This window comes from Streptomyces sp. NBC_01320 (assembly GCF_035974375.1).
Lineage (GTDB): Bacteria > Actinomycetota > Actinomycetes > Streptomycetales > Streptomycetaceae > Streptomyces > Streptomyces yanii.
This window is the reverse complement of sequence record NZ_CP108390.1, coordinates 8,253,370-8,309,743: the sequence shown is the minus strand read 5'-3', so window position 1 is coordinate 8,309,743 and position 56,374 is coordinate 8,253,370. Positions and strand designations below refer to the sequence as shown.

Annotated in this window: 53 protein-coding genes and 3 pseudogenes (2 of these 56 running past the window's edge); 19 read left to right on the top strand and 37 right to left on the bottom strand. The window is 70.7% G+C overall.

Translation table 11 applies throughout. The annotated features are described in order from the left end of the window. Positions 1–235, top strand: partial view of an ankyrin repeat domain-containing protein gene (locus tag OG395_RS37820; RefSeq protein ID WP_327246954.1) — the 3' portion only. The gene continues 1,268 nt to the left of window position 1, outside the view; the window shows 235 of its 1,503 coding nt (coding positions 1,269–1,503); its start codon lies beyond the left edge, outside the window; its stop codon occupies positions 233–235. On the opposite strand, the gene OG395_RS37815 is transcribed toward OG395_RS37820, so the two are convergent. Then, positions 195–1,421, bottom strand: coding sequence for an NADH:flavin oxidoreductase (locus tag OG395_RS37815; protein WP_327249580.1), 1,227 nt, complete (start codon positions 1,419–1,421; stop codon positions 195–197). The genes OG395_RS37820 and OG395_RS37815 overlap by 41 nt on opposite strands. 156 nt (positions 1,422–1,577) lie before the next feature. Between OG395_RS37815 and OG395_RS37810 the strand changes: the two are divergent. Further along, a pseudogene (locus OG395_RS37810) lies at positions 1,578–1,975 on the top strand (enoyl-CoA hydratase-related protein); the annotation flags it as partial. Continuing rightward, positions 1,971–2,087 (top strand): annotated as a pseudogene (locus OG395_RS37805) (nitronate monooxygenase); the annotation flags it as partial. The pseudogenes OG395_RS37810 and OG395_RS37805, both read left to right, overlap by 5 nt. Before the next feature lie 145 nt (positions 2,088–2,232). Here OG395_RS37805 and OG395_RS37800 read toward each other — a convergent pair. The 5 genes and pseudogenes from OG395_RS37800 to OG395_RS37780 all read right to left on the bottom strand — a co-directional run bounded on the left by OG395_RS37800 (position 2,233) and on the right by OG395_RS37780 (position 6,588). Further along, complete coding sequence (locus OG395_RS37800; protein ID WP_327246953.1) at positions 2,233–3,879, bottom strand: DEAD/DEAH box helicase; 1,647 nt, start codon at positions 3,877–3,879, stop codon at positions 2,233–2,235. A 237-nt stretch (positions 3,880–4,116) separates the two neighbouring features. Further along, positions 4,117–4,320 (bottom strand): cold-shock protein, encoded by a 204-nt coding sequence (locus tag OG395_RS37795; protein ID WP_003969786.1) that lies wholly within the window; start codon positions 4,318–4,320, stop codon positions 4,117–4,119. Positions 4,321–4,569: 249 nt separating this feature from the next. After that, a pseudogene (locus OG395_RS37790) lies at positions 4,570–5,201 on the bottom strand (beta-ketoacyl synthase N-terminal-like domain-containing protein). A gap of 34 nt (positions 5,202–5,235) precedes the next feature. Then, the gene (locus OG395_RS37785; protein WP_327246952.1) at positions 5,236–5,847 is read right to left on the bottom strand and encodes a TetR/AcrR family transcriptional regulator; all 612 of its coding nucleotides are present in this window, start codon (positions 5,845–5,847) and stop codon (positions 5,236–5,238) included. A gap of 237 nt (positions 5,848–6,084) precedes the next feature. Next, entirely contained in the window at positions 6,085–6,588 is a 504-nt protein-coding gene (locus tag OG395_RS37780) for a pyridoxamine 5'-phosphate oxidase family protein (RefSeq protein WP_327246951.1), read from the bottom strand. 161 nt (positions 6,589–6,749) lie between these two features. Here OG395_RS37780 and OG395_RS37775 point away from each other — a divergent pair, with 161 nt between their 5' ends. Then, positions 6,750–7,040, top strand: a complete 291-nt coding sequence (locus OG395_RS37775; RefSeq protein ID WP_327246950.1) for a hypothetical protein — start codon at positions 6,750–6,752, stop codon at positions 7,038–7,040. Here the strand turns inward: OG395_RS37775 and OG395_RS37770 are convergent. Both OG395_RS37770 and OG395_RS37765 read right to left on the bottom strand, forming a co-directional pair. Then, on the bottom strand, positions 7,016–7,612 hold the full coding sequence (locus tag OG395_RS37770; protein WP_327246949.1) for a HutD/Ves family protein: 597 nt from the start codon (positions 7,610–7,612) through the stop codon (positions 7,016–7,018). The two genes, OG395_RS37775 and OG395_RS37770, sit on opposite strands and share 25 nt — an antisense overlap. Continuing rightward, on the bottom strand, positions 7,609–8,328 hold the full coding sequence (locus tag OG395_RS37765; RefSeq protein WP_327246948.1) for a vWA domain-containing protein: 720 nt from the start codon (positions 8,326–8,328) through the stop codon (positions 7,609–7,611). Before OG395_RS37765 ends, OG395_RS37770 begins: the two co-directional genes overlap by 4 nt. A 200-nt stretch (positions 8,329–8,528) precedes the next feature. Between OG395_RS37765 and OG395_RS37760 the strand changes: the two genes are divergently transcribed. Further along, positions 8,529–9,464, top strand: coding sequence for a rhomboid family intramembrane serine protease (locus tag OG395_RS37760; RefSeq protein WP_327246947.1), 936 nt, complete (start codon positions 8,529–8,531; stop codon positions 9,462–9,464). 153 nt (positions 9,465–9,617) lie between these two features. On the opposite strand, the gene OG395_RS37755 is transcribed toward OG395_RS37760, so the two are convergent. The 3 genes from OG395_RS37755 to OG395_RS37745 form a co-directional block, all read right to left on the bottom strand. Further along, entirely contained in the window at positions 9,618–11,078 is a 1,461-nt protein-coding gene (locus tag OG395_RS37755; protein WP_327246946.1) for a glutamate synthase subunit beta, read from the bottom strand. Next, a complete protein-coding gene (gene gltB, locus OG395_RS37750; protein WP_327246945.1) occupies positions 11,071–15,666 on the bottom strand; it encodes a glutamate synthase large subunit in 4,596 nt (1,531 codons plus the stop codon). The genes OG395_RS37755 and gltB overlap by 8 nt, the downstream gene beginning before the upstream one ends. 710 nt (positions 15,667–16,376) lie before the next feature. Next, complete coding sequence (locus tag OG395_RS37745; RefSeq protein ID WP_327246944.1) at positions 16,377–17,111, bottom strand: VIT1/CCC1 transporter family protein; 735 nt, start codon at positions 17,109–17,111, stop codon at positions 16,377–16,379. Positions 17,112–17,372: 261 nt separating this feature from the next. Between OG395_RS37745 and OG395_RS37740 the strand changes: the two genes are divergently transcribed. Genes OG395_RS37740 through OG395_RS37710 form a run of 7 tightly spaced genes read left to right on the top strand, consistent with a single transcriptional unit; the run spans position 17,373 to position 25,267 of the window. Next, complete coding sequence (locus OG395_RS37740) at positions 17,373–18,617, top strand: ADP-ribosylglycohydrolase family protein (RefSeq protein WP_442818786.1); 1,245 nt, start codon at positions 17,373–17,375, stop codon at positions 18,615–18,617. Further along, the gene (locus tag OG395_RS37735) at positions 18,614–19,843 is read left to right on the top strand and encodes an ADP-ribosylglycohydrolase family protein (RefSeq protein ID WP_327246942.1); all 1,230 of its coding nucleotides are present in this window, start codon (positions 18,614–18,616) and stop codon (positions 19,841–19,843) included. The genes OG395_RS37740 and OG395_RS37735 overlap by 4 nt, the downstream gene beginning before the upstream one ends. Further along, entirely contained in the window at positions 19,824–20,999 is a 1,176-nt protein-coding gene (locus OG395_RS37730; protein ID WP_327249579.1) for an ADP-ribosylglycohydrolase family protein, read from the top strand. The genes OG395_RS37735 and OG395_RS37730 overlap by 20 nt, the downstream gene beginning before the upstream one ends. Continuing rightward, complete coding sequence (locus OG395_RS37725) at positions 20,996–22,372, top strand: ADP-ribosylglycohydrolase family protein (RefSeq protein ID WP_327246941.1); 1,377 nt, start codon at positions 20,996–20,998, stop codon at positions 22,370–22,372. The genes OG395_RS37730 and OG395_RS37725 overlap by 4 nt, the downstream gene beginning before the upstream one ends. Then, entirely contained in the window at positions 22,369–23,253 is an 885-nt protein-coding gene (gene rbsK, locus OG395_RS37720; RefSeq protein ID WP_327246940.1) for a ribokinase, read from the top strand. The genes OG395_RS37725 and rbsK overlap by 4 nt, the downstream gene beginning before the upstream one ends. Next, the gene (locus tag OG395_RS37715; RefSeq protein WP_327246939.1) at positions 23,250–24,449 is read left to right on the top strand and encodes a CaiB/BaiF CoA transferase family protein; all 1,200 of its coding nucleotides are present in this window, start codon (positions 23,250–23,252) and stop codon (positions 24,447–24,449) included. The genes rbsK and OG395_RS37715 overlap by 4 nt, the downstream gene beginning before the upstream one ends. After that, positions 24,446–25,267, top strand: coding sequence for an HpcH/HpaI aldolase/citrate lyase family protein (locus tag OG395_RS37710; protein WP_266986759.1), 822 nt, complete (start codon positions 24,446–24,448; stop codon positions 25,265–25,267). The genes OG395_RS37715 and OG395_RS37710 overlap by 4 nt, the downstream gene beginning before the upstream one ends. A 122-nt stretch (positions 25,268–25,389) precedes the next feature. Here the strand turns inward: OG395_RS37710 and lgt are convergent, their stop codons facing one another. From lgt to hisI, 11 genes are all read right to left on the bottom strand, one after another. Further along, positions 25,390–26,370, bottom strand: a complete 981-nt coding sequence (gene lgt, locus OG395_RS37705) for a prolipoprotein diacylglyceryl transferase (protein ID WP_327246938.1) — start codon at positions 26,368–26,370, stop codon at positions 25,390–25,392. 122 nt (positions 26,371–26,492) lie between these two features. Further along, positions 26,493–27,320 (bottom strand): DsbA family protein, encoded by an 828-nt coding sequence (locus tag OG395_RS37700; protein ID WP_327246937.1) that lies wholly within the window; start codon positions 27,318–27,320, stop codon positions 26,493–26,495. Between the two features lie 76 nt (positions 27,321–27,396). Continuing rightward, positions 27,397–28,209, bottom strand: coding sequence for a tryptophan synthase subunit alpha (trpA, locus tag OG395_RS37695; protein WP_327246936.1), 813 nt, complete (start codon positions 28,207–28,209; stop codon positions 27,397–27,399). After that, on the bottom strand, positions 28,206–29,492 hold the full coding sequence (gene trpB, locus OG395_RS37690) for a tryptophan synthase subunit beta (protein WP_327246935.1): 1,287 nt from the start codon (positions 29,490–29,492) through the stop codon (positions 28,206–28,208). The genes trpA and trpB overlap by 4 nt, the downstream gene beginning before the upstream one ends. Before the next feature lie 135 nt (positions 29,493–29,627). After that, positions 29,628–29,846, bottom strand: coding sequence for a tryptophan biosynthesis modulator TrpM (gene trpM, locus OG395_RS37685; protein ID WP_266986747.1), 219 nt, complete (start codon positions 29,844–29,846; stop codon positions 29,628–29,630). Positions 29,847–29,854: 8 nt separating this feature from the next. Further along, a complete protein-coding gene (gene trpC, locus OG395_RS37680) occupies positions 29,855–30,664 on the bottom strand; it encodes an indole-3-glycerol phosphate synthase TrpC (protein WP_266986745.1) in 810 nt (269 codons plus the stop codon). 115 nt (positions 30,665–30,779) lie between these two features. After that, positions 30,780–31,295, bottom strand: coding sequence for a DUF2752 domain-containing protein (locus OG395_RS37675; protein WP_442818785.1), 516 nt, complete (start codon positions 31,293–31,295; stop codon positions 30,780–30,782). A gap of 75 nt (positions 31,296–31,370) precedes the next feature. Beyond that, on the bottom strand, positions 31,371–31,622 hold the full coding sequence (locus OG395_RS37670; protein WP_327246934.1) for an HGxxPAAW family protein: 252 nt from the start codon (positions 31,620–31,622) through the stop codon (positions 31,371–31,373). A gap of 187 nt (positions 31,623–31,809) precedes the next feature. Beyond that, positions 31,810–32,463 (bottom strand): TIGR02234 family membrane protein, encoded by a 654-nt coding sequence (locus OG395_RS37665; RefSeq protein ID WP_327246933.1) that lies wholly within the window; start codon positions 32,461–32,463, stop codon positions 31,810–31,812. A gap of 14 nt (positions 32,464–32,477) precedes the next feature. Then, positions 32,478–33,965: an anthranilate synthase component I gene (locus tag OG395_RS37660; RefSeq protein ID WP_327246932.1), complete on the bottom strand. Its 1,488-nt coding sequence runs from the start codon at positions 33,963–33,965 to the stop codon at positions 32,478–32,480. An 11-nt stretch (positions 33,966–33,976) separates the two neighbouring features. Then, positions 33,977–34,357 carry a phosphoribosyl-AMP cyclohydrolase gene (hisI, locus tag OG395_RS37655; protein WP_327246931.1) on the bottom strand — a complete coding sequence of 127 codons (381 nt, stop codon included), beginning with the start codon at positions 34,355–34,357 and terminating at the stop codon, positions 33,977–33,979. Positions 34,358–34,442: 85 nt separating this feature from the next. Here hisI and OG395_RS37650 point away from each other — a divergent pair, with 85 nt between their 5' ends. Then, positions 34,443–35,075: a TIGR03085 family metal-binding protein gene (locus OG395_RS37650; protein ID WP_327246930.1), complete on the top strand. Its 633-nt coding sequence runs from the start codon at positions 34,443–34,445 to the stop codon at positions 35,073–35,075. 61 nt (positions 35,076–35,136) lie between these two features. Here the strand turns inward: OG395_RS37650 and OG395_RS37645 are convergent, their stop codons facing one another. The 10 genes from OG395_RS37645 to hisD form a co-directional block, all read right to left on the bottom strand. Continuing rightward, a complete protein-coding gene (locus tag OG395_RS37645) occupies positions 35,137–36,381 on the bottom strand; it encodes an MFS transporter (RefSeq protein WP_327246929.1) in 1,245 nt (414 codons plus the stop codon). 26 nt (positions 36,382–36,407) lie between these two features. Further along, positions 36,408–36,995: an ArsR/SmtB family transcription factor gene (locus OG395_RS37640; protein ID WP_327246928.1), complete on the bottom strand. Its 588-nt coding sequence runs from the start codon at positions 36,993–36,995 to the stop codon at positions 36,408–36,410. A gap of 162 nt (positions 36,996–37,157) precedes the next feature. Then, positions 37,158–37,913 (bottom strand): imidazole glycerol phosphate synthase subunit HisF, encoded by a 756-nt coding sequence (gene hisF / locus OG395_RS37635; protein ID WP_327246927.1) that lies wholly within the window; start codon positions 37,911–37,913, stop codon positions 37,158–37,160. Further along, on the bottom strand, positions 37,910–38,308 hold the full coding sequence (locus tag OG395_RS37630; protein ID WP_266986725.1) for a RidA family protein: 399 nt from the start codon (positions 38,306–38,308) through the stop codon (positions 37,910–37,912). Before OG395_RS37630 ends, hisF begins: the two co-directional genes overlap by 4 nt. Then, positions 38,305–39,033 carry a bifunctional 1-(5-phosphoribosyl)-5-((5-phosphoribosylamino)methylideneamino)imidazole-4-carboxamide isomerase/phosphoribosylanthranilate isomerase PriA gene (priA, locus tag OG395_RS37625; protein ID WP_327246926.1) on the bottom strand — a complete coding sequence of 243 codons (729 nt, stop codon included), beginning with the start codon at positions 39,031–39,033 and terminating at the stop codon, positions 38,305–38,307. Before priA ends, OG395_RS37630 begins: the two co-directional genes overlap by 4 nt. After that, positions 39,033–39,674, bottom strand: a complete 642-nt coding sequence (gene hisH, locus OG395_RS37620) for an imidazole glycerol phosphate synthase subunit HisH (RefSeq protein ID WP_327246925.1) — start codon at positions 39,672–39,674, stop codon at positions 39,033–39,035. Before hisH ends, priA begins: the two co-directional genes overlap by 1 nt. 11 nt (positions 39,675–39,685) lie before the next feature. Further along, the gene (locus OG395_RS37615) at positions 39,686–39,853 is read right to left on the bottom strand and encodes a hypothetical protein (protein ID WP_266986719.1); all 168 of its coding nucleotides are present in this window, start codon (positions 39,851–39,853) and stop codon (positions 39,686–39,688) included. Beyond that, positions 39,850–40,446: an imidazoleglycerol-phosphate dehydratase HisB gene (hisB, locus tag OG395_RS37610; RefSeq protein WP_327246924.1), complete on the bottom strand. Its 597-nt coding sequence runs from the start codon at positions 40,444–40,446 to the stop codon at positions 39,850–39,852. The genes OG395_RS37615 and hisB overlap by 4 nt, the downstream gene beginning before the upstream one ends. After that, positions 40,443–41,564 (bottom strand): histidinol-phosphate transaminase, encoded by a 1,122-nt coding sequence (locus OG395_RS37605; RefSeq protein WP_327246923.1) that lies wholly within the window; start codon positions 41,562–41,564, stop codon positions 40,443–40,445. Before OG395_RS37605 ends, hisB begins: the two co-directional genes overlap by 4 nt. After that, positions 41,561–42,910, bottom strand: coding sequence for a histidinol dehydrogenase (hisD, locus tag OG395_RS37600; RefSeq protein WP_327246922.1), 1,350 nt, complete (start codon positions 42,908–42,910; stop codon positions 41,561–41,563). The genes OG395_RS37605 and hisD overlap by 4 nt, the downstream gene beginning before the upstream one ends. Before the next feature lie 169 nt (positions 42,911–43,079). On the opposite strand from hisD, the gene OG395_RS37595 reads away from it, so the two are divergent. The 4 genes from OG395_RS37595 (at position 43,080) to ybaK (ending at position 47,232) form a co-directional block, all read left to right on the top strand. Continuing rightward, complete coding sequence (locus tag OG395_RS37595; RefSeq protein WP_327246921.1) at positions 43,080–44,681, top strand: oxidoreductase; 1,602 nt, start codon at positions 43,080–43,082, stop codon at positions 44,679–44,681. A gap of 231 nt (positions 44,682–44,912) precedes the next feature. Continuing rightward, positions 44,913–45,950 (top strand): hypothetical protein, encoded by a 1,038-nt coding sequence (locus OG395_RS37590; protein ID WP_327246920.1) that lies wholly within the window; start codon positions 44,913–44,915, stop codon positions 45,948–45,950. A gap of 5 nt (positions 45,951–45,955) precedes the next feature. Further along, positions 45,956–46,705 carry an LON peptidase substrate-binding domain-containing protein gene (locus OG395_RS37585; protein ID WP_327246919.1) on the top strand — a complete coding sequence of 250 codons (750 nt, stop codon included), beginning with the start codon at positions 45,956–45,958 and terminating at the stop codon, positions 46,703–46,705. Between the two features lie 17 nt (positions 46,706–46,722). Next, the gene (ybaK, locus tag OG395_RS37580; protein WP_327246918.1) at positions 46,723–47,232 is read left to right on the top strand and encodes a Cys-tRNA(Pro) deacylase; all 510 of its coding nucleotides are present in this window, start codon (positions 46,723–46,725) and stop codon (positions 47,230–47,232) included. 268 nt (positions 47,233–47,500) lie between these two features. Here ybaK and OG395_RS37575 read toward each other — a convergent pair whose 3' ends face one another. The 4 genes from OG395_RS37575 to OG395_RS37560 all read right to left on the bottom strand — a co-directional run bounded on the left by OG395_RS37575 (position 47,501) and on the right by OG395_RS37560 (position 51,505). Continuing rightward, a complete protein-coding gene (locus OG395_RS37575; RefSeq protein WP_327246917.1) occupies positions 47,501–48,223 on the bottom strand; it encodes an ABC transporter permease in 723 nt (240 codons plus the stop codon). Positions 48,224–48,257: 34 nt separating this feature from the next. Then, positions 48,258–49,112 carry an ABC transporter permease gene (locus OG395_RS37570; protein ID WP_442818636.1) on the bottom strand — a complete coding sequence of 285 codons (855 nt, stop codon included), beginning with the start codon at positions 49,110–49,112 and terminating at the stop codon, positions 48,258–48,260. A gap of 58 nt (positions 49,113–49,170) precedes the next feature. Then, entirely contained in the window at positions 49,171–50,145 is a 975-nt protein-coding gene (locus OG395_RS37565) for an ABC transporter ATP-binding protein (protein ID WP_327249577.1), read from the bottom strand. A gap of 94 nt (positions 50,146–50,239) precedes the next feature. Then, positions 50,240–51,505, bottom strand: a complete 1,266-nt coding sequence (locus OG395_RS37560; protein ID WP_327246915.1) for an NYN domain-containing protein — start codon at positions 51,503–51,505, stop codon at positions 50,240–50,242. 224 nt (positions 51,506–51,729) lie between these two features. Here OG395_RS37560 and OG395_RS37555 point away from each other — a divergent pair, with 224 nt between their 5' ends. Beyond that, positions 51,730–51,897, top strand: a complete 168-nt coding sequence (locus OG395_RS37555) for a hypothetical protein (protein ID WP_327246914.1) — start codon at positions 51,730–51,732, stop codon at positions 51,895–51,897. A gap of 90 nt (positions 51,898–51,987) precedes the next feature. Here the strand turns inward: OG395_RS37555 and dnaE are convergent, their stop codons facing one another. Beyond that, the gene (gene dnaE / locus OG395_RS37550; RefSeq protein WP_327246913.1) at positions 51,988–55,524 is read right to left on the bottom strand and encodes a DNA polymerase III subunit alpha; all 3,537 of its coding nucleotides are present in this window, start codon (positions 55,522–55,524) and stop codon (positions 51,988–51,990) included. 169 nt (positions 55,525–55,693) lie between these two features. On the opposite strand from dnaE, the gene OG395_RS37545 reads away from it, so the two are divergent. Then, positions 55,694–56,374, top strand: the 5' portion of a protein-coding gene (locus OG395_RS37545; protein ID WP_327246912.1) for a DUF2252 domain-containing protein. The gene runs 645 nt beyond the window's last position; 681 of the gene's 1,326 nt are visible here — the first part of the coding sequence; the start codon lies at positions 55,694–55,696; its stop codon lies beyond the right edge, outside the window.

The window sequence follows — 56,374 nt, the reverse complement described above, 5'->3', positions numbered from 1 at the left end:
GCTCCGCGCGGCGCTGGCGGAGCGGCTGGACGACGCGGATCCGGACACGGTCGCGGAGGCGGCACAGGGCCTGGCGCGCCGTCAGGATCCGCGGGCCGTACCGGTGTTGGAGCGATTGCTGCGGGAGTCGGAGCCGGACGATTATGCGCGGTCGGTGGCAGTCGACGCGACGGCATACGTGGCGGACGGCCCGGTCAGGGAGCGTCTGGAACGGATGTGTCCGCGCCTGCCGTGAGCGGCGCGGTGACGAGCGGGCAGCGGGTGCCCGAGTAGATGGTCGGCATGCACTTGTTGCAGTGGATGCACAGGGAACGCGCTCCGGCATCCTCGGCCATCCGGTTGACCAGGTCCGGCTCGCGCAGCAGCGCCCGGGCCATGGCCACATACTCGAATCCTTCCGCCATGGCCCGTGTGACGGTTTCGCGGCGGCTGATGCCGCCGAGGAGGATCAGCGGGAGGCTGAGCTCCGCCCTGAACTGTCGGGCGGAGGGCAGCAGGAACGCCTCCTCGTACGGGTAGGTGCGCAGGAATCTGCCGCCGGCGAGGCGTACACCGAGGCGCATCGGCTGGGGAAAGACCGCGGCGAACTCGGCGAGCGGTGCGTCGCCGCGGAAGAGGTACATGGGGTTCAGCAGGGAGCTTCCCGCGGTCAGTTCAAGGGCGTCGACCGTGCCGTCGGCCTGGAGCCAGCGGGCGACCTGGAGGCTCTCGTCGAGCCAGAAGCCGCCGGGTACGCCGTCGTCCATGTTGAGTTTGGCGGTGACGGCGATCAGGTCGCCGACCTCGTCGCGGACGGCGCGGGCGATACCGAGTGCCATTTTGGCCCGGTTGGCGAGGCTTCCTCCGTAGGCGTCGTCGCGGCGGTTGAGGCGCCGACTGAGGAATGAGCTGGCGAGGTAGTTGTGGCCGAAGTGCAGTTCGACGGCGTCGAATCCGGACTCGACGGCGAGGCGGGCGGCGGTGGCGTGTGCGCGGGTCACCCGGTCGATGTCGGCGGGCGTCGCCGCTTTCGTCATCCGCATGCCGAGCGGGCTGAGGAAGCGGCAAGGCGCCAGGGCAGGGAGCCGGTTGGAACGGGCGTCGGCGACCGGGCCGGCGTGTCCGAGCTGTGCGCTGACGGCGGCGCCCTCGTCGTGGACCGCGGCGGTGAGGCGGCGCAGCCCGGGCAAGGCTTCCGGGCGCATCCAGATCTGGCGTCGTTCGGTGCGGCCTTCGGGGGCGGCGGCGCAGTACGCGAGGGTGGTCATGCCGACGCCGCCCGCGGCGGGTCTGCGGTGGTAGGCGATCAGGGCGTCGGTGACGAGGCCCTGGGGTGTGACGCCTTCGAAGGTGGCGGACCTGATGATGCGGTTGCGGAGGATGAGCGGGCCGAGGGAGGCGGGGGCGAAGGGATCGGGGGCGAGGCGGTCGTGGGTGTGCATCGTCGGTCTCCGTCTCCGGGGGTGGGATGGGTTCCGGGCGGACCCTCCGTCGCCGTCGAGTCCGACACCCAGGTCGTTGACCACGACCTTCACCCCCTCGGCGGCGAACGCCCGCGCACCTAACAAATGCTTGGTGGAAAGATAGCTGATCCGCTCATGGGTGTCTCCACCTCCAGCCCAGCCCCGCCACAGGCATTTCCGTCGTCACCGTCGACTGTCCGCCCGTCGACGCACTGCCCGTGCAGGGCTGGTACGACCTCGCCGACGCACTCCGCGCCGTGGGCCGCGATCCCGAGGTCCGGTGCGTCGTCCCGGCCGCCGCCGGGCGCGGCTTCAACGCGGGTCTCGACATCAAGGAGATGCAGCGCGACGCCGGGCACGACGCCCTGATCGGCGCCAACCGCGGCTGCTTCGAGGCCTTCGCCGCGGTCTACGAGTGCGAGGTGCCGGTCGTCGCCGCGGTGAACGGCTTCTGTCTCGGCGGCGGCATCGGTCCGGTCGGCAAGGCCGACGCGATCGTGGCGAGCGACGACGCGACGTTCGGTCCGCCTGATGGCGTCGGGTCAGGTGGCGCGCCTGATCGAGGACCTGCCGAGCACCGCGGAGCTGGTGGAACGGGCGATGGAGGAGGCGCGCGAGGTACTGAAGGGACTGTCGCGGGTGTAGGGGCGGGGTGCCAGGTCCGTTCCGGGGCCTCCACGATGCGGAACGAAAAGAGCCGGACAGGCGGTTGGATCCAGCCTGTCCGGCTACCCCCGAACGAGGTTCGATGCGGTGACCGGGTCGACCGGTCACCGCACCTCGTACGCGGCTACGCCGCCCTGCGACCCCGCGCGGCCGCGCTGCCGTTGCTTCGCCCGGAGCCTCCCGCGCGCCCCGAGGACGCGCCCGAACCGTTGCCACGGCCCGCGCCGCCGGCCCGTGCCGCGCCGCCACCCTGCGTGGCCCCGGCCCCGGCTCCGCTTCCGGCGCCGGACCCACCGCGTCGGCCCCGGCCTCGGGTGCCGGAACGGAACGGCGCACCGCCTCCGGTTCCACCGGCCCCGCCCGACCGTGTGCGCGGCTTCGGCTGGGTCGGCTGGGGGACCTCGATGACGACCGCGATGCCGGACGGCTCGCGCGCCCCGGTGATCCGGCTGAGTTCCTCGTCGCTGGACTTGATCCGGGTGGTTCGCGGCGCGATGCCCGCGTCGGCCATCAGCCGGGTCATCTCCCGCTTCTCCTCCGGCAGCACCAGTGTGACGACACTGCCCGATTCCCCGGCGCGCGCCGTGCGACCGCCGCGGTGGAGATAGTCCTTGTGGTCCGTCGGCGGGTCCACGTTCACGACCAGGTCGAGGTCGTCGACGTGGATGCCGCGGGCGGCCACGTTCGTCGCGACGAGTGCGGTGACCTGACCATTCTTGAACTGGTCGAGCGTCCGGTTGCGCTGCGGCTGGGACCGCCCGCCGTGCAGCGCGGCGGCCCGGACACCGCTGGCCAGCAGCCGCTTGGCGAAGCGGTCGGCGGCACGCTTGGTGTCCACGAACATGATCACCCGGCCGTCGCGGGCCGCGATCCTGGTGGCGATGACCTTCTTGTCGGTCTCGTCGGCCACATGCAGCACGTGGTGCTCCATGGTGGTGACGGCGCCCGCGGAGGGGTCGACCGAGTGCACGACCGGGTCGGTCAGGAACATCTTGACCAGCCGGTCGATGTTCTTGTCCAGGGTCGCGGAGAACAGCATCCGCTGACCGTCCGGCTCGACCTGCTTGAGCAGCCCGACGACCTGGGGCATGAAGCCCATGTCGGCCATCTGGTCGGCCTCGTCGAGAACGGTGATGGACACCTGGTCGAGTCGGGCGTCGCCGCGCTCGATGAGGTCCTTCAGCCGGCCCGGCGTGGCGACGAGCACCTCGGCTCCGCGGCGCAGCGTGCCGGCCTGCTTGCTGATCGACATGCCGCCGACGACGGTGGCGAGCCGCAGGTTCACGGATGTCGCGTACGGCGTGAGCGCGTCGGTGACCTGCTGGGCGAGCTCGCGGGTCGGGACGAGGACGAGTGCCAGCGGGGCGCGCGGCTCGGAGCGGCGTCCGGCGGTGCGGGCGAGAAGCGCAAGGCCGAAAGCCAGGGTCTTGCCGGAGCCGGTGCGTCCGCGGCCGAGGATGTCCCGGCCTGCGAGCGAGTTCGGCAGGGTGGCGCCCTGGATCGGGAACGGGTCGGTGACGCCCTGCGCGGCAAGGGTTTTCAGCAGGGCGGCGGGCATGTCCAGCTCGGCGAACGCCTCGACGGCGGGCAGTGCGGGGGTCATGGTTTCGGGCAGGGCGAATTCGCCCTGCGGCGGCGTGGCCCTGCGACGGGGCGACGCCTTGCCGGATCCCTTGCCGGAACCCTTAGCGGTTGCCTGTGCCGGGGCCGTGCCGCGCCCCCTCGACGGGCGGGTGCGGGCGGGTCGGTCCTGGCGTTCGGAGCGGGTCATACGGAATTGCCCTCCTGGGGATTCCTGGGAACTACTTGGGACTGCTGGGACTTCTGGGGACTCTACGGAGCGCGCGTACCGGCTCGTGAATTCTCGGTGAATGTTCGAGAATTCCGGTCGGCATGTGCGTGCGCGCTCGTACCCGTGGGACTCTCGGCGCATTTCCCCGGGACAGCACAAGCCGGGACCCGCACCTTCACGGTGCGGGCCCCGGCTGCGAGGTACGCGTCGCGGCAATTAGGCCGGGACGATGTTCTCCGCCTGCGGGCCCTTCTGGCCCTGCGTGACGTCGAAGGAGACCTTCTGGCCCTCCTGGAGCTCACGGAAGCCCGAGGTGGCGATGTTGGAGTAGTGGGCGAAGACGTCGGCGCCGCCGCCGTCCTGCTCGATGAAGCCGAAGCCCTTTTCCGAGTTGAACCACTTCACGGTTCCAGTAGCCATGTCATTCTCCTCAAGAGGTGCAGTGCCGGAAATCCGCACTTTACGAATTCCAAGTCGCCGCATTGAGCCCCATCCGGAGAAAGCCGGAAAACAATAATGCGCCTGAGGAAGCATTCCCGTCAGGCGCACATAAAGTTCATGGGTACCAAAACTGCAACCGGGCCACCGTAGCACGTTCTGCCGACCAGCGGTGGATCTTGCCACGCCGCCGGTCGGTGGACTTCCGCGGAAGCCTTGGCGGCAACCGGTTCACAGCCGTTCGATGATCGTCACGTTCGCCTGGCCGCCCTCGCACATGGTCTGCAGGCCATAGCGGCCGCCCGTGCGTTCCAGTTCGTGCAGCAGCGTCGTCATCAGCCTGGTGCCGGTGGCGCCGAGCGGGTGCCCGAGCGCGATCGCTCCGCCGTTGACGTCGACGCGGTCCGGGTCGGCACCGGTCTCCTTCGGCCAGGCCGGCACGACCGGCGCGAACGCCTCGTTGGTTCGGTGGCCCGGCGGGAGGCGAAGGCGATCGGGATCTGCGTCATGTTCTGGGTGCCGCCCGCGACGACCGGGTCCTGGGTGCCGGAGAGGACGCCCCGGGCAGCGAAGTGGACGGCCTGCTGCGAGGAGCCGCACTGCCGGTCGACGGTGACGCCGGGGACCTCTTCGGGCAGTCCCGCCGCCGGCCGGCAGGTCCGGGCGATGTGGCCGGCCTGCGGTCCGACGGTGTCGAGGCAGCCGAAGACGACGTCCTCGACGGCCGCCGGGGCGATGCCGGTGCGCTCGACGAGGGCCCTCAGCACATGGGCGCCGAGGTCGGCGGGGTGGACGGCTCCGAGGCCTCCCCTGCGCCGGCCGACCGGGGTGCGTACCGCTTCGACGATGTAGGCCTCGGCCATGACTGCCGCTCCTCGAGAGGTCCGTGAGTGTGGGTTACGTACGCAGAGCGATGCCGTCCAGGACCATCGAGAGGTACTGGCGGGCGATTTCCTCGGGGCTGTGCTGTCCGCCCGGCCGGTACCAGGAGGCCGCGACCCAGACGGTGTCGCGGACGAACCGGTAGGTGAGCCGGATGTCGAGGTCGGCGCGGAAGACCTCGGCGGCGACGCCGCGTTCCAGCGTGCCGAGCCAGGCCTTCTCGAACTTCTGCTGGGAGTCGACGAGATAGGCGAAGCGCGGCTGGGTGGCGAGGTGCTTGGACTCCTTCTGATAGATGGCGACGGCGGCGCGGTGTCGGTCGATCTCCCGGAAGGACTCGGTGACGAGGGCCTCGATGGTCTCGCGGGGGCCGATTCCGGCGGCGAGCACCGTGTCGTAGCCCTCCCAGAGTTCCGTGAGGAAGGTGGAGAGGATCTCGTCGATCATCGATTCCTTGGAATCGAAGTGGTAATAGAGGCTGCCCGCGAGCATCCCGGCCTCGTCCGCGATCCTGCGGACCGTGGTGGCGTTGTATCCCTGCGCGGCAAAGACCTCTGCGGCGATGTCGAGGAGTTCGCGGCGCCGCTCGGGCGAGGGGGTCACCTGGGGCTTCTTCTTGGTAGGCACCCGCCCATTCTCCGCCCGCGCGATGCCCCCGCGGACGCGTCGGCGGGGCCCGGTCAGGCATGTTGGCTGCTGACCGGGACGACTTCGCCCGTCATGTACGAGGAGTGGCCGCTGGCCAAGAGGTCACCCGACAGGCTCTGAGGGGCCGGGGCGTCCGGCGGTCGTTCTGTCCCCGGTCGCCGGGCCGAGGGGCGGTGCCTGCCGGGCCGGCAGGCACCGCAGGCACCCGCTCGGGCGTCAGGTCGTCTCGCGCGGGTTGCCGTCGTCCGATCCGCGGTGGATCGTGCGCAGCGGCTTGCCCGGGCGCCAGACCCGGATGTCCAGATCCTCGTTCTCCACCCCCGTGCTGACGACCTCCGTCAGCTCCGCGCGGAAGAGATGGAACGGCTCCGGCGGCTTCACCTCCCCGATGAAGCGGGCCAGGACGTCGGGGTCGGTCTCCTCCACCGCGTGGCCGCAGACCCGGACGTCGGCGTACTCCATCGCGTCGTCCGGTCCCGGATTCGCGTGCACCGCGAACCGCGGATCGCGCCGCAGGTCCAGCGCCTTGCGTGAGTTCGGCATCATGCCGAGCCACAGCTCACCGAAGCGGAAGTTCACTTCCAGCCCGGTCACGCGTGGTGAACCGTCCTTGCGAAGGGTGGCCAGGATGTGGTGTTTGTGCTGCTCGAAGCGGGCTTGAACGATCTCGGCGAAGCCCGGCTCCGCCACCTGGAACGCTGCCCATGAACTCGATGTCATGGTTTCATCGAACCCTCGAAACCCGACATCTTCTGTCCGGATTTCCGGGCCACCACTGGTTCGGATGCCGTACCGCCATGATCGTGGTGTGCTGTACGAGGCACTTGGCCGTCATCGTGGCGGCGGGGAGGGACTGTTCCCGCGACCCGAGGTGGAATCCGATGGCAATCTTCGTGCATGCCACTTTGTCGGGCGTCACGGCAGACCAGTACGACGCTCTCGACAAAGAACTCCAGGCACTTCCCGGCGACGCCTTCGCCGGATGCCTCTCCCACGTCTGCGTCACGACCGATTCGGGCGTGGAGCTCTTCGACCTGTGGGAGTCGCCGGAGGCCATGGAGAACTTCGGCGCGGCCATGCTGCCGATCGCCCGGAGGCTTGGCCTGCCGATGCCGTCCGGACCGCCGAGGACCGCGCGGACCCACCATTACCGGGTGCCCGAAGCCGCATAGCCCTTCCCGCCGGCCGGTGACAGGGTGATCACCAGCGCCCAGCCCTGGGTGCGGAGCACCACAGGCGCCGCACCCTCCATCAACACCGCGTCATAGCAGTCGAGTTCGATGTCCTGGCCGTCGAGCGCCGCACCGTCCTCCAGTGCGACGGCCAGGACCGTGCCGCCCGCCGGTGCCTGCAGCCGGAGGGTGCCGCGTACGACCGCGACCTCGGCCGCCGTACGTTCCCTGCGGTACATCACATTGAGGTTCATGACGGGGCCGCCGAGGAGTTGCCCGTCCGTCTCCAGGTCCCCGGGGAAGTCGTGGGGCCAGTACTGCTCGTCGACGATGTGGTGCTCGCCGCCCACCATGAGATCCATCCCGGCGCCCTCGACCACGGTCAGCGTGCGGTCGACCCCGGGAAACGAGGAGAACGGCCCGTCCGCGGTCACATCGGCGAGACTGACCCGCCAGTCGAAGTCGTCCAGCGGTGCGCCCCCGGGGGAAGCGGCGATCTCCCGGGTGACTCCCCCGCCGTTCTTCCAGGGCACGGCCGTGCGGTCGGCCGCCCTCAGCACCCGTGGCATCACTTGACGATCCCCTGTGCCCGGGCCGCGGTCAGCCAACTGGGGAATTCGGCGACGAGCCGGTCGTACAGCTCGGAGTCCGGAACCTGCCGCGGATCGAGTCCGGCGTGGAAGAAGCCGGCATTGTCGACGGGGCGCCGTGCGGGCACGGCCAGCTCGTCGAGCTTGTGCAGGAAGTTGAACTGCGAGCTTCGCTTGTTGCCGAAGCCGATGAACTGCCAGAACAGCGGCAGCTTCGCCGCCTTGCAGAGATAGCGCTCCGCCGCCAGTTTGTTGATCGGGCCGCCGTCGGTCTGGAAGACGACGAGCGCGGGTGCGGACGAGCCGCTGTCGAGGTAGTGGTCGATGACCGCGTCCATGGCCAGGTGGTAGCTGGTCTTCCCCATGTGTCCGAGTCCGGCGACGATCCGGTCGACGCGCCCGAGGTGGTTGTCGAGGGCGATGTCGGTGACTGCGTCGATGTCCGTGGAGAAGAAGACGACCGGCACGCGGCCGTCGTCGTCGAGGTGCGCCGACAGGCCGAGGACCCGGTCGGCGAGGGCCTGGACGCTGCCGTCCCTGTAGTACTCCTTCATGGAGCCGGAGTAGTCGAGCACGAGATAGACGGCCGCGCGCTCTCCACTGAGCCGGTGCTTCTGCAGGGAGACCCCGGCGCTCCTGTAGAGGCTGACGAGCGCGGGGGCGGTCTCCTCGACCTTGCGGAGACTGATGCCGGCCATACGGGGCTCCGTTCCTGAGAAGGGAGTTACGAGGCTACGTCACCGTGGCGCACCGGTTGCCGCGTCGTGGACGTCCCGGCCGTTCCCGCACCTGGTCCGTCCCGGCACCCGGCCGCTTCCGCGCGGCCCGCGTTCGCTATGTTGTTCGCCGCCGACCCCCACCGGCCGCCCGCCACCGTCCCCCCGTGAAGGAGCCGGCCATGGAGGCCGCTGTCACCACCTGCTACCGCCATCCGTCGTACGAGACGTATGTGCGCTGCACCCGCTGCGACCGCTACATCTGCCCGGACTGCATGCGTGAGGCCGCGGTCGGCCACCACTGCGTGGAGTGCGTGAAGGAGGGGCAGCGGTCGATCCGGCAGGCGCGCACGGTCTTCGGCGGTGCGGTGTCGAGGACGGCGGTGCCCGTGGTGACGTACGTCCTCATGGGCCTGAACATAGCGGCGTATCTGGGCGAGTTGGTACGCCCGGGGATCGTCGACCGGTTCGGAATGCTCGGCGCGGTTCTGGTCGGACCCCACGGCGGCCAGTACATGTACGAGAGCGGGGACTTCCACGGGTTCCACGCGATCGGGGTGGTGGACGGCGAGTGGTACCGGCTGCTGACCGGGGCCTTCCTTCATCTTCCGCCGGGCGAGTCGTCCTTCGGTGCGTTGCCGTTCGGGGTGCTGCACATTCTCTTCAACATGTACGGCCTGTGGAATCTGGGCCGGGTCGTCGAGGAGCAGCTCGGCCGAGGCCGGTATCTCGCGCTGTATCTGCTGTCGGCGCTGGGCGGCTCGGTGCTGGTGTATCTGATCGCGCCGGGCGCCCTGACGGTGGGCGCCTCGGGGGCGGTCTTCGGTCTGGCGGCGGCGTTCTACGTCATCAACCGGCGGCTGGGCCGGGACATGGAGGCGGTCAACCGGTTCATGGCCGGGTTCCTGATCTGGATGCTGATATCCGCGTGGTTCACCTCGTGGCAGGGGCACCTGGGCGGGCTCCTCACGGGCGGCGTCGTCATGGCCGCGCTCGCGTACGCCCCGGCGAAGCGCCGTACCGCGGTGCAGATCGCCGCGTGCGGGGTGATCTTCGTGGTGCTGGTCGCCCTGGTCGTTCTGAAGACCTCGCAGCTGACCGGCGGCGCCGTGGCGTGAGGTTCCGCCTGCCCGGTCCTGGCCGGCGCCCCGTGCCCGGACGCGCCACGGCGCCTGCCGAATCGTCCGGTCGGGGACGGGCAGGCGCCGCGTTCAGTTCCGTACGCCGTTGTACGGGACGTCTGTTGTGGTGATGCGTACTGCTGGTGGTGCTCAGACCATCAGGGAACGGTCCGTCGGGCGGATCGGGGCCGGCAGTGCGCTGGCCCCGGTCAGGAAGCGGTCCACGCCACGCGCCGCGGAGCGGCCCTCGGCGATGGCCCACACGATGAGGGACTGGCCGCGGCCCGCGTCACCGGCGACGAACACACCGCCGACATTGGTGGCGAAGTCCGCGTCGCGCGCGACATTGCCGCGCTCATCGAGTTCGAGGCCGAACTGCTGGACCAGACCGTTGGCCTGGTCGGTGCCGGTGAAGCCCATGGCCAGGGTGACCAGCTGCGCGGGGATCCGCCGCTCGGTGCCGGACTTCTGCTCCAGCTTGCCGTCCTTGAACTCCACCTCGACGAGGTGCAGCGCCTGGACGTTGCCGTCCTCGTCGCCCTCGAAGTGGGTGGTGGAGACGGAGTAGACCCGCTCCCCGCCCTCCTCGTGCGCCGAGGTGACCTTGTACAGCATCGGGAAGGTCGGCCAGGGCTGGTTGGCGTTCCGCTCCTCGCCCGGCTTCGGCATGATCTCCAGCTGGGTGACGGAGGCCGCGCCCTGCCGGTGAGCGGTGCCGACGCAGTCGGCGCCGGTGTCGCCGCCGCCGATGACGACGACGTGCTTGCCCTCGGCGCTGATCGGGGAGACCGTCAGGTCGCCCTCCTGCACCTTGTTGGCGAGCGGCAGGTACTCCATCGCGAAGTGCACGCCGTTCAGTTCGCGGCCCGGGACGGGCAGGTCGCGGGAGACGGTGGCACCGGCGGCGATGACGACCGCGTCGTAACGGCGGCGGAGCTTGGCGGCGTCGATGTCCTTGCCGATCTCCACCTCCGTACGGAACTTGGTGCCTTCCGCGCGCATCTGCTCGATGCGGCGGTTGATGTGCGACTTCTCCATCTTGAACTCGGGGATGCCGTACCGGAGAAGGCCTCCGATGCGGTCCGCGCGCTCGTAGACGGCGACCGTGTGGCCGGCCCGGGTCAGCTGCTGGGCGGCGGCGAGACCCGCCGGACCCGAACCGATGACCGCGACCGTCTTGCCGGAGAGGCGCTCGGGCGGCTGCGGGGTGACGTCGCCGCTGTCCCACGCCTTGTCGATGATCGAGACTTCGACGTTCTTGATGGTGACGGCCGGCTGGTTGATGCCGAGCACGCACGCCGACTCACAGGGAGCCGGGCACAGCCGCCCGGTGAACTCCGGGAAGTTGTTCGTGGCGTGCAGGCGCTCGGACGCGGCCGTCCAGTCCTCGCGGTAGGCGTAGTCGTTCCACTCGGGGATGAGGTTCCCCAGCGGGCAGCCGTTGTGGCAGAACGGGATGCCGCAGTCCATGCAGCGGCCGGCCTGCTTGCTGATGATCGGGAGCAGCGAGCCCGGAACGTAGACCTCGTTCCAGTCCTTGACGCGCTCGCCCGCGGGGCGGGTCTTGGCGACCTCGCGCCCGGTGGTCAGGAAGCCCTTGGGGTCAGCCATTGGTCGCCGCCTCCATCATCTTCTCGGTGGTCTCCTGCTCGGAGAGACCGGCGAGCTCAGCGGCGTCCTTGGCGGCGAGCACTGCCTTGTAGGTGGACGGGATGATCTTGCTGAAGCGGGAGACACCGCCGTCGGCGCTGTCCCACTCGGCAAGCAGCTTCTCTGCGACCGTGGAGCCGGTCTCCTCCTGGTGGCGGCGCACGACATCGTGCAGCCACTGCTTGTCGCTGTCGGAGAGCGCCTCGATCGCGCCGAGGTTGCCGACGTTGACGTTGTCTCGGTCCAGGTCGACGACGTACGCGACACCACCCGACATACCGGCGGCGAAGTTGCGGCCGGTCTCGCCGAGGACGACGGCGTGACCGCCGGTCATGTACTCGCAGCCGTGGTCGCCCACGCCTTCCGAGACGACCGTCGCGCCGGAGTTGCGAACGCAGAACCGCTCACCGGTGCGGCCGCGCAGGAACAGCTCGCCGCCGGTCGCGCCGTAGGCGATGGTGTTGCCCGCGATGGTGGAGTACTCGGCGAGGTGCTCGGCGCCGCGGTCCGGGCGGACGATGACGCGGCCGCCGGAGAGACCCTTGCCGACGTAGTCGTTGGCGTCGCCCTCCAGTCGCAGCGTCACCCCGCTCGGCACGAACGCGCCGAACGACTGGCCGGCGGAGCCGGTGAAGGTGATGTCGATGGTGTCCTGCGGCAGACCCGCGCCGCCGAACTTCTTCGTCACCTCGTGGCCGAGCATCGTACCGACGGTCCGGTTGATGTTCCGGATCGCGATCTGGGCCCGGACCGGCTGGGCGGCCTCGGCACTGTCCGCGTTCAGGGCGTCGGCGGCGAGCTTGATCAGCTCGTTGTCGAGGGCCTTGGCGAGACCGTGGTCCTGCTCGATCAGCTGGTGACGGACCGCGCCCTCGGGCAGCTCGGGGACGTAGAACAGGGGCTCCAGGTCGAGGCCCTGCGCCTTCCAGTGCGTGATCGCACGGTCGGTGTCCAGCAGCTCGGCGTGGCCGACGGCCTCTTCGATCGTACGGAAGCCGAGCTCGGCGAGGAGCTCGCGGACTTCCTGGGCGATGAACTCGAAGAAGTTGACGACGTACTCGGCCTTGCCGGAGAACCGGTCGCGCAGGACCGGGTTCTGGGTGGCGATGCCGACCGGGCAGGTGTCGAGGTGGCAGACACGCATCATGACGCAGCCGGAGACGACGAGCGGCGCGGTCGCGAAACCGAACTCCTCGGCGCCGAGCAGCGCGGCGATGATGACGTCGCGGCCGGTCTTCAGCTGTCCGTCGGTCTGCACGACGATGCGGTCGCGCAGGCCGTTGAGCAGCAGGGTCTGCTGCGTCTCGGCGAGGCCGAGCTCCCAGGGGCCGCCCGCGTGCTTCAGCGAGGTGAGCGGGGAGGCGCCCGTTCCGCCGTCGTGGCCGGAGATCAGGACGACGTCCGCGTGCGCCTTGGAGACACCCGCGGCGACCGTGCCGACGCCGACCTCGGAGACCAGCTTCACGTGGATGCGGGCCGCCGGGTTGGCGTTCTTGAGGTCGTGGATCAGCTGGGCCAGGTCCTCGATGGAGTAGATGTCGTGGTGCGGCGGCGGGGAGATCAGACCGACACCCGGGGTGGAGTGCCGGGTCTTGGCGACCCACGGGTAGACCTTGTGGCCGGGCAGCTGGCCGCCCTCGCCGGGCTTGGCACCCTGCGCCATCTTGATCTGGATGTCGTCCGCGTTGACAAGGTACTCGCTGGTCACACCGAAGCGGCCGGAGGCGACCTGCTTGATGGACGAGCGGCGCGCCGGGTCGTACAGCCGGTCGGCGTCCTCGCCGCCCTCACCGGTGTTGGACTTGCCGCCCAGCTGGTTCATGGCGATGGCGAGGGTCTCGTGCGCCTCGCGGGAGATCGAGCCGTACGACATGGCGCCGGTCGAGAACCGCTTGACGATGTCGGAGACGGACTCGACCTCGTCGACCGGGATCGCCTCACGGTCCGACTTGAAGCCGAACAGTCCGCGGAGCGTCATCAGGCGCTCGGACTGCTCGTTCACCCGGTCCGTGTACTTCTTGAAGATGTCGTACCGCTTGTTGCGCGTGGCGTGCTGGAGGCGGAAGACCGTCTCCGGGTCGAAGAGGTGCGGCTCGCCCTCGCGGCGCCACTGGTACTCGCCGCCGATCTCCAGCGCGCGGTGCGAGGCGGAGATTCCGGAGGCGGGGTACGCCTTGGCGTGCCGGGCGGCGACCTCCTTGGCGACCACGTCGAGTCCGGCGCCGCCGATCTTGGTGGCGGTGCCGTTGAAGTACTTCGCGACGAAGGCCTCGTCCAGGCCGACGGCCTCGAAGACCTGGGCGCCGCGGTAGGAGGCGACGGTGGAGATGCCCATCTTGGACATGACCTTCAGGACGCCCTTGCCGAGCGCGTAGATCAGGTTCCGGATGGCCTTCTCGGGCTCGATGCCCTCGATGAACGTGCCGGCCCGGACCAGGTCCTCGACGGACTCCATCGCCAGGTACGGGTTGACCGCGGCGGCGCCGTAACCGATCAGCAGCGCGACGTGGTGGACCTCACGGACGTCCCCGGCCTCGACCAGCAGACCCACCTGGGTGCGCTGCTTGGTACGGATGAGGTGGTGGTGGACGGCCGAGGTGAGCAGCAGCGACGGGATCGGCGCGTGCTCGGCGTCGGAGTGCCGGTCGGACAGGACGATCAGGCGGGCGCCATCCTCTATGGCGGCGTCGACCTCGGTACAGATCTGCTCGATCCGTGCGGCGAGGGCCTCACCGCTGCCGCTGACCCGGTAGAGACCGGAGAGCGTGGCGGCCTTCATGCCCGGCATGTCGCCGTCGGCATTGATGTGTATCAGCTTGGCCAGCTCGTCGTTGTCGATCACCGGGAACGGCAGCGTGACGCTGCGGCACGACGCGGCGGTCGGCTCCAGCAGGTTGCCCTGCGGGCCGAGCGTGGAGCGCAGCGAGGTGACCAGCTCCTCGCGGATGGCGTCCAGCGGCGGGTTGGTGACCTGCGCGAACAGCTGGGTGAAGTAGTCGAAGAGCAGCCGGGGGCGCTCGGACAGAGCGGCGATCGGCGAGTCCGTACCCATGGAGCCGAGCGGCTCGCCTGCGGTGCGGGCCATCGGCGCGAGGATGACGCGGAGCTCTTCCTCGGTGTAGCCGAACGTCTGCTGGCGGCGGGTGACGGAGGCGTGCGTGTGCACGATGTGCTCGCGCTCGGGGAGATCCTCCAGCTCGATCTCGCCGGTCTCCAGCCACTCCTGGTACGGCTGCTCGGCGGCGAGGCCCGCCTTGATCTCGTCGTCCTCGATGATGCGGCCCTCGGCGGTGTCGACGAGGAACATCTTGCCGGGCTGCAGGCGGCCCTTGCGGACCACCTTCGCGGGGTCGATGTCCAGGACCCCGACCTCGGAGGAGAGGACGACGAGGCCGTCGTCGGTGACCCAGTACCGGCCCGGGCGCAGACCGTTGCGGTCGAGGACCGCGCCGACCTGGGTGCCGTCGGTGAAGGTGACGCAGGCCGGGCCGTCCCAGGGCTCCATCATCGTGGAGTGGTACTGGTAGAAGGCGCGGCGGGCCGGGTCCATGGAGTCGTGGTTCTCCCACGCCTCGGGGACCATCATCAGCACGGAGTGCGGCAGTGAGCGGCCGCCGAGGTGGAGCAGCTCCAGGACCTCGTCGAAGGAGGCGGAGTCGGAGGCGTCCGGGGTGCAGACGGGGAAGATCCGGTCGAGCTGCTCGCTGCCGAAGAGGCTCGACGCCAGCTGGGACTCGCGGGCCTTCATCCAGTTGCGGTTGCCCTTGACCGTGTTGATCTCGCCGTTGTGTGCGACGAAGCGGTACGGGTGGGCGAGCGGCCAGCTCGGGAAGGTGTTCGTGGAGAAACGCGAGTGGACCAGCGCGACCGTGGTGGCGAAGCGGTGGTCGGAGAGGTCCGGGAAGAACGGCTCCAGCTGCCCGGTGGTGAGCATGCCCTTGTAGACGATCGTGCGGGCCGAGAGCGAGGGGAAGTACACCCCGGCCTCACGCTCGGCGCGCTTGCGCAGCACGAAAGCCTTGCGGTCGAGGGCGATGCCGGCGCTCGTACCTCCCCCAGACTCCGTCCGGGAGGTGCCCCCCTCAACGAAGAGCTGCCGGAACTCGGGCATGGTGGCGCGGGCGCCGTTGCCGAGGAAATCGGAGGTGACCGGGACCTCGCGCCAGCCGAGGACCTTGAGGCCCTCCTCGGCGGCGATCTTCTCAAGCTTCTGGACGGCCTCGGCGGAGTCGTCCGCAGGCAGGAAGGCGATACCGACGGCGTAGGCACCGGCCTCCGGGAGGTCGAAGGGGACCTCTTCACGGAGGAAGGTGTCGGGCACCTGGAGCAGGATTCCGGCGCCGTCACCCGAGTCGGGCTCGGATCCGGTGGCGCCACGGTGTTCGAGGTTGCGCAGCACGGTAAGCGCCTGCTCGACCAGCTCATGGCTGGCCACACCGGTCAGAGTGGCCACGAACCCGACGCCACAGGCGTCGTGCTCGTTACGGGGGTCGTACATCCCCTGCTGGGCGGGGCGACCGTCCATGGGCGACCAGGCGTCGGAACGCATCGGCTCTCCCGTCGTCGTCGTGGCATATGCAGTGCCGAGGGACGACGTTGGCCCTCTGCGAAATTTCATGCAGGTTACATAATGGGGCGCTTCTCAAGAAGCGGATAGTCCGTTCCAACATGCGGACACCGCTCACGGAGCGGCGGGGGTTTGGGTCGCAGTCGGAGGATCGGCGCCCGGGGGGACCGCAGAGAGCAGGCGTCGTTGCCTGCGGTGTCTACGGCTCATGCCCGGCGGAAAAGGAATCGAAACCGCCGAGTAACGGCTACTTATGTGGAGCCCTGTATAGAGACTCATTTTACGTCCGCGGAGGAGTTCCGCCCAGAGGCGGTGGCCAAGACGTACGTCACACGGATGGCGCCCAGGTTACGGGCATGATCCCCGCGCGCACCCCGGAACGGCGAGCCCGGGGCCCGGTCACGCTCCCACGCGGTGCGAATGGGGGGTCTCGCCTGCTCGAGCGAAGCCGAGAGCTCGGGGAGACCGACGGCAACGCCGCAGATGTGCGTGCCGAACCCGCGGGCCCGCATGATCCGAACGAGCGGCCCCGAGGGTTGTCCCGTCATCCTGGCGGCTCGGCGCGCTGATTCGGATGCGGTGCATCGCAGGGCGGAGGGGCGTCCGCATGCTGGACACATTCGGACGTTCCGACAACGCGGCGAGGTGCCGCAGCTGTCGTCGTGCGCCCGTCAGGGATGACGGACCGGCCCTCAGCCCCCGACGGCCACACCGAACACCGTGCCCAGCCCGTACGTGAGCGCCGCAGCCGTACCACCGAGCGCCAGCTGGCGCAGACCGCTGAACCACCAGCTGCGCGCCGTCACCCTGGCCACCACCGCGCCGCAGCCGAAGAGCCCGATGAGCGCCAGCAGCACCGCGGGCCACAGGGCGTGCGCTCCGAGCAGATACGGCAGTACGGGCAGCAGCGCACCCAGCGCGAACGCACCGAACGACGACACGGCGGCGACGAGCGGCGACGGCAGATCGCCCGGGTCGATGCCGAGCTCCTCGCGGGCGTGTATCTCCAGGGCCTGCTCCGGATCGCGGGACAGCTGCCGGGCGACCTCGCGGGCGAGCCCGGGCTCGACACCACGGGACTCGTACAGCGCGGCGAGCTCTTCCATCTCGTCCGCGGGGTGCTTGCGCAATTCGCGGCGCTCGACGTCGAGTTCGGCCTCGACGAGCTCCCGTTGCGAAGCGACAGAGGTGTACTCGCCCGCCGCCATGGAGAACGCGCCGGCGGCCAGACCCGCCAGACCGGTGATCACGAGCGTCTGCTGCGACACCGAGCCGCCCGCCACGCCGGTCATCAGCGCGAGGTTGGAGACGAGCCCGTCCATCGCACCGAAGACCGCGGGGCGCAGCCAGCCACCGTTCACATCACGGTGGGTGTGGTTGTCACGGTGCGCCTCGTGCAGGACGGCGTCGGTCTCGATGATGGACACAGCTCTCCCCTTCTCCGGCAGCGGGATTCACTCGCTCCGCCCCCTCAACACCCTCGAAAGTACGCACGAAAAGAGCCCCCCGCCAGCAAGCCAGGCCGTACTTACCTGCCTCCTGACCAGGTAAGCAAGGCCTGCCTCAGGAGAGGGATCCCGTCATCCGACTGGCCCTTTTGTCACGCGTATCGGCCTTTGTCGGGTCTCCGCGTGGCACAGATCGGACAGGTACGAGAACTGGCTCGGTACGAGCGAAGGGTCGACGCGATGGAGTCGATTGCGGGTAATCCGGCAGAGCGGCGGACGGGCCGTACGAGCGCGGGCGCAACGGGCACGGGCGGTGCGGGCACAGGCGGTGCGGCGGAGGCCGCACGGCACGCCCCGGACGCCCCCGGCAGGGGCCGGTCGGCCCGTGCGGACCACGCCGAGCGCCTCGACCGGGCCGACCGGGCCCGCGGCGCGCTCCTGGGGCTCGCCGTGGGTGACGCCCTGGGCGCACCGGCGGAGAACCTTCGGCCGTCCGAGATCCGCCGCCGCTGGGGCCGGATCGAGGGCTTCGTCAGCGACGACCCGGCAGGCACCGATGACACGGAGTATGCGATCTTCTCCGGGCTGCTGCTCGCCCGCCACGGTTCGGCTCTGACCGTCACCCATGTCGAGCGGGCCTGGCACCTGTGGATCGCCGACCTGGACGAGGGGCCGTTCCGCGGCGCCGGATTCAGCGAGCGCGGCACGCTGGAGAACCTGCGCCGGGGTCTCGCCGCCCCGATCTCCGCCCAGCACCGGCACGCCTGGAGCGACGGACTCGCGATGCGGGCGGCGCCGTTCGGCGTGTTCGCGGCAGGCCGGCCCGCCGAGGCGGCGCGCCTGGTCGCGGTCGACGGCCGGGTCAGCCACGACGGCGAGGGCATCTACGGCGGCCAGGCGGTGGCGGCCGGAGTGGCCGCCGCGATGGTCGGTGCGGGGGTCGCTTCCGTGATCGCGGCCGCGCTGTCCGTCGTACCGATGGACTCCTGGACGGCACGCTCGCTGCGCCGCGCGGTGGCTGCCGCCCAGCGCGCCCATCCCGACCGGCTCACCACGGAGCGGGCCGTGCGCTCGGCGGTGGTGGTCGGCGGATATCCATGGACGGACCTGGCGCCGGAGGCGGTCGGCCTGGCGTTCGGCGCGTTCGCGGCGGCGCGCGGCGATTTCCGTACGGCGGTGCTGACCGCGGTCAACATGGGCCGCGACGCGGACACGACGGCGGCCGTGGCGGGAGCGCTGGCCGGGGCACTGCACGGGGTGTCCGCGATCCCGCGGATCTGGGGCGAGGCGATCGGACCGGTCCGGGGCAGCTGTCTGCCGTCGATGCGGGGCTACCACGTCCTGGACATCGCGGAGCTGCTCACGCCGGACGAGACGGACGAGGCGGACCCGATGGGCGGGGCCGGCAAGGCGGTCGGCGGCGCAGGCGAACCGGCAGCCGGGGCAGACGGCGACACAGGCGAACGGGCGGTGGTTGCGTCATGACCACCGCACGCGACACTCGCCGCACCAGCGACCCCGCCTCCCTCCCTGCCCGGCCTCTGCCCGGGCGCCGCGCCCGGATCGAGGGACTGCTCCTCGGGCTCGCCTCGGGGGATGCCGCGGGGTGGCCCGCCGCACGCCACCGGGCGGCCCGGATGCCGGAGTGGACCCGGCGCCTCACCCGGGAGCTCGACACCTTCGCCGAGCAGAACGCCACCACCACCCTGCCCGTGCCGATCGCCCTCAACCAGCCGCCCGAACCGCTGCGGCTCGGGCCGTCGGACGATGCCGAATGGGCCGCGTTCGCCGCCGGGACCGTGCTCGCCTCGGAGGCGGCGTCGCTGCACCATCTCTCCCCCGAGCGCCGGATGCGGGCCGCCATCGACCTCTCCTGGAACGCGCTGGCCGCCGAGGTCGCCGCGGCTGCCGCGCAGGCGCCGGAGGTCGAGTCCGCGGTCCTCCCCCTGCGCGCCCGGATCTCGGTCCGGGCCGGGCTCGGCAATCTCGCCGCTGGGCTGCGGCCGCCCGCAACCGGCCACGACAACCCGCACTATTTCGACGACGCGGCCTGCGTGCGGGCCGCCGTGCTGGCGGTCGTCCACCCCGGTGAGCCCGGACCTGCCGCCGAACTCGCCGAGTTCGATGCCCGATACACCCAGGATGGCGACGGTGTGCACGGTGCCCGTGCGATGGCCGCCGCGATCGCCGAGGCGCTGGGCGGGGCCGATGTCGACACCGTGGTGAACGCCGCACTCGCCCAGCTCCCCGACGGCACCGAGATCGCCCGCAACGCCGCCCACGCCGTCCGGATCGCCCGGGACTTCGTCGGCGAGGCGGCGGGCGCCTTCGCGCTCGTACCGGTGCTGGAGCATCAGATCGTCGATCATGTGTACAGCTACGGGATCGCCGCCGCCGAGACCGTGCCGGTCGCGCTCGCCCTCGCCACCGCCGCCCGGGGCGAGATCGCTCAGGCCATTCCGGCGGCGGCCTGCCTGTCGCGGGTCGCGGACTCGGCGCCCGCCCTGGCCGGTGCGCTGACCGGCGCGCTCGGCGGTATCGCCGCCGTCCCGGACGGCTGGCGCGAGGCCTGCCGCACCCTCGCCGGGTGTGCGCTGCCCCGACTCGCGGGCACGGATCTCATCGAACTCGCCGGGCTGCTGACAGACACGGAACCAGCCCCTCCGGGTGGACAATTCCGACATGACGCCCATGACGCCCACAGGGAATAGACCGCCCACCGCGCTCACCCTCGATGAACGGATCAGAGGCGCCCTCGTCGGCGCCGCCGTCGGCGACGCGCTCGGCGGCCCGGTCGAGGGCCGGTCCGCGGAGCAGATCGCCGAACGCCACGGCGGCCGGGTCAACGGCATCGTCGGCCCGTGGGACGGCGACGCCTGGCGCACCGCCCGCCCCATCGCCCCTTACTACAAGGGCGACGGGCACGTCACCGACGACACCTTGATGACCCATGCGCTGGTACGGGTGTACGGCGTCGTACGGGACCACCTCGACGCGTACTCCGTAGCCGACCACCTCGTACCGGAGCTGATCGCGAACCCCCGCTGGATTCCGGAGCTGCAGGCCGAGGCCCTGCCACTGCAACGGGTCTTCCTCGCCGAGAAGTGGATCGTCGCCCGGCTCCACTACGGCCATGTCGATCCGCGCGAGGCGGGCTCCGGAAACATCGTGAACTGTGGTGCGGCGATGTACATGGCGCCGGTCGGTCTGGTCAACGCCGCGCATCCGCGCGCCGCGTACGCCGAGGCGCTGGACCTCGCGGGCGCCCATCAATCGTCGTACGGGAGGGAGGCGGCCGGGGTCTTCGCGGCGGCCGTCGCCGCCGCCTGCGCCCCGGACGCGACGCCCGCCACCGTCGTCGACACCTGTCTGTCGCTCGCCAAGGACGGAACCCGGGCCGCCATCGAGGCCGTGTGCGAAGTGGCCGTCCGGCAACCGGACTTCGAGACGGCGCTGGCACCGCTGCGTGCCGCGGTGGCCCCCTTCGACACCGTCGGACCCGACTACCGCTCCCCGTCCCTCGGCGCCCGCCGGCCGTCCCGGCTGCACGCCATCGAGGAGCTCCCGATCGCTCTCGGGATGCTGCTCGTCGCGGGCGGCGACTACCGGCACGCGGTGCTCGGATCGGTGAACTACGGCCGCGACTGCGACTCGATCGCCACGATGAGCGGCGCCCTCGCGGGCGCGTTGCACGGCGAAGCGGCGATCCCCGCCGCCTGGGTGAAAACGGTCGCCGAGGCCAGCCGCCTCGATCTGCACGCACCGGCGCGGACGCTGACGGACGTCGCCCGCGAGGTGTTCGCACGGGACACCGCCCGGCGGCGTGCGCACGAGGCGGCGTTCGCGACGCTGGCAGGCACGCCATGACCGTGCGGGTCACCTGGGTGCAGCCCGAGGACCTGATCGGGCACGAGCTGCGCCAAGCGACCGAGGACGGCCGGGACGCGCGGCACATCGAGCGCCGGTGGTACGCGGCGGGCGGCGCACCCGCCCCGGAGCGCGCGGGCGCGTCGAAGTCCCCCGCGCCACCCGCCCTGCGCGCGCTCGCCGAGGGCCTGCTCGACGAACTCGCCGGGCTCACCTCGCCGCTGCATGTCGACGAGCCGACGGATCTCGCCGCGATCCGGGCGGCCTGCCCGTACTGGCCGGCGCCCCGCACGGACCCCTCACCGGCCGGCACGGCCCCGCTGGAGGCGGCGTGGCTGGGGCGTGCGGTCGGCTGCGTGCTCGGCAAACCCGTCGAGAAACTGCCCCTCGCGGGGATCCGGGCGCTGGCCCGGGCCACCGGGAACTGGCCGCTCGCCACCTGGTTCACCGCGAAGGGCCTGCCCGCCGAACTGGCAGCCGCCCACCCCTGGAACCGTCGCTCCGCACCCACCTCGCTCGCCGAGAACATCGACGGGATGCCGGAGGACGACGACCTCAACTACCCGCTCCTGACCGTGCTGTTGATCCAGCGGTACGGGCCGTCCTTCCGTACCGCCGATCTCGCCCGGCTCTGGCTCGACGAACTCCCCGCGGGCCGTACATTCACCGCCGAGCGGGTCGCGTACCGCAATCTGCTCGACGGCATCGAACCGCCGGACACCGCCCGGCACCGCAACCCGTTCCGGGAGTGGATCGGCGCCCGGATCCGCGCCGACGTGCACGGCTGGACCCACCCCGGCGACCCGGCGGCCGCGGCCGAGCAGGCACACCGGGACGCGGTCCTCACACACACCGGCAACGGTGTGTACGGGGCGATGTTCACCGCCGCGGCGCTCGCCGAGGCGGCCGGTGGCGCCGCGGATGTGCACGGCTGTCTGACGGCCGGTCTGCGCGTCGTGCCGCCACGCTCGCGGTTTGCGCACGCGGTCCGCACCGGGATCGACGCGGCCCGCGGTGAGGAGGACTTCGACGAGGTCGTCGACCGGCTGCACGCCGAGTTCGGCGCGTACCACTGGGTCCATGTACTGCCCAACGCCGCGCTGCTCGCGGCCGCTCTCACCCACGCCGACGGCGACTTCTCCGGCTCCATCTGCCGTGCGGTGGCAGGTGGTTGGGACACCGACTCGAACGGTGCGACCGCCGGTTCACTGACCGGTCTGCTGGCCGGCCGGCCCGAGGCGCTGCCCGACCGATGGACCACCCCGCTGGGGAACCGGCTCGCCACATCCGTTCCCGGATTCGACTCCATCGGCTTCGACGCACTGGCCGAAATGACCCACCGGCTCATCCACGAGGAGGCACGCCGCCCATGACCGGCATCGCGGTGCTCGGCAGCACCAATATGGATCTTGTCGCCTACGTCGCACGGGCTCCGCAGCGCGGAGAGACCCTCACCGGACGGGAGTTCCGGACCGTCCCCGGCGGCAAGGGCGCGAACCAGGCCGTCGCCGCCGCCCGCGCGGGCGCCGACGTGATGTTGATCGGCGCGGTCGGTGACGACGCGTACGGGGCGCAGCTGCGGTCCGGACTGGAGCACGCGGGCGTGGACACCGACCTGCTGCACACCGCAGAGGGCCCCAGCGGCACCGCGCACATCGTCGTCGACGACGCGGGCGGCAACGCGATCGTGGTGATCCCCGGCGCCAACGGAACCGTCACCTCCCTCGGCCCCGGCGAGATGGCCGCCATCGCGGGCGCCGACCTGCTGCTCCTGCAACTGGAACTGCCCATGTCCGCTGTGCTGGAAGGGGCGCGGGTCGCCCATGCGCAGGGTGTACGGACGATTCTCACCCCCTCCCCCGTGCAACCGCTGCCGGACCAACTCTTCGACACCATCGATCTCTTGATTCCCAATGAGCACGAGGCCGCCGCGCTCTCCGGGCACTTCGAACCCCACGCGGCGGCGGACATCCTGCTCCGGCAGGTACCCGAGGTCGTCATCACGCTCGGCGCGAAGGGCTGCCTGTACGCGTCCCGGGGCACCGAAAAGATCCACTTCCCCGCGCCCGAGGTCACCGCCGTGGACACCACCGGCGCCGGGGACACCTTCGTCGGCACGCTCGCCGTGGCGCTCGGCGAGGGGCGTTCCGTACCGGAGGCGCTGGCCTGGGCGTCGTCGGCCGCCGCACTCTGTGTGCAGAAGCCGGGCGCCTCGACCTCCATGCCGTACCGCAGCGAGATCGACGCCGCATGACCGCGCCCGGGGAAGCACCCCTCACCGGTCTGCGGGTCCTCGACCTCGCCACGCTCTTCGCGGGCCCCCTCGCGGCCACCATGCTCGGCGACTTCGGCGCCGAGGTGATCAAGGTCGAGCATCCGCGGAAACCCGATCCGTCGCGCGGGCACGGCCCGACGAAGGACGGCATCGGTCTGTGGTGGAAGTTGCTCGGCCGCAACAAACGCAATCTGACCCTCGATCTCTCCGCTCCCGGCGGGCGCGACGTCCTGCTGCGACTGGCCGCGTCCACCGATGTGATCATCGAGAACTTCCGGCCGGGGACGCTGGAACGGTGGGGCATCGGCTGGGAGGAGCTGCACGCCGTCAACCCGCGGCTGGTGCTCACCCGGGTCACCGGCTTCGGCCAGTTCGGCCCGCATGCGCACCGCCCCGGCTTCGGCACACTCGCCGAGGCCATGAGCGGGTTCGCCGCGATCACCGGGGAGCCGGACGGGCCGCCGACCCTGCCGCCCTTCGGGCTCGCCGACTCGATCGCGGCGCTCACCACCGCGTATGCCGTGATGGCGGCGCTGGCCGGGCGGGACCGCACCGGGGAGGGGCAGGTCGTCGACATGGCGATCATCGAGCCGATCCTGACCGTGCTCGGCCCGCAGCCTCTCTGGTACGACCAGCTCGGATACGTCCAGGAACGCACCGGCAACCGCTCGCGCAACAACGCCCCACGCAATACGTACCGCACGTCCGACGGTCAGTGGGTCGCCGTGTCCACGTCCGCCCAGTCGATCGCCGAACGGGTGATGCATCTGGTCGGCCGCTCGGAACTGATCGACGAGCCGTGGTTCGCGTCCGGCGCCACCCGCGCCGACCACGCCGACGAACTCGACGAGGCGGTCGGCAACTGGATCGCCCGGCACACCCGTGACGACGCGATCTCCGCGTTCGAGAAGGCGGAGGCAGCCATCGCGCCGATCCATGACATCCGGGACGTGATGGAGGACCCGCAGTACCGGGCCCTGGACTCCATCACCGAGGTCCCCGACCCGGAGCTGGGCCCGCTGCGTATGCAGAACGTCCTCTTCCGGCTGTCCGGGACCCCGGGGGCGATCCGCTGGGCGGGCCGGCCGCACGGCGCGGACACCGACGAGATCCTCACCGGGCTCGGTCTGACGGATCCGGAGATCGCCTTGCTGCGGGCGGGGAGCGTGCTGTGACGGCGGCGGCAGCGGTGCCTCTGACCTGGCTGTACGTCCCTGGGGACCGGCCGGACGTGGTGCGCAAGGCGCGCGATTCGGGCGCGGACGTGGTGATCGTCGATCTGGAGGACGCGGTCGCGCCGGACCGCAAGGCGTATGCACGGTCCGCCACCGCCGAACTCCTCGCCGAACCGCTCGCCGGCACGGACGGTGTGCCGGTGCATGTCCGGGTCCACACCGAAGCCGACATCCTGGCCCTGGCCGGACTGCCCGGCCTGGCAGGACTGCGGCTGCCCAAGATCACGCATGCCGCGACCGTCCATCACATCGCGGCTCTGGCCCCCGGCGTCGCGCTCTGTCCGCTGCTGGAGTCGGCGCTCGGCATCGAGCACGCGTACACGATCGCGGCGTCCCACTCCCAGGTCCGCTCCATCGCCATCGGCGAGATCGATCTCCGGGCCGATCTGGGCGTACGGGACGACACAGGCCTGGACTGGTCGCGCAGCCGGGTGGTGGTTGCCGCCCGCGCGGCAGGGCTCGCCCCGCCGACCCAGTCGGTGTTCCCGGACGTCCTGGACCTGGACGGGCTGTGGAAGTCCTGCGTGCACGGGAGGGCGCTGGGTTTCGTCGGCCGGGCGGCGATCCACCCCCGGCAGCTGCCGGTGATCGAACGGGCATTCCGGCCGACGGCGGAGGAGATCGAGGCGGCGCAGGAGATCGTGGCGGCGGCGCTGACGGATGCGGGTGCGCTGGCGCTGCCGGACGGTCGCTTCGTGGACGCGGCGGTGGTGGCTTCGGCCCGCCGGACGCTGGCGCTGGCGGAACGGGTGGGGTGACGGGGGAAAGATCCAGCACCCCCGGCGACCGGGAAGCGGGGGCCGGGGGCCGAGACCTCGGTGGGGGACAGCGAAAGGCCCCGAGCCGTTTGGTTCGGGGCCTCTCGTACAAATGGGTGGTGTCAGGCGTTCTTCGCTGCTTCTGCGGTGCCGTTCTTCTCCGGCGCCTCCGTATCGGGCGCCTCCGCATCGGGCGCCTGCGCATCGCCGACGGCGTCGCCGTCACGGTCCGTGTCAGCGGCGGCATCCGCGTCGGGCGCCGCGGGCTCGATGCCCTCGACGTCCTCGGCCGCTCCCGGCTCGACGACCTCCTCGCGCCCCGGCCGTACCTTCGCCGAGATCACGATGTACGTCACGGCCAGCACGAACATGATGATCGCGGTCCACACATTCAGGCGCAGGCCCAGGATGTGGTGCGCCTCGTCGACCCGCATGTACTCGATCCAGGCGCGACCCGTGCAGTACGCCGCGACGTACAGCGCGAATGCCCGCCCGTGTCCGAGCTTGAAGCGGCGGTCGGCCCAGATCACCAGCAGGGCGACGCCCACGCACCACAGCGACTCGTACAGGAACGTCGGGTGGTACGTTCCGGCGACCCGGTTGGGACCTTCGCTGATCTTCAGTGCCCACGGCAGATCCGTCGGCTTGCCGTACAGCTCCTGGTTGAACCAGTTGCCCCAGCGGCCGAACGCCTGGGCGATGGCGATGCCGGGGGCGAGCGCGTCGGCCCAGGCGGGCAGCGGGATCCCTCGACGACGGCAGCCGATCCAGGCGCCGACCGCGCCGAGCGCGATCGCGCCCCAGATACCGAGACCTCCCTGCCAGATCTTGAAGGCGTCGACCCAGTTCTCACCGTCGCTGAAATACAGCTGGTAGTCGGTGATGACGTGGTAGAGCCGGCCGCCGACGAGACCGAAGGGCACGGCCCAGACGGCGATGTCGGCCACCGTGCCGGCTCTGCCGCCCCGGGCGATCCAGCGCTTGTTGCCGAACCAGACGGCGACAAACACACCGATGATGATGCAGAACGCGTAGCCGCGAAGCGGGATCGGGCCGAGATTGATCACGCCGGTCGACGGGCTGGGAATGTAGGCAAGGTCCATGACAGGGTCGACGCTACCCTGCCGGACGGGAGGTGCGGCAACCCGCCCGACAACTTCTGGGTAACGAGCCGGTCATCGATTCCCCGTCCCGGCCGGCTCGCAGCCCACGTCAACGGGGTGACTCAGGAACCGGAGGGCGCCGGGGTGACCTTCCCCGGCTGCTTGCCCTTGTTCGCCTCGGCGACCCACTTCTTCAGGTTCGCCACGGTGATCGGTTCGTTCCCCTTCTTCGGGAAGATCGATTCGCCGTTGAGGAGCGCGGTCGGCGTGCCCTGGAATCCGCCGTTCTGGAAGGCGGTGTGGGACTTCTGGACCCAGGTGTTGTGCGTGCCGTCCTCCACGCAGCTGCGGAAGTCGGGCGTGTCGAGGCCCTCGACCTTGCCCGCCAGCTCGATCAGCTTGCTGCTCTTGCCAAAGGCGTCGTCGGTCTCCGGCGGCTGATTGCGGTACAGGACGTCGTGGTACGCGGAGAACTTCCCGACGTCCTGTGCGCAGGCGGCTGCATTGGCCGCGTCCAGCGATCCGCTGCCACCGAGATTGCCGTCGATGAGCGTGACCAGGTGGTACAGGACCTTGAGCTGTCCGGTGTTCTCCAGCTCGTGGATCGTGTCCCGGAACGCATTCTCGAACTGGCCACAGACCGGGCAGCGGAAGTCCTCCCAGACCGTCAGCGTGGACGGGGCGCCGTGCGCGCCCACCTGGATGGCCAGGCTGTCCTTGCCCGTCGCGCCCGACGGTGCGACGGCCGGCCCCGACTTGCTCGCCTTGTTGCCCTTGCCCCCCGAATTCGCGGCGATCACGCCGATGACGGCGGCCAGCGCCAGCACACCCACCACAGCGGTGGAGACGATCAGCGTGCGCCGGCGGCGCTCGCGCGCCTTCTCCTGCTCACGCTGCTGAATGAGCCGGTCGCGCGCGGCCCTTTTTCCCTCTTGGTTGTTCTCACTCACACCCGCAGCAACGAACCGGGGAGGCACGTGCGTGCCTCCCCGGCCCCAGGTCCACCCGGATGGATTACACCCGATGTCAGCGCTTTCGAACGCCTTCGGCCAGTTCGCCCGCCAATGAGCGGACCGCGGCGAGACCGGACGCCTCGTCGGGGGCGTCCAGGATCCGCTTGACGAAGGCGGAGCCGACGATCACTCCGTCGGCGAAGACGGCGACCTCGGCGGCCTGCTGGGCGTTGGAGACGCCGAGGCCGACGCAGACCGGGAGCTCGGTCGTGGCGCGGGTGCGCCGGACCAGGTCCTGGGCCTGCTCTCCGACCGATTCGCGGGTGCCGGTGACCCCCATCAGCGAGGCCGCGTAGACGAAGCCGGAGCCGGCCGCGGTGATGGTGGTGAGGCGCTCGTCCTTGCTGCTCGGTGCGACGACGAAGACGGTCGCGAGACCGTGCTTGTCGGCGTGCTCGCGCCACGCCGAGGACTCCTGGACCGGCAGGTCGGGCAGGATGCACCCGGCGCCGCCCGCCTCGGCGAGCTCAGCGGTGAACCGCTCGATGCCGTACCGGTCGATGGGGTTCCAGTACGTCATGACAAGGATCGGGGCGCCGGTCGCCTCGTACGCCTCGCGGACCGTACGCATCACGTCGGCGATCTTCACGCCGCCGCGCAGAGCGATGTCGTCGGCGGTCTGGATGACCGGCCCGTCGAGCACGGGGTCGCTGTGCGGCAGGCCCACCTCGACGACATCGGCGCCACCGGCGACGACGGCCTTCACGGCCTCGATGCCGCCGTCGACCGTCGGGAACCCGGCCGGCAGGTAGGCGATGAGCGCGGCACGGTCCTCCGCCTTGGCGCCGGCGAGAGCGGCGCTCAACAGCTCGATGTTGCCACTCACTTGGCGTCCTCCTCGATCTCGGCGTCGCCGTTCCCCGCGTCCGCCTCGACGGTCGCGTCCGCGTCGTACAGCCCGAAGTAGCGGGCCGCCGTGTCCATGTCCTTGTCGCCGCGGCCGGACAGGTTGACCACGAGCAGCCCGTCCTTGCCGAACTCCTTGCCGACCTCCAGGGCTCCGGCCAGCGCGTGGGCGCTCTCGATGGCCGGAATGATCCCTTCGGTGCGGGAGAGCAGCAGCAGCGCCTGCATGGCGGCACCGTCGGTGACCGCGCGGTACTCGCCGCGACCGATGTCCTTGAGGTACGAGTGCTCCGGGCCGATGCCCGGGTAGTCCAGACCGGCCGAGATGGAGTAGGGCTCGGTGATCTGGCCCTCGTCGTCCTGGAGGACGTAACTGCGTGAGCCGTGCAGGATGCCGGGCTCGCCCGCGGTCAGGGTCGCCGCGTGCTCGCCGGTCTCCACGCCGTGTCCGGCGGGCTCGCAGCCGATCAGCCGCACGTGCGCGTCCGGGATGAAGGCGTGGAACAGGCCGATGGCGTTGGAGCCGCCGCCGACACAGGCGATCGCGGCGTCCGGCAGCCGGCCGGTCCGTTCCAGGACCTGCCGTCGGGCCTCGACGCCGATGACGCGGTGGAAGTCGCGGACCATCGCCGGGAAGGGGTGCGGGCCCGCGACCGTACCGAAGAGGTAGTGCGTGCGGTCCACATTGGCGACCCAGTCGCGGAACGCCTCGTTGATGGCGTCCTTGAGCGTGCGGGAGCCGGATTTCACGGCGACGACCTCGGCGCCGAGCATCCGCATCCGCGCCACGTTCAGCGCCTGCCGCTCGGTGTCGATCTCACCCATGTAGATGGTGCATTCGAGGCCGAAGAGGGCGCAGGCGGTCGCGGTGGCGACGCCGTGCTGGCCGGCGCCGGTCTCGGCGATGACCCGGGTCTTGCCCATGCGCTTGGTGAGCAGCGCCTGACCCAGCACGTTGTTGATCTTGTGCGAGCCGGTGTGGTTCAGGTCCTCGCGCTTGAGGAAGATCCGGGCTCCGCCCGCGTGCTCGGCGAAGCGCGGCACCTCGGTCAGTGCACTGGGCCGGCCGGTGTAGTTGACCATGAGCTCATTGAGCTCGGCGGCGAAGGCCGGGTCGGCCTTCGCCTTGTCGTACTCGACGGCGACCTCGTCCACGGCGGCGACCAGCGCCTCCGGGATGAACTTGCCGCCGAACGCGCCGAAGTAGCCCTCGGCGCTGGGGATCAGACCCTCGGGGTCCGGAATGAAGAAGTCAGATGACATCCGACGTGCTCCTCGTCATGGCAACGGGTGGGTTCACCGTATGCGCCGTCAGCAGAGCGCCGCCGCGACCGGGGACGGTCGGACGGTGCGGTCGTACGTACGAGAGGGTGGTGCGAGTACGTCGGCCAGGGCTCGCTACAGCGCGGTCCCCGTGCGCCATCGCATGCCGTTGACCTGGCCGGGCTCGTCGCCGATCACATACCGCACCCGCCGTCCGTGCACGCGGCGCGCGGGGGCGCGGCAGCCGCGGGGGCGGCAGCCGCGCGCCAGCGGCGCGTGCGGGTCCCGGGCAGCCGTCACCATGGCCAGGCGCAGGCGCGGCCGGGTGCGGGGCAGGGGACGGTCGGCGGACATGGTGCGGGTCAGCCCCGTCCGTGCCGCAGGGCCGGGTGGGCGCCCGCGGCGACCAGGTCGGCGACAGCGGCCCGCGGGTCGCGGCCGGTGACCAGGGACTCGCCGACGAGTACGGCGTCGGCGCCGGCGTTTGCGTAGGCGATGAGGTCGTGCGGGCCGCGGACGCCGGACTCGGCGACCTTGACGATGCCCGCGGGGATCTCGGGGGCGACACGCTCGAAGGTGGAGCGGTCGACCTTGAGGTCCTTCAGATTGCGCGCGTTGACACCGATGATCTTCGCTCCGGCGTCGACGGCGCGCTCCGCCTCCTCCTCGTCGTGCGCCTCGACCAGCGGCGTGAGGCCGATGGACTCGGCACGCTCGATCAGGGAGACGAGGGCCTCCTGGTCGAGGGCGGCGACGATCAGCAGGGCGAGGTCGGCGCCGTAGGCGCGGGCCTCCCAGAGCTGGTACGAGGTGACGATGAAGTCCTTGCGCAGGATCGGGATGTCGACCTTGGCGCGGACGGCTTCCAGGTCGGCGAGCGAACCGCCGAAGCGGCGCTCCTCGGTGAGGACGGAGATGACGGACGCGCCACCGGCCTCGTAGTCCGCGGCGAGCGCGGCCGGGTCGGCGATCGCGGCCAGGGCCCCCTTGGAGGGGCTGGAGCGCTTGACCTCGCAGATGACGGTCACGCCCTCGCCGCGCAGGGCGGCGACTCCGTCCTTGGCCGCCGGAGCGCGCGCGGCGCGTTCCTTGAGCTCGTCGAGGCTGACACGCGCCTGCCGCTCTGCGAGGTCGGCGCGGACGCCGTCGATGATCTCGTCGAGCACACTCACGCGAGCGGCCCCCTTCCGGGACGGTGATGAGGGAACAGGATCAGCCATCTCGATGGTATCCGTAGGAAGGCCGCGGGCCCGCATCCGGCCGCCGAATGTCCCATTAGCTGGGCATTCATGGCGCCAGTACTGATCCGAACGGCAGATTCCGAACGACGGTGAAGATCAGCAGCACGGCGCCGATCCCCCACCAGTAGGCCGGTGCGAGGTTGATCCGTACGGGCATTCCTCTGCTCGCGCGGACCATCCAGACCACCCAGACGGCGGCGAAGATCGCGTAGCCGACGACGGCGAGGGCGTTGGAGCCCAAGGCGGCGGCGATATCGCCGTGGGCAACGGCGTGGGCGCTGCGCAGCCCACCGCAGCCGGGGCAGAACAGGCCGGTGACCTGCAGCATCGGGCAGACCGGGTAGTGGCCCGGCTGATTGGGGTCGACGGCGCCGACGTAGCCGAAGGCCCCGATCACGGCCGCCATGACCGCCACCGGGGTGACGAGCCGCCGGAAGGGTGACGCCGGCACAGGTGCCGGCGGGAAGGCCGACGCGGGGTGACCGGGCGCCGGCACGACGACCGGCGCGGGCTGTTGACCGGGCGGGCCCGGTGCGGCTGCGGGAGAAGGCGAGGCGTCCACCCGGCGATTGTCCCCGCTCACGCGGAAAGGCGCAGCCCGGCCCGGGCTGCGCCTTTCACGATGTTCCGACCGGCGTCAGGACGACACCTGGGCCTGCCCGGCTCGCGCCCGGGCGGCGGCCATCTCGGCCGACTCCTTCGGCATGCCGAGTCCGGCGGCCTTCATCGCGAAACCGACGGCTCCGCCGATGAGGATGACCGCGAAACCGGCCCAGAAGCCGAGCGGGTTGGCCGCGACCATGAAGACGCCTGCGACGCAGAAGCCGATGAACGAGATGATGACACCGGTCCAGGCGGCCGGGGTGTGTCCGTGGCTGCTGCCCGCCATGAGTTGCTCCTCGTTGGTGTTTCGCTGTGGGTATCGCTGTATCGCTGTACGCAAAGCTGGTGGCGCTGTGCTGCCGCTGTGCAGAAAGCTCACCGCCATTGTCCCGTACGGACGGGTACGACGTCAGTTGGGGGTCGTACCCGGGGTGTGTCCCCCCGGTCACGCCCCGCTCGCGCCGGGAGGTCCTTCAGTGCGTCGGGTCCTCGCCGCGGTCCAGGGCCTTCCACAGGTCCTCGGGCCGGTCCGGGTCCGGGGCGGTGCGGGGGGCCTTGCGGGGGCGCGGAGTGCCGTCGCGTTCGTACCGGCCCGACATGGTCGGCCAGAGCTTCCCGTACCGCAGGGCGAGCAGCCCTGCGATGAGGATCAGCAGCCCGCCGGCGGCGGTGACGTACGGCCAGGCGGTGTGGCTGAGGGCGTCGATGGTGGCGGAGGTGTCGCCGGTGGTCTGCGCCGCCTTCTCGTTGAGGGCCGCGCTGTCGGAGGCGCCGAGGTAGGCGCTCAGTGCGGCACCGAGGCCGCTGAGGGCGAGCAGCCCGGCGACGAGCAGGCGGCCGGTGCTGCGGACGGCGAAGACGGCGACGAGGGCGGCCAGGCCGACGATCGCGAGAGCCGCCGGGAGTCCGGTGACGTCCTGGCCGTCGGCGGTCAGAGGCAGGGAGCCACCGCCGACGGCGGCCTTGCCCTCGGCCCACGTCTGGCTGGAGGCGAGGAGGACGACGGTGGCACCGGCCGCCCCGAGAAGCAGGCCGGCGGCCAGGCTGCGGCGGCTTCCCGTGGCGTCGGGCGCGGTGGCGGCTCGGGCACGGGGCTGGGGTACGGGGACAGCACTCACGTACCCCACTATCCCTTACCCGGTCAGCTTTCGCGGAGGCGGTTGGCGGTATGGACGGCGCGCAGGACCGCGGCGGCCTTGTTGCGGCATTCGGCGTCCTCGGCGACCGGGTCCGAGTCGGCCACGATTCCCGCTCCGGCCTGGACGTACGCGGTGCCGTCGCGCAGCAGAGCCGTACGGATCGCGATCGCGGTGTCGGAGTCCCCGGCGAAGTCGAGGTAGCCGACGCAGCCTCCGTACAGTCCGCGGCGGGTGGGTTCGAGCTCCTCGATGATCTGCATGGCCCGCGGCTTGGGGGCGCCGGAGAGAGTCCCGGCCGGGAAGCATGCGGTCAGGACGTCGAAGGCGGTACGGCCTTCGGCGACGCGGCCGGTGACCGTGGAGACGATGTGCATCACGTGCGAGTACCGCTCGATCGACATGAAGTCGACGACCTCGACGCTGCCGGGCACGCAGACCCGTCCCAGGTCGTTGCGGCCGAGGTCGACGAGCATCAGGTGCTCGGCGCGTTCCTTCGGGTCGGCGAGGAGCTCGTCGGCGAGTGCCTGGTCCTCCTGCGGGGTGGCGCCGCGGGGCCGGGTCCCGGCGATCGGGTGGACCATCGCGCGCCCGTCCTCGACCTTGACGAGGGCTTCGGGGCTGGAGCCCGCGACATCGAAGCCGTCGAACCGGAAGAGGTACATGTACGGCGACGGGTTGGTCGCGCGCAGCACCCGGTAGACGTCCAGCGCGCTTGCCGTGCACGGGGTCTCGAAGCGCTGGGACGGGACGACCTGGAACGCCTCGCCGGCCCTGATGCGCTCCTTCACGTCGACGACGGCGTCCCGGAAGGCCTGGCCGCCCCAGAGCGCGGTGTACGGCGGGAGCTCGGACGGCGGCAGGGCGGCGGGGGCGCTCTCGACCGGACGGGAGAGGTCCGCCTCCATGGCGTCGAGCCGGGCGACGGCGTCGGCGTACGCCTCGTCGACCCCGGTCTCCAGGTCGTTGTGGTTGATCGCGTTGGCGATCAGCAGGACGCTGCCGTCCCAGTGGTCGAGGACGGCGAGGTCCGAGGTGAGGAGCATCGTCAGCTCGGGGAGTTGCAGGTCGTCGCCTCCGTGCTCGCCGATCCGCTCCAGTCGGCGCACGATGTCGTAACCGAGATAGCCGACCATGCCGCCGGTGAACGGCGGCATGCCGGAGTGCAGGTCGCGCGGGGTGTGCAGGGCCTCGACGGTGGCGCGCAGGGCGTCCAGCGGATCCCCGTCGACGGGGACGCCGACGGGCGGAGTGCCGAGCCAGTGCGCCTGCCCGTCGCGGACGGTGAGGGTGGCGGCGCTGCGGACGCCGATGAAGGAGTAGCGGGACCAGGTGCGGCCGTTCTCCGCGGATTCGAGGAGGAACGTGCCGGTGCGCTCGCCCGCGAGCTTGCGGTAGAGCGCGACCGGGGTGTCGCCGTCCGCGAGGAGTCGGCGGCTGACGGGGATGACACGCCGGTCGGCGGCCAGCTTGCGGAAGGTCTCAAGATCCATGGCGGCTGACCCTACTGCCCCAGCAGGAGTACGTCTGCGTCGAAGCAGGTCCGGTCACCGGTGTGACAGGCGGCACCCGTCTGGTCGACCTTGACGAGAACGGTGTCCGCGTCGCAGTCGAGGGCGACGGACTTGACCACCTGGATGTGGCCCGAGGTGTCGCCCTTGACCCAGTACTCCTGGCGGCTGCGCGACCAGTAGGTGCAGCGGCCGGTGGTCAGGGTGCGGTGCAGGGCCTCGTCGTCCATCCAGCCGAGCATGAGCACCTCGCCGGTGTCGTACTGCTGGGCGATGGCCGGGACCAGTCCGTCGACGCCGCGCTTGAGGCGGGCGGCGATGGCGGGGTCCAGGCTGCTGGCGGGCGGGGTGCTGGGCGCGGGCATGCTGGTCATGGGTCCCATTCTGCCGTGGTCGCGAGGGCGGTTCCGTGAGGCGTCCACTGGGCGGACCGCGGGACCCGGTCGTACGCTGGCGAGCATGTCGACCCATGCGAAGCGCGAACGACTTCTGCTTGCCGACCTGTTGGAGGCGGCGGGCCCCGAAGCCGCCACCCTGTGTCAGGGCTGGACGGCCCGGGACCTGGCTGCCCATGTCGTGGTGCGCGAGCGCCGACCGGACGCGGCGGCCGGAGTGCTGCTGGGCCCGCTGAAGAACCGGCTCGAACGGGTGCAGGCCGAGTTCGCCGAGAAGCCGTACGAGGAACTCATCCAGCTGATCCGTACGGGACCGCCCCGGATGTCGCCGTTCGGGCTGAAGCAGGTGGACGAGGCGGCCAACACGGTGGAGTTCTACATCCACGCCGAGGATGTGCGCCGGGCGCAGCCCGACTGGTCGCAGCGGGAGCTGGACCCGGTCTTCGCCGATGCGCTCTGGTCGCGCATGGAGAAGGCGGCGCGGCTGATGGGGCGCAAGGCGCCGGTGGGTCTTGTGCTGCGCCGCCCGGACGGGCAGACCGCGGTGGCGCACAAGGGCACTCCAGTGGTGACGGTCACCGGCGAGCCCGGCGAACTGCTGCTGTTCGCGTCCGGGCGGCAGGACGCGGCCAGGGTGGAGGTCGAGGGCGACAAGGAGGCGATCGCCCGGCTGCGGACGGCGGAGCTCGGCATGTAGGACGACGGGGCGCGCGGCCTCCGGTGGCCGGCCTGTCGTACGCGCGGCCCGCCGCCCGATGTCAGTGCGGCAGTTCCGCGCGGCGCAGCCGGGTGAAGGCCAGACCGGTCGTCGCCCCGGCCGCGCACACCACCGCGCTGGTGACGAAGACCGGGCCCGTCCCCCAGGCGGCGACGGCGGCTCCCGTGACCGGGTAGCTGAGCGGGGCGATCGCGTGGGTGAAGAGCGTCGAGACCGAGGTGACCCGGCCCAGGTAGGCAGGGTCGGTGACGGTCTGGATCAGGGCGCCGCACAGGGCGCCGCCGAGTCCGGCGAAGAGCCCGACGCAGACGGCGACCGCGGCGGCGAGGCCCACCGAGGGGGCAAAGGCCAGGACGGCTGTGGCGAGTGCGCCGACCAGTACCGTCAGGCACATGACGAGACCGGCCCGTGGCACCCGGCCGCGCACCGCGAGCAGCAGCGCCGACGCACCGGCTCCGATCCCGAACGCGGCGACGATCCATCCCATGCCGGACGCCCCCCAGCCGCGCTGCCCGGCGAGCAGGACCAGGCCGAGGTTGAACGGCCCGGTGAAGCCCAGCTCGCTGAGGGCCACGGTGAGCATGAGCGGTCCGAGCACCGGGTGGCGGCGGATGTGGCGCAGCCCGTCGGTCAGGTCGTGCCAGGCGGTGCCGGACGGTTCACCGGCTTCCACTGCGGGCAGCGGGCTGATCCGCAGGGCAAGGAGCAACGGCAGCGACACGGCGAAGAGCACCCCGGCCGCGGCGAACGCGAGGGTCGGGCCGCCGAAAGCCACTGCGGCGCCACCGAGCGGGGCTCCGACGACATTGGCGACACGGGAGGCGAGTCCGCGCAGTCCCTGGACGCGGGCCAGCTGTCCGGCGGCGGTGATCCGGGGCGGCAGGGCGCCGACGGCGGGCAGGAAGAGCGCGTCGACCACACCGAAGACGAGCGCGACGGCGACCAGCATCCACACGGCGGGCGAGGTGAACAGCAGCGCGCCCGCCAGGCCCAGCACGACCAGACAGCGGGCGGCGTCGCTTCCGATGACGACGCGGCGCGGGCCGAGCCGGTCGGCGAGCACTCCCCCGCCGAGCATCAGCAGGGCCCGGGGTATGGAGCCGACGGCGAGCACGAGTCCGGCCTGGGTGGCGCTGCCGGTGCGGGCGGCGGACCAGGCGAGCGCCATGTAGTAGACGCTGTCGCCGATCATCGACGCGGCGTAGGCGCCGAGCCAGCGCAGGACGTTGCCGTCGCGGTGGGCTGGGCGTTCGGGTGCTTTCGGGGCCGTGACGGTGACGGTCATGAGGGTCGTCCTCCCGGGGCGGCGACTCAGGTGCGGAACGGGAATGCGTACAGGTGCATGGCGACGTTCTCGCGGCCTTCCGTGTCCCCGGCCTCGTCGCGGGCGCGGCCGAGTTCTTCGTACTGGTCGATCAGTTCGTGCACCTCACGGCTGAGCGCGGCAAGTTCGTCGGCGGTGAGCCGGGCCAGGTACTCGGAGCCGAAGGCGGCGCTGCGCCACTCCAGTGGCCAGCTCTGGGCCGAGTCGATGTAGCTGCGGTACAGCTCGACGTGCTGGTCGAACGAGAGCCGACCGATGGCGGTATGCGTGGCGACCTTCTCGGGCGCGTCACTGAAATCCTCGGCATGGAAGTTCAGCCCCTTCGAGGCCGGCTGCCACCAGCGCTCGCGGCCGTCCTTGCCCTGCTGCTCGGCCTCCTCGATCAGGCCGTGGTCGGCGAGCTTGCGCAGGTGGTAACTGACCAGCGAGACCGCCTCGTCGACCTGCTCGGCGAGCTGGGAGGCGGTGGCCTTACGGGAGATGTAGAGCGCCCGGTAGAGCTTCATCCGCAGGGGGTGCCCGAACGCCTTCAGGGTCTCCAGGTCCGAGATCCGGCGAGATTCGTTGCTTGCCATGCCCTCACCGTAGACAGAAAAGAAAACTTGCACAATCTTTTTTGTGCAATAAAATTTGCGGGATCTCGGATACCACCCTGATGCCGTGAGGGGACGGCCCGCAGAACGCCGATCGCCGGACGGGCCACAACGGCTCGTCCGGCGATCGATGGAGTACTGCGGTCAGCGGACCGGGTGTCCGGCCTCCCTGAGAGCGCCCTTGACCTCGGAGATCCGCAGATCGCCGAAGTGGAAGACGGACGCGGCGAGCACCGCGTCGGCGCCTGCCGCGATGGCCGGTGCGAAGTGCGCGAGCCGGCCCGCGCCGCCGGAGGCGATGACGGGGACGGTGACATGAGTGCGGACCGCCGCGATCATCTCGGTGTCGTAGCCGTCCTTCGTGCCGTCGGCGTCCATCGAGTTGAGCAGGATCTCGCCCGCGCCCAACTCGGCGGCCCGGTGCGCCCACTCGACGGCGTCGATGCCGGTGCCCTTGCGGCCGCCGTGCGTGGTGACCTCGAAGGTGCCCGCGGGGGTACGCCGGGCGTCCACGGACAGCACGAGGACCTGTCGGCCGAACCGCTCGGCGATCTCCCGGATGAGGTCCGGGCGGGCGATCGCCGCGGTGTTGACGCCGACCTTGTCGGCGCCGGCCCTCAGCAGCTTGTCGACGTCGTCGGCGGTACGGACACCGCCGCCGACGGTGAGCGGGATGAAAACCTGCTCCGCGGTGCGGCGCACCACGTCGTAGGTCGTCTCCCGGTCGCCGCTGGACGCGGTGATGTCGAGGAAGGTCAGCTCGTCGGCGCCCTCTGCGTCGTACAGCTTGGCCATCTCGACGGGGTCACCCGCGTCGCGCAGGTTCTGGAAGTTGACACCCTTGACGACCCGGCCGTTGTCGACGTCCAGGCACGGGATGACTCGTACCGCGAGACTCATTGCGCACCTTCCCGGTAGGCCTCGATCTCGACCTCGACGACCAGGCTGGGGTCGACGAAACCGGAGACGATGATCATGGAGGCGGCGGGGCGGACGTCATCGAACAGCTCCTTGTGGGCGCGGCCGACCTCGTCCACGTCCCGGGCGTGCGTGATGTACATCCGGGTACGGACGACGTCCTCGCGGCCCAGCCCCACCTGCTTCAGTGCGTCGAAGGCGACGTTGAAGGAGACGACGGCCTGCTCGTACGGGCCGCCCGCGGAGATCTGTCCGTTGACGACCGACGTGCAGCCGGCGACCAGGACCAGCCCGTTCGGCAACTGCACCGCGCGGGAGTAGCCGAACTTGTCCTCCCAGGGTGCGCCGGAGGAGATGCGGTTGACGGAGTCGGTCATCCGGAGACCACCTGCAGCGCCTCTTCGAGGGTGAACGCCTTCGCGTACAGCGCCTTGCCGACGATCGCGCCCTCGACACCGTCCGGCACGAGCGAGGCGATCGCCCGCAGGTCGTCCAGCGAGGAGACGCCGCCGGAGGCGACGACCGGCTTGTCGGTGGCGGCGCAGACGTTCTTCAGGAGCTCCAGGTTGGGGCCCTGGAGCGTGCCGTCCTTGGCGATGTCGGTGACGACGTAGCGGGCACAGCCCTCGGAGTCGAGGCGGGCGAGGGTCTCGTAGAGGTCGCCGCCGTCGCGGGTCCAGCCGCGGCCGCGGAGCGTCGTACCGCGGACGTCGAGGCCGACGGCGATCTTGTCGCCGTGCTCGACGATGACCTTGGCGACCCACTCGGGGGTCTCCAGGGCGGCGGTGCCGAGGTTGACCCGGGTGCAGCCGGTGGCGAGGGCGGCGGCGAGCGAGGCGTCGTCACGGATGCCGCCGGACAGCTCGACCTTGATGTCCATGGAGCGGGCGACCTCGGCGATCTGCGCCCGGTTGTCACCGGTGCCGAACGCGGCGTCCAGGTCGACGAGATGCAGCCACTCGGCGCCCGCCTTCTGCCAGGCGAGGGCGGCCTGCAGGGGGTCGCCGTACGAGGTCTCGGAGCCGGACTCGCCGTGCACGAGACGGACGGCCTGGCCGTCGCGGACGTCGACGGCGGGGAGGAGCTCAAGCGTGGTGGACATCAGAGTGTTCCGATCCAGTTGGTCAGCAGCTGGGCGCCGGCATCGCCGGACTTCTCGGGGTGGAACTGGGTGGCCCACAGGGCGCCGTTCTCCACGGCGGCGACGAACGGCTCACCGTGGGTGGCCCAGGTGACCCGCGGGGCCCTGATCCTGGCGTTCGTGACTTCGAGGCTCCAGTCGTGCACCGCGTACGAGTGCACGAAGTAGAACCGGGACTCGGGGTCGAGACCGGCGAAGAGCTCGGAGTCCTCGGGGGACCGCACGGTGTTCCAGCCCATGTGCGGGACGACCGGGGCCTTCAGCGGGGCGACGGTGCCGGGCCACTCGTCGAGGCCCTCCGTCTCCACGCCGTGCTCGATGCCACGCTCGAAGAGGATCTGCATACCGACGCAGATGCCCATCACGGGCCGGCCGCCGGAGAGCCTGCGGCCGATGACCCAGTCGCCGCGGGCCTTCTTCAGCCCCTCCATGCAGGCGGAGAACGCGCCGACGCCGGGCACCAGCAGCCCGTCGGCGTTCATCGCCCGGTCGAAGTCGCGGGTGATCTCGACGTCCGCGCCGACGTGGGCGAGGGCGCGCTCGGCTGAACGGACGTTGCCGAAGCCGTAGTCGAAGACGACGACCTTCTTCTTCTCACTCACAGGTCGCTCCCTCAGTCCCAGAGTCCCTGGATCCGCATGACACCTGCGACCAGGCACATCACGGATGCGATCCCGAGCAGCACGATGACGCCCTTGGGCATCTTCTGCTTCGAGAAGGAGTAGACGCCACCGGCCAGGAAGAGGCCGAGGACGATCAGAACGGTGTTGAGGCCGGTCACAGCGCGCCCTTCGTGGAAGGAAGAATTCCGGCAGCTCGCGGGTCGTGCTCACAGGCGTACCGCAGGGCGCGGGCGAGCGCCTTGAACTGGCACTCCACGATGTGGTGGGCGTTGCGGCCGTACGGGACCTGGACGTGCAGGGCGATCTGTGCCTGGGCGACGAAGGACTCCAGGATGTGCCGGGTCATCGTGGTGTCGTACGAGCCGATCATCGGCGCGATGTTCTCCGGCTCGGTGTGCACCAGGTAGGGGCGGCCGGAGAGGTCGACGGTGACCTGGGCGAGCGACTCGTCCAGCGGGACGGTGCAGTTGCCGAAGCGGTAGATGCCGACCTTGTCGCCGAGCGCCTGCTTGAAGGCGGCGCCGAGGGCCAGGGCGGTGTCCTCGATCGTGTGGTGCGTGTCGATGTGCAGGTCGCCCTCGGTCTTGACCGTGAGGTCGAAGAGGCCGTGGCGGCCGAGCTGGTCGAGCATGTGGTCGTAGAAGCCGACCCCGGTCGACACGTCGACCTTTCCGGTGCCGTCGAGGTTGACCTCGACAAGCACCGACGTTTCCTTGGTGGTGCGTTCCACGCGGCCTACGCGGGGGCTCATCCGTCGTGCTCCTTCTTGAGTTCGCGTACCGCATCGAGGAACGCGTCGTTCTCTGCCGGGGTTCCTGCGGAGACCCGCAGCCATCCCGGTACGCCGTTGTCCCGGACCAGGACGCCCCGGTCGAGGATCTGCTGCCAGGCGGTGTGGCTGTCGGCGAAGCGGCCGAACTGGACGAAGTTGGCGTCCGAGTCCGTCACGTCGAAGCCGAGGGCGCGCAGTTCGGTGACGATCCGGTCGCGCTCGCTCTTGAGCTGCGCGACGTATCCGAGGAGCGTCTCGGTGTGCTCCAGGGCGGCGAGTGCCGTGGCCTGGGTGACGGAGGACAGGTGGTAGGGCAGCCGCACCAGTTGGACGGCGTCCACGACGGCCGGGTCGGCGGCGAGATAGCCGAGGCGCAGTCCGGCGGCGCCGAACGCCTTCGACATGGTGCGCGAGAGCACCATGTTCGGCCGGCCCTCGATCAGCGGGAGGAGCGAGGGGTGGTGGCTGAATTCGCCGTACGCCTCGTCGACGACGACCATCGAGGGCCTGGCGGCCTGGGCGGCGTCGTACAGCGCGAGGACGGTGGCGGCGTCGACCGCGGTGCCCGTGGGGTTGTTGGGCGAGGTGATGAAGACGACGTCCGGGCGCTGCTCGGCGATGGCCTCGCAGGCCGCGTCGACATCGATCGTGAAGTCGTCCTTGCGCGGTCCGGAGATCCAGCCTGTGCCGGTGCCGCGCGCGATGAGAGCGTGCATCGAGTACGAGGGCTCGAAGCCGATCGCGGTGCGTCCGGGGCCGCCGAAGGTCTGCAGCAACTGCTGCAGCACCTCGTTGGAGCCGTTGGCCGCCCAGACGTTGGCGAGACCGACCGCGTGCCCGGCGGTGCGGGTGAGGTAGCGGGCCAGTTCGGTACGGAGCTCGACGGCGTCCCGGTCGGGGTAGCGGTTGAGGTCGCGGGCGGCCTCGCGGACGCGCTCGGCGATACGGGCGACGAGCGCCTCGGGGAGCGGGTACGGGTTCTCGTTGGTGTTCAGCCGCACGGCCACGTCGAGTTGGGGCGCGCCGTACGGGGACTGACCACGGAGCTCGTCCCGGATCGGCAGGTCGTCGATACGGGTGGTGTTGCTGTTCGTCACTGCTGCGGAACCTTCCAGCCACTGTGCTCGTCCAGTTCGCCTTCGGCGAAACGGGCCTTGAGAGCGGCGCCGTGGGCGGGGAGGTCCTCCGCCTCGGCGAGGGTCACGACATGGTGGGTGACCTCGGCGAGCGCGTCGCGCGTGTAGTCGACGATGTGGATACCGCGCAGAAAGGACTGCACGGACAGGCCCGAGGAGTGGCAGGCACAGCCACCGGTGGGCAGGACGTGGTTGGAGCCGGCGCAGTAGTCGCCGAGAGAGACCGGGGACCACGGGCCGACGAAGATCGCTCCGGCGTTGCGGACCCGGTCGGCGACGGCTGCGGCGTCGGCGGTCTGGATCTCCAAGTGCTCGGCGGCGTACGCGTCGACGACCTTGAGGCCGTCCTCCAGATCGTTGACCAGGACGATCGCGGACTGACGGCCGGCCAGCGCGGGCTCGATCCGGTCCGTGATGTGCTTGGTGGCGGCGATCTGCGGCTTCAGCTCGGCCTCGGTGGCAGCGGCCAGTTCCTCGGAGTCGGTGACGAGGACGGCGGCGGCCATCGGGTCGTGCTCGGCCTGGCTGATCAGATCGGCGGCGACGTGCACCGGGTCGGCGGTGGAGTCGGCGAGGATCGCGATCTCGGTGGGTCCGGCCTCGGCGTCGATGCCGATGCGGCCCTTGAGGAGGCGCTTGGCGGCGGCCACGTAGATGTTGCCGGGACCGGTGACGAGGTTCACCGGGAGGCATTCGGCCGTTCCGTACGCAAACATCGCGACGGCCTGGGCACCACCGGCGGCGTACACCTCGTCGACGCCGAGGAGGGCGCAGGCGGCGAGGATGGTGGGGTGCGGCAGACCGCCGAACGCCTTCTGCGGCGGGGAGGCGACGGCGATGCCCTCGACACCCGCCTCCTGCGCCGGGACGACATTCATGACCACGGACGACGGGTAGACGGAGCGCCCGCCCGGCACATACAGGCCGACGCGCTCGACGGGCACCCACTTCTCGGTCACGGTGCCGCCGGGGACGACCTGCGTGGTGTGGGTCGTGCGGCGCTGCTCGTGGTGGACGAGACGGGCACGGCGGATCGACTCCTCCAGGGCGGCCCGTACGGCGGGGTCGAGCCGGTCCAGCGCCTCGGAGAGGGCCGCGGCCGGGACCCGGATCGAGTCGAGCCGTACGCCGTCGAACTTCTCCCCCCACTCGATCACTGCCGCTGAGCCACGATGGCGTACGTCCTCGCAGATGGGGCGCACCGTCTCCAGTGCGGCTTCCACGTCGAACTCGGCTCGGGGCAGCAGGTCGCGCAGGTCGCCACCCTCGGGGAGGGCATCGCCGCGCAGATCGATTCGAGAAATCACACCCCAATTCTCTCAGACCGCCTCCGGCGGCAGTTCGCCCGTATCACTGGCTGATACATGACCCGGCCGTCACGGCCGACTACTCCCGGCCACTACTGACCACGAGCGTTCACGCCGTCACCCAGAGGGAACACAGAGGGAATAACAGCTGCAAGCGGAAGGGGCCCCGGTGACCGAACCGCAGGACAGCGAGATCCCGGACAGCCTCAGCACGTCGGAACTGGGCATGTGGCAGGCCTTCCGGAACGGCAGCACCTACGATCTGCGCGCCCGCGACCCGATGCGGGACGACCCGTTCGCGCCGACGGTCTGGGGCGCCGAGCGCAGTGTGGACGCCCGTGTCGTCGCCCGGCTGCTGCTGAGCGGGCCGCCCGCCCGGCCCGGACGGGTCGCCGCGCTGAAGCTCCGGGGGATACGGATCACCGGGACGCTCGATCTCGCGGGCGGGCGTGTCGCTCCGTACGTGGAACTGACGGGCTGCCGCTTCGAGGAGGAGGTGGTCCTGCCGGAGTGTCACTTCACGACGTTGCGGATGGTCGGCTGCGCGGTGCCGCGGCTGGAGGCGGCGCGGCTGCGCACCGAGGGCGATCTGCATCTGCCACGCTGCCGGATCGAGCGCGGGATCCGGCTCACCGACGCCCATATCGGCACCGATCTCCTGCTCAACCAGATCGAGCTCGGGGCCGACCGGCAGGGCCGCGCGCTCGCCGGGGACGGTCTGACGGTCGCGCAGGACCTGCAGGCGGAGATGGTCGAGACGCGTGGCGAGCTGAGTCTGCGCGGCGCGAAGGTCGGCGGTTCGCTGAGTCTGCGCGGCAGCCGGCTGCGGGCGGGGCGTGGCCGGCGCGCACTGAACGCCCCGCAGCTGACGGTGGAGCGGACCTTGTACATGACCGAGGCATGGGTCAGCGTCGACACGGGGAACCCGGGCACCACTCCCCCGTACGGCATCGTCATGGCTCAGGCCCCGGCACACGGCACCCGGGCGCAGGTCTTCGAGTGCCGCGGCGGGGTGCGGCTGGACGACGGGCGGTTCGGTGACGCGGTCGACCTGCACAAGGCCAGGTTCGTGCTGGCGCCCCGCGAGGAGCTGTCGCTGCGCCGGATCGTCGCCCCGGAGCTGCGGTTCAACGCGGAGCGCCCGGAGGAGGGCCGGGTCGTGCTCAACGGCGCGAAGGTCGTCACGCTGATCGACGTGTCGACCAGCTGGCCGGGGCCCGGCGGTCTCGCGATGGGCGGTTTCGTCTACGAGAGCCTCGTCCCGTACGGGCACTTCCCGCTCTCCCGCCGCCTGGAGTGGCTGGCGGCGGCGACCCCCGAGTACGTACCCGAGCCGTACGAACGGCTGGCGACGGTGCTGCGCAACTGCGGGGAGGACGCGGACGCCCGCGAGGTGCTGCTCGCCAAGCAGCGGCGCCGGCGCGAGACGCTGCCGCCCGCCGCGAAGTTGTGGGGGATCCTGCAGGACTGGACGGTGGCGTACGGCTACCGGCCCGGGCGGGCGGCGGTGTGGATGGCGGTGCTGTGGGCGGCCGGGGCGGTGGCCTTCTCGCAGTACGAACCGGCGGCGATCAAACGGGACGAGCACCCGGAATGGAACGCGGCGCTGTACGCGCTGGATCTGCTGGTGCCCGTGATCAACCTCGGACAGGACGGGTACTGGCGGATGGAGGGCGGCTGGCAGTGGGCGGCGGCCGGGCTGGTGCTGCTGGGGTGGATATTGGCCACGACGGTGGCGGCGGGCGCGTCCCGGCTGCTGCGCCGCGGCTGACCGGCACGGCCGGGACGGGCGGCCCGCTGCCCGCAGGCAAGGGCCCGGCGGACACGACGCCGACCGGTCTCCCTCGGCCGACCAGCACGGATACCGACCTCCGGAGCAAAATAATCAAGCCAGATCCCGCCTCATCCTTTACTCTTTATTGACGCTCCTCGGGGCAACCCATGTACTCAGCACCAAAGCTTCACAGCGCCCCTCTGGCGCCGCCTCGACCAGCGCTTTTCAATGGTCTGCACCATGTCATTCCTTCGCGCCCTGCTTCGTACCGCGCGCATGATCCGGCACGCGCCGCAGCTGTCCGCCGGACTGCCCGCGGACGATGCGGTGCTGCTCGACGCCCCCGACGAACGGCTCTCCCCCGCGCTCGTCGCCGCCGCCCTCGGGGAGTACGAGCCGGCCGCCAAGCTCCTCGCCACCACCCGGGACGCCGCCGAGTGGGAGAACCGCGACCGTTACCTCGGCCGGCTCGTCACCTTCGCCCGCCACCGCGACAGCTGGCTGGCCGACTGGCTCGCCGCCGCCCCGCACGACCCGGACGCGCTGCTCGTCAAGGCCGAACTGGCGGTCCGGCGGGCCTGGGAGTCGCCGGCCCGCGCCGAGCAGCTGCGCGACGTGGCACCACTGATCACCGCGGCGGCCGAGAGCGATCCGCGCGATCCGGTGCCCTGGCGGCTCGCACTCGACCACGCCCGCGGCACGCATGCCCCGCACGCCGCCTTCGAGGCGCTGTGGGAGCAGGCCGTCCGGCGCTCCTCGCACCACTACGGCTGCCATGTCGCGGCGCTGCAGTACCTGTCCGCCGCCTGGTACGGCTCGCACCGCGAGTGCTTCGACTTCGCCGAACAGGCCGCGGAGGACTCGCTGCCCAGCTCACTGGTGCAGGCCCTGCCGGTGCGGGCCGCGTTCGCGCTCCTGATCGCAGGCCCCGAGACACGGACCACATCGGTGCTGGAGGAGCGGATCGACCGGGCCGCAGATCTGGCGATCGCGCTGTCCGCCACGTATGAGCCGGGCGATCCGTGGCCGGCCGAGGTCCGCAATCTGCTGGCGTACGTGCTGGTCGTCCGGGGTCGCTGGGACGAGGCGCTGGAACAGTTCCGGCTGATCGGGCCCCATGCGACGTCGTTCCCGTGGTCGCTGGTCTCCGACGATGCGCTCGGCCAGTTCCTGGACGCGCGGGACGGGGTACGCCTCGAGGTGGCGTCCGGGATGCCTTTGCGGTACCGGGCCGACCACGGCGGGTCGCGCGGCCATTACGCTTGACCGTTGTGACCACCGCTCGTCTGCCCCTCTTCCCGCTGAACGCGGTGCTGTTCCCCGGCCTCGTGCTGCCGCTCAACGTCTTCGAGGAGCGCTATCGCGCCCTGATGCGCGAGCTGCTGAAGACCGATGAGGACGAACCGCGCCGCTTCGTGGTCGTCGCGATCCGCGACGGCCGCGAGATAGCTCCCACCGCCGCCGGAATGCCGGACGCCACCACGGTGCCCTCCGCCACCGAGCGCGGTCCCGCGGACGGCTTCGGCCCCGACCCGATCCAGACGTTCCACCGGGTCGGCTGTGTCGCGGACGCGGCGAAGATCCGGGAACGCGCGGACGGCAGCTTCGAGGTCCTGGCGACCGGCACGACCCGGGTCAAGCTGCTCTCGGTCGACGCGGGCGGCCCCTACCTGACGGCCGAGGTCGAAGAGCTCGAAGAAGACACCGGCGACGAGGCGGGCGCGCTCGCCGAGGGCGTACTGCGGGCGTTCCGCAGCTACCAGAAGCGACTGGCCGGAACGAGCGAGCGTTCCCTGACGACGGGCGCGGAACTGCCGGACGAACCGTCGGTCGTCTCGTACCTGGTGGCCGCCGCCGCGGTCCTCGACATCCCGTCGAAGCAGCGACTGCTGCAGGCACCGGACACGGCGACGCGCCTGCGCGAGGAACTGACGCTGCTGCGCTCGGAGACGGCCGTCATCCGGCACCTGCCGTCCCTGCCCGCAGTCGACCTGACCAGGGCGCCGACCCACCCCAACTGATGCGAGGACCCTGCCCCGTGGCAAAGAAGCCGAAGAAGCACCAGCAGTCCGGCTCCGGCGGCACTCCGGCGACGGTCGCCCTGACCGCGGCGGGCACCCCTTTCACGACCCACGCGTACGAGCACGACCCGGCCTCCCCCTCGTACGGTGAGGAGGCGGCGGAAGCGCTGGGCGTCTCCCCCGACCGGGTCTTCAAGACCTTGGTGGCCGAGGTGGACGGCACCCTGACCGTGGCGGTCGTCCCGGTGGCCGGCTCCCTGGACCTGAAGGCCCTGGCGGCGGCGGTCGGCGGCAAGCGGGCCGCGATGGCCGACCCGGCGACGGCGGAACGCACGACGGGTTATGTCCGGGGCGGCATCTCCCCCCTGGGCCAGCGGAAGCGGCTGCCGACGGTGCTGGACGAGTCGGCGCAGTCCCACGAGACGATCTGCGTATCGGCGGGCCGCCGCGGCCTGGAGGTGGAACTGGCCCCGAAGGATCTGGCTTCGCTGACCGGGGCAGTGTTCGCGGCCATCGGCCGGGCGTAGCGCAAGCGGCTCCGGGGGCACTCCCAGCCCAGGGGCATTCGCAGCCCCAGGTCACTCCCAGCCGCGGGGTCACGTCGAGCCCCGGGGCACATCCAGTCCGGGTCACATCCAGCCCCGGTGGGCCCTCAGCCCCCGGGGCGCATCTCCAGCCCCCAGGGGGCACTTCCAGCCCGTCCGGCGACCGCGGACCGGGGTCCGGGGCAGAGAAGGGGCGGGGTGGGGTGAGGCCCCGCGCAGCAGCCCCACCCCCGTAGCCCCGCCCCGCTCCCTACGACTCCGTCGGAGGCGACGGAGAGGACGAAGGCGAGGACGGAGGCGAAGGCGAAGGCCCCGTCGAGCCCGCATCCCCCGGCCCACCCCCCGGCACACCCCAGACTCCCCAGTCCGGCTCCGGATCCCGCGGCCCGAACGCCGCGGTCAGCGCCAGATGAACGACCATCGCCGCCAGCGACCAGGCCAGCAACGCACCCTTCGCATGGAGGTCGAGCGGTGCGTCGAACACCACGCCCTTGCCGACCTCACGCGCATGGGCGACCACGTCACGTTCCGGTCCGAGCCAGACGCCCACCCCCCAGGCCACCAGCGACCCGAGCAGCCCGCCCAGGGCGAGCCCCACGACCAGCGCGATCCCGCCATGCCGGTGGAACCAGAAGGTCAGCGCCGCGGACACGGCCCCGAACGCGAGCGCGAGCAGCACGAACGTCCCGTCGCTCCCGATCGCCTCCTCGCCCTCGCTGTCCTTGAGGAAGACCGCCTGGCTGTCGGAGATCAGCGGGACCCGCGGCGACAGCCACAGCCACAGCAGTCCGAGCCCGACGCCGGCCACCGTCAGCAGGACGGCGACGATGGCCGCCCGCCGCAGATCCGCCCGCGGATCGCGGTCCTCCTGAGACTCCAGGAAGGTCCCCGGACCGGAGCCACCGCCCCTCGGCGGCGTCTGCCAGGGGCCATTGGACGAGGGCTGGTGGGGCGGTGTCAGAGGTGCGGTCACCTTGCCATCGTGCCAGGCGCCCCTGTGCCGCGCCTCACCGGACCGCTGCCCTGCGGTACGCCCAGGTCGCCACAGCCAGGGAGAGGACACCGACGACGGCGCAGACGGCAAGATCGAGAACGACGACCGCCCAGTCGGGATGGGCGTCGAACGACCGGGACAGGGCCTCGACGCCGTACGTCGAGGGCAGCAGATCACGCGCCCAGCCGATCGGCGCGGGCATCCGGCCGGCCGGCAGCACCCCCAACAGCAGCGCCGCCGACATGCCGAGCTGTCCGAGCAGCGTGGCGAGCTCCTGCCGGGGCGCGAGCAGTCCGAGCGCGGCGCCCAGCCCGGACAGCGCGGCCCCGGCGAGCGGAATGACGGCGACGAGCACCCACAGGTGGGTCATCGGCAGCTGGAAGAGCACGCTCCCGGTGACCGCGGTGACGATCGTGCCGGGCACAGTGAAGGAGGCGTACGCCCCCGCCGCACCGAGCACCACCGCGGCAGGCGGCACCGGCAGGGTGGCGTAGTGGTCGAGCCCGCCGCCGGCCCGTAGCTGCCCGAAGTACTGGGCGAGCAGATTGAGCGCGACGAACGCGACGACGAGGACGCTGGATCCGGCGACGACGGCCCGTGCCTCGGAGCCGCCGTCGACGACGCCGCGCATCAGGATCATGATCCCGACGGACTGGAAGGTCGCCACGAAGAGCAGCGGGATCCGGGCGACTCTGGCCCGGGACAACTGGGCGCGGTACACGGCCGCGAGCGAGGGAAACAGCCGGGCTCGAGGCGCGAGCGGCGTGGCGACGCCACCGGTGCGGTCCTCGGTCCCTCCCTCGGCGGCAGAACCGCTTCCGGCCGTCGTCCGAGCACCGGCCGCCTCCGCAGGAACAATGCTCGTCACCTGGTGCTGCTCCCGTTCGGTCCCTGCCCGGCCGTACATCCGTACCCGATCACCACGGTCATACCTTCACCAGCCCCTGCGTGGCGTCCCCGCCGAGCGCCAGGTAGACGTCCTCCAGGCTCGGCGTCGCCAGAGTGAAGTCGTCGAGTGCGGCGAACGCGGCCCCGCCGGTCACCGCGGCGACCGCCGCCCGCGCCTCGTCCGGCCCGAGCCGCAGCACCCAGCGGCGCCCCGACTCCTGCGCGGACTGCCTCAGCACGGCGACCTCGGGAACGTCCAGGGGCGCGCGGTCGCGCCACACCAGCTCGACCCGGACCTCGCCCGCCACCCGCTCCTTGAGGCCGGTGGGCGTGTCGCAGGCGATGACCTTGCCGCGTTCGAGGACGGCGACCCGGTCGAGGACGGTCTCGGCCTCGATGACGTTGTGGGTGACCAGCAGCACCGTCGTACCGTGCTCGGCGCGGCGCCGGTCGACGGCGGCCCAGACGGCGCGCCGGGCGACGGGGTCCATCCCGGTCGTCGGCTCGTCCAGGATCAGGACCGGCCGCTCCCCGACCAGGGTGGCGGCGAAGCAGGCAAGCCGCCGCTGCCCGCCGGAAAGCTTCTTCAGAGGGCGCGCCGCGATGTCGGTGAGGCCGAGTTCTTCGAGTACCGCGTCGCGCTCGGCGCGTGCCTCCCGTACCGCGAGTCCGCGCAGCCGCCCGGTGGTCTCGGCGGCGAGCGAAACGGTCAGCTCGTCGAGGGCCGTGGACTCCTGCCCGAGGTAGCCGATCAGCCGGGAGGCCCGCTCGGGGTGGCGCACGAGGTCGTGCCCGAGCATCTCGACGCTGCCCGAGTCGGGTCGCATCAGCCCGGTGAGCTGGCGTACGAGGGTGGACTTGCCCGCGCCGTTCGGCCCGAGAAGTCCGAAGATCTCACCGCGTCGGACGTCGAGGCTGATCCCGTCGGTCGCACGCACCTCGGGGGTGGCGGGTGCGCCGCGGCGGCCGCGGGCGGCGGGATAGGTCTTGACCAGATCACGCACCGCGCACACGGTCCCGGTCGCCGTCTGCGCCTGTGCTGTGCCCGTACTCACGAGGTACGAGGGTACGGGGTCGGATACCCCTTATTGCGCCAGGGCTGCCGGACTACTCCACCACGGGGGCGTGTTCGGCCGCCGCGCGTACGTCGATCTCGCGCCAGAAACCCGCCCGGATCGCGTATCGGTCGTGTTCGTCGATCTGGTCGTCCTTGTGGGCGAGCAGGCCGAACCGCGCCGCGTACCGCAGCAGCTCGCCGTCGATGCGGTGCGGGATCCGCGGGTACATGGTGGACAGCTTCTGCAGATGGACGGTCTCCGGCAGCCGTTCCATCCAGCGCCGGGCGAAGACCTGACCCACCTCGAACGGGTCACCGCCGACCGTGGTGATGTCCTCCTCACGGTCCGCCCAGCGCTGCTCGGCGGAGGTGAGCTGGGCGAGGGTGGGCAGCGAGGCGGTCTCAGCGGGTTCGCCGAGCGGTCCGCCGCGCTCCATCCAGCCCTTGTCGGAGGACCAGCGCAGGGTCGCGGTTGCCGGGGGCTGCGCCGCAGGCTGTGCGGCGGCGGTCGGGGTGCCGGGGCCGCGCAGGGTGCCCGCCAGGTCCTTGGGGGTGGGGACACCCTTGCCGCCGTGAGCGGCCGGGGCGTGTGCGGTTTCCTCGCCGGTGGGCACGGCCGCGCCGTTGCGGGCGGCGGCCGCCTGGGCCTCCGAGGCGCGTTCGGCGGAGGCGGCGAGGGCCGCCTCGGGCAGTGGCGCGGAGAGGATCGCGGCGATCTCGGGGCGGGTTGCGGGGGGCGGGGCGCAGATGCCGCCGTTGTCCTTGGCCCGCACGGCCTGGGTGATCCAGGCCCGGTCGAGCACCCGGCGTTCGTCGGCCTCGGCGACCAGGTCCTCGGACTGGTTGTAGTCGCCGTCGGCGGCCTGCACGGCCCAGAGATGGACGGCCACACCGTGTTCCTTGGCGGACATCAGTCCGGGCAGCAGATCGCCGTCGCCGGTCACCAGGACGACGTCGGAGCAGGCGCGGTTCCTGGCCAGTTCGGTGAGTTCGGCGTGCATGGCGGCGTCGACGCCCTTCTGCGCCCAGCGTCCGTCACTGCGAGTGAGTGCCCCGAGCCTCACGGTCACCCTGGACATGACGCGCAGCCTGCGGTGTTCGGGCTGCGGTACGCGGTCGGGGGCGCCGTCGAACCAGTAGATCCGGAGCAGCGGCTGCTCCGTATCGGCTTCGGCTCGCTCGCGCAGGCCCTGAATCAGCGCCGCGTGGTCGACGGTGATGCGGGAACGGGCGGGCTCTCCCGCCAGCAGACTCGCGGCTGCGCCCAGCAAGTAGCCGGCGTCCACCAGGACGACGCAACGGTCCACGCGTTCCACCCTCTTCCAGAATTCGGGAATGGGTTCTGCTCAGGGTTTCCTCGAAGTCTGCCCGACGGCGTGAGGGTTGACGGCCGGAACTCGATCATCGGCGTGGCGGATGCGGAAAACGGCGCATGATACCCCCCTTACTACGCACGGTAATGATCCAACATGCGCTGTATATGCCGGTATGTGAATCTGACAGCGGTCCTGGCCCCGAGATTCCGCACAGGAGGAACACCATGGCCAAGAACAAGAACCGCAAGCAGGGCAGCCAGCAGAACCGCGCGTCCATACCGGAGCGCGGCGCGGAGGAGACGAAGTCGACGGCTTACGAGTCGCAGTCCCAGTCCCAGGGCAGCCCTGCGGATGTCGCCCGTAAGCAGCAGCGGCGCTTCGGCCACAACTGACCGGTCGTCCTCCGGTCCGGCCACAGGCCGGTAGCCGAGAGAGGCGCTCCCGCATCGCGGGGCGCCTCTCTCGTGCGTTGCGACGGCCGCTCAGCCGGCCAGGCAGGACGGGCCGAGCAGCACCTTCAGGTCACCGAAGAGCGCCGGGTCGGGCTGGACCCGGTGCCGGTCGAGCCGGAGGACGGTGGTCTTGCGGGGGCCCTGGAGCTTGATCCGTACCTCGGTGTTGCCTCGGTGGTTGCTGAGCACCTCGCCGAGGCGGGCGACCATCGGCGGGGTGATCTTGACCGTCGGGATGGTGAGCACCACCGGCGCGTTGGTCCCGGCCGACGAGAGGTCGGGGACCTGCATCTCCATGGCGACCAGCCGCGGAATGTCCTCGCGCTTGTCGAGCCGTCCCTTGACGAAGACGACGGTGTCCTCGACGAGCTGGGTGGAGACCAGCTGGTACGTGGCCGGGAAGAACATGCACTCGATGGAACCGGCCAGGTCCTCGACGGTGGCGATGGCCCAGGCGTTGCCCTGCTTGGTCATCTTCCGCTGGAGTCCGGAGATGATGCCGCCGATGGTGACGATCATCCCGTCGGCGTGCTCGCCACCGGTGAGCTGGGAGATCGCCGCGTCGGACTTGTCGGTCAGCACGTGTTCGATACCGAAGAGCGGGTGGTCGGAGACGTACAGCCCGAGCATTTCGCGCTCCTGGGCCAGCAGGTACGACTTCTCCCACTCGACGTCGGAGAACTCGACGTCGAGTCCGAAGCCCGGCTCGTCGCTGTCCTCCTCGCCGCCGCCGAAGAGGTCGAACTGCCCCTCGGCCTCCTTGCGCTTGACCTGCACCACGTTGTCGATCATCGGCTCGTGGTGGGCGACGAGGCCCTTGCGGGTGTGGCCCATCTCGTCGAAGGCGCCGGCCTTGATCAGTGACTCGACGGTCCGTTTGTTGCAGACCACCGCCTCGACCTTGTCGAGGAAGTCGGGGAAGCTGCTGTACTTCCCCTTCGCCTTGCGGCACCGGATGATCGAGTCGACGACGTTCTGTCCGACGTTACGGATGGCCGTCAGCCCGAAGAGGATGACGTCGTCGCCCTGGGCGGCGAAGTTCGACTCGGACTCGTTGACGTTGGGCGGGAGCACCTTGATGCCCATGCGGCGGCACTCGTTGAGGTAGACCGCGGACTTGTCCTTGTCGTCCTTGACCGAGGTCAGCAGCGCCGCCATGTACTCGGCGGGGTAGTTCGCCTTGAGGTACGCGGTCCAGTACGTGACCAGTCCGTACGCGGAGGAGTGCGCCTTGTTGAACGCGTACCCGGCGAACGGGACCAGTACGTCCCACAGCGCCTGGATCGCCGCGTCGGAGAAGCCGTTCTTCTTGGCGCCCGCCTGGAACAGCACGAAGTTCTTCGCCAGCTCGTCGGGCTTCTTCTTGCCCATCACGCGGCGCAGGATGTCGGCCTCGCCGAGCGAGTACCCGGCGATGATCTGGGCGGCCTTCTGCACCTGCTCCTGGTAGACGATCAGGCCGTAGGTCAGGCCGAGCGTCTCCTTGAGCGGCTCCTCCAGCTCCGGGTGGATCGGGGTGATCTCCTGGCGGCCGTTCTTGCGCTCGGCGTAGTTCGTGTGCGAGTTCATGCCCATCGGGCCCGGCCGGTACAGGGCCGAGACGGCGGAAATGTCCTCGAAGTTGTCGGGCTGCATCTGGCGCAGCAGCGAACGCATCGGACCGCCGTCGAACTGGAAGACGCCGAGGGTGTCACCGCGGCAGAGCAGCTCGTAGGTCTTGGGGTCGTCCAGCGGAAGGGCGAGCATCTCCAGGTCGATGCCCTTGTTGGCCTTCACCATCTTGATGGCGTCGTCCATGATCGTGAGGTTGCGCAGGCCGAGGAAGTCCATCTTCAGCAGGCCGAGCGACTCGCACTGCGGGTAGTCCCACTGTGTGATGGTGACGCCGTCGGTGTGCCGCACCCAGACCGGGGCGTGGTCGACGATGGGCTCACTGGACATGATCACGCCGGCGGCGTGCACACCCATCTGCCGGACCAGCCCCTCGACACCCTTGGCGGTGTCGATGACCTTCTTGACGTCCGGCTCGTTCTCGTACATCCCCCGGATCTCGCCCGCCTCGCTGTATCGCGGGTGCGTGGGGTCGGTGATGCCGGAGAGGTCGATGCCCTTGCCGAGGACGTCGGCGGGCATGGCCTTGGTGAGCCGGTCGCCCATCGCGTACGGGTAGCCGAGGACGCGGGCGGAGTCCTTGATCGCGTTCTTGGCCTTGATCTTGCCGTACGTACCGATCATGGCGACCTTGTCGGCGCCGTACTTCTCCGTCACGTACCTGATCACTTCGACGCGCCGACGCTCGTCGAAGTCGATGTCGACATCGGGCATGGAGACACGCTCGGGGTTGAGGAACCGCTCGAAGATCAGTCCGTGCTCGATCGGGTCGAGGTCGGTGATGCCCATCGCGTACGCGACGATCGAACCGGCCGCGGAGCCACGCCCGGGGCCCACCGCGATGCCGTTGTTCTTGGCCCACATGATGAAGTCGGCGACGACGAGGAAGTACCCCGGGAACCCCATCTGGATGATGACGTCCATCTCGTACTCGGCCTGCTTCTGCCGGTCCTCGGGGACGCCGCCCGGGAAGCGCCGGTTCATGCCGACCCGGACCTCCTCCTGGAACCAGGTGACCTCGGTGAAGCCGTCCGGGATCTCGAACTTCGGCATCAGGTCGCGCTTCTCGAACATCCCGCTGGTGTCGATCTGCTCGGCGACCAGCAGGGTGTTGGCGCACCCCTGCTGCCAGGCGTCGGAGGAGTCGACGGCGTACATCTCGTCCGTCGTCTTGAGGTAGTAGCCCGTGCCGTCGAACCGGAAACGGTCGGGGTCGGAGAGGTTCTTGCCGGTCTGGATACAGAGCAGCGCGTCGTGCGCGGTGGCCTCGCTGGCGTACGTGTAGTGCGAGTCGTTCGTCACGAGCGGCGGGATGTTGAGCTTCTTGCCGATTTCGAGGAGTCCGTCACGGACCCGGCGCTCGATCTCGATGCCGTGGTCCATCAGCTCCAGGAAGTACTTGCCCTCGCCGAAAATGTCCTTGTAGTCGGAGGCCGCCTGGACCGCCTCGTCGAACTGACCGAGCCGCAGCCGCGTCTGCACCTCGCCGGACGGACAGCCGGTGGACGCGATCAGCCCCTCGGACCACTGGGCGATGGTCTCCTTGTCCATGCGCGGCCACTTCTGCAGCCAGCCCTCGGCGTACGCGTCCGAGGAGAGCCGGAAGAGGTTGTGCAGACCGGTCTTGTTCGCCGCCCAGATCGTCTTGTGGGTGTAGCCACCCGAACCCGAGACGTCGTCGCGCTTCTGGTGCGGCTGGCCCCACTGGATCTTCCGCTTGTGCTTGCGCGACTCCGGGGCGACGTAGGCCTCGATGCCGATGATCGGCGTCACCTCGGCCTTCTTCGCCTGGTGGAAGAAGTCGTACGCCCCGTGCAGGTTGCCGTGGTCCGTCATCGCGATGTGCGACATGCCCATTTCATTGCAGGCAGCGAACATGTCCTTGAGCCGCGCGGCACCGTCCAGCAGCGAGTACTGGGTGTGGACGTGAAGGTGCGTAAAAGGCGGCTTGGTCACGGCGTCGGGCCTCCGGGGAAACAAGCAATGACGGACAGGGGGGACAGCGTGGAAGTCTACGTCTCCGGTCCGACAACCGAGGGGCACTCCCGGGTACCGTCGCGCGTTGAGGGGACGGAAACGCCCGTCCCGTTCGTCATGCACGCCAGGTACCAGGAGGCACCCAGAAATGTCGGAAGCGCAGACCGGCGCAGCGCAGCGCGGGGAGCAGATTCTCGAGGTTTTCGACACCGCCTTCGGCCAGCTCCTGGCCGCCGATCCGGCTGCCTTCCGGGTCAAGTTCCGCAAGATGGCAGGCTCGGCGTTCGCCTTCTACCGGGGCACGGCGTGCCTGTTCTACAACGACCTGGAGCGGGAGCGGCACGGCGGCCCGTACCTGGACGACCGGACCGGCCGGGTGTGGATCCACGGCGATCTGCACGCGGAGAACTTCGGCACGTACATGGATGCGAACGGCCGGCTGATCTTCAATGTGAACGACTTCGATGAGGCGTACATCGGCCCGTTCACCTGGGACCTCAAGCGGTTCGCCGCCTCCGTCGCGCTGATCGGGTACGCGAAGGCGCTGGGCGACGAGCAGATCAGTGAGCTCGTCCGGGTCTACGCGGCGGCCTACCGCGAGCGGATCCACGCGCTCGCAACGGGCGCGAAGAACGACGAGGTGCCCCCCTTCACGCTGGACACCTCCGAGGGCCCGCTGCTGGCCGCGCTGCACGACGCCCGGTCGCTGACCCGGTTCTCGCTGCTCGACTCGATGACGGAGATCCGGGACTTCGAGCGCCGGTTCGCGGACGGTGGCGGCGCGATCGATCTGGACGCGGCGACGCGCTACAAGGTGCTGGCGGCGTTC

What these genes read in the sequence shown, in the direction of transcription:
- OG395_RS37815 (WP_327249580.1), bottom strand. Translation starts at nt 1,421, where the DNA reads ATGCACACCCACGACCGCCTCGCCCCCGATCCCTTCGCCCCCGCCTCC.
- OG395_RS37800 (WP_327246953.1), bottom strand. Translation starts at nt 3,879, where the DNA reads ATGACCCGCTCCGAACGCCAGGACCGACCCGCCCGCACCCGCCCGTCG.
- OG395_RS37795 (WP_003969786.1), bottom strand. Translation starts at nt 4,320, where the DNA reads ATGGCTACTGGAACCGTGAAGTGGTTCAACTCGGAAAAGGGCTTCGGC.
- OG395_RS37780 (WP_327246951.1), bottom strand. Translation starts at nt 6,588, where the DNA reads ATGACATCGAGTTCATGGGCAGCGTTCCAGGTGGCGGAGCCGGGCTTC.
- OG395_RS37775 (WP_327246950.1), top strand. Translation starts at nt 6,750, where the DNA reads ATGGCAATCTTCGTGCATGCCACTTTGTCGGGCGTCACGGCAGACCAG.
- OG395_RS37765 (WP_327246948.1), bottom strand. Translation starts at nt 8,328, where the DNA reads ATGGCCGGCATCAGTCTCCGCAAGGTCGAGGAGACCGCCCCCGCGCTC.
- OG395_RS37760 (WP_327246947.1), top strand. Translation starts at nt 8,529, where the DNA reads ATGGAGGCCGCTGTCACCACCTGCTACCGCCATCCGTCGTACGAGACG.
- OG395_RS37755 (WP_327246946.1), bottom strand. Translation starts at nt 11,078, where the DNA reads ATGGCTGACCCCAAGGGCTTCCTGACCACCGGGCGCGAGGTCGCCAAG.
- gltB (WP_327246945.1), bottom strand. Translation starts at nt 15,666, where the DNA reads ATGCGTTCCGACGCCTGGTCGCCCATGGACGGTCGCCCCGCCCAGCAG.
- OG395_RS37740 (WP_442818786.1), top strand. Translation starts at nt 17,373, where the DNA reads ATGGAGTCGATTGCGGGTAATCCGGCAGAGCGGCGGACGGGCCGTACG.
- OG395_RS37735 (WP_327246942.1), top strand. Translation starts at nt 18,614, where the DNA reads ATGACCACCGCACGCGACACTCGCCGCACCAGCGACCCCGCCTCCCTC.
- OG395_RS37730 (WP_327249579.1), top strand. Translation starts at nt 19,824, where the DNA reads ATGACGCCCACAGGGAATAGACCGCCCACCGCGCTCACCCTCGATGAA.
- OG395_RS37725 (WP_327246941.1), top strand. Translation starts at nt 20,996, where the DNA reads ATGACCGTGCGGGTCACCTGGGTGCAGCCCGAGGACCTGATCGGGCAC.
- rbsK (WP_327246940.1), top strand. Translation starts at nt 22,369, where the DNA reads ATGACCGGCATCGCGGTGCTCGGCAGCACCAATATGGATCTTGTCGCC.
- OG395_RS37715 (WP_327246939.1), top strand. Translation starts at nt 23,250, where the DNA reads ATGACCGCGCCCGGGGAAGCACCCCTCACCGGTCTGCGGGTCCTCGAC.
- lgt (WP_327246938.1), bottom strand. Translation starts at nt 26,370, where the DNA reads ATGGACCTTGCCTACATTCCCAGCCCGTCGACCGGCGTGATCAATCTC.
- trpB (WP_327246935.1), bottom strand. Translation starts at nt 29,492, where the DNA reads ATGTCATCTGACTTCTTCATTCCGGACCCCGAGGGTCTGATCCCCAGC.
- trpM (WP_266986747.1), bottom strand. Translation starts at nt 29,846, where the DNA reads ATGTCCGCCGACCGTCCCCTGCCCCGCACCCGGCCGCGCCTGCGCCTG.
- OG395_RS37670 (WP_327246934.1), bottom strand. Translation starts at nt 31,622, where the DNA reads ATGGCGGGCAGCAGCCACGGACACACCCCGGCCGCCTGGACCGGTGTC.
- OG395_RS37660 (WP_327246932.1), bottom strand. Translation starts at nt 33,965, where the DNA reads ATGGATCTTGAGACCTTCCGCAAGCTGGCCGCCGACCGGCGTGTCATC.
- hisI (WP_327246931.1), bottom strand. Translation starts at nt 34,357, where the DNA reads ATGACCAGCATGCCCGCGCCCAGCACCCCGCCCGCCAGCAGCCTGGAC.
- OG395_RS37650 (WP_327246930.1), top strand. Translation starts at nt 34,443, where the DNA reads ATGTCGACCCATGCGAAGCGCGAACGACTTCTGCTTGCCGACCTGTTG.
- OG395_RS37645 (WP_327246929.1), bottom strand. Translation starts at nt 36,381, where the DNA reads ATGACCGTCACCGTCACGGCCCCGAAAGCACCCGAACGCCCAGCCCAC.
- OG395_RS37640 (WP_327246928.1), bottom strand. Translation starts at nt 36,995, where the DNA reads ATGGCAAGCAACGAATCTCGCCGGATCTCGGACCTGGAGACCCTGAAG.
- hisF (WP_327246927.1), bottom strand. Translation starts at nt 37,913, where the DNA reads ATGAGTCTCGCGGTACGAGTCATCCCGTGCCTGGACGTCGACAACGGC.
- OG395_RS37630 (WP_266986725.1), bottom strand. Translation starts at nt 38,308, where the DNA reads ATGACCGACTCCGTCAACCGCATCTCCTCCGGCGCACCCTGGGAGGAC.
- priA (WP_327246926.1), bottom strand. Translation starts at nt 39,033, where the DNA reads ATGTCCACCACGCTTGAGCTCCTCCCCGCCGTCGACGTCCGCGACGGC.
- hisB (WP_327246924.1), bottom strand. Translation starts at nt 40,446, where the DNA reads ATGAGCCCCCGCGTAGGCCGCGTGGAACGCACCACCAAGGAAACGTCG.
- OG395_RS37590 (WP_327246920.1), top strand. Translation starts at nt 44,913, where the DNA reads ATGGTCTGCACCATGTCATTCCTTCGCGCCCTGCTTCGTACCGCGCGC.
- OG395_RS37555 (WP_327246914.1), top strand. Translation starts at nt 51,730, where the DNA reads ATGGCCAAGAACAAGAACCGCAAGCAGGGCAGCCAGCAGAACCGCGCG.